Source organism: Streptomyces cellostaticus (genome assembly GCF_023630175.1).
Classification (GTDB): Bacteria; Actinomycetota; Actinomycetes; order Streptomycetales; family Streptomycetaceae; genus Streptomyces; species Streptomyces cellostaticus_A.
The window spans coordinates 56,145-113,815 of record NZ_JALLIN010000019.1 but is presented as its reverse complement, the minus strand read 5'-3'; the positions used below and the strand labels follow the sequence as shown (position 1 = coordinate 113,815).

Genomic DNA, 57,671 nt, shown 5'->3' with positions numbered 1-57,671 from the left:
AGTCTGGCGCGGTGACCGGGGCCACTCGGACGGCCCACCGGCGGGAAGGATGACCGCGCCCCCGTCCACGCCCGCAAGGAATTTCCCGTTCCGCCGCGACTCGGACGGTCGTCACGGCAAGATCATCTTGGTTCAAACTTGCACGTCATGTGGGCAATTGTCCGGATCGTAGCCAACCGGTTCCGGATGATTTCTCCCTCTCCCCGGGAGCCCGATAGGCATGCGGAGTCACCACTCGCTCCCCCGCAGGAGGACCCGCATGCCCGAACTCACCCGGCGCCGCGCGATGACCACGGCGGCCGCTCTCGCCGCCACCGCCTCGGCGGCCACACTCCTCGCGCCCGCCGCACCGGCCGCCGAACACCACCACGGCGCACCGGACTCCTTCGACGAGGTCTACAAGGGCCGCCGGATACAGGGCCGTCCGTCGGACGGCGGCGGCCGTCACCACGAACACGGCGGCGGTTACGCGGTGTTCGTCGACGGCGTCGAGCTGCACGTGATGCGCAACGCCGACGGGACCTGGATCAGCGTGGTCAGCCACTACGACCCGGTGCCCACCCCGCGCGCCGCCGCCCGTGCCGCGGTGGACGAACTGCAGGGCGCGGAACTGCTGCCGTTCCCCGCCAACTGACCGCCCCCACCAGGACTTCTTCGGAGCGCCACGCACATGACCGTACGCAAGAACCAGGCCGATCTGACCGCCGGCGAGAAGCGCCGGTTCACCGGCGCCGTCCTCGAACTCAAGCGCAGCGGGCGCTACGACGAGTTCGTCCGCACGCACAACGGCTTCATCATGTCCGACACCGACACCGGTGAGCGGACCGGCCACCGCTCCCCGTCCTTCCTGCCCTGGCACCGCCGCTTCCTGCTGGAATTCGAGCGGGCGCTGCAGGCGGTCGACCCCTCGGTGGCCCTGCCCTACTGGGACTGGAGCAGGGATCGCACGGTGCGCGCCTCCCTGTGGGCGCCGGACTTCCTGGGCGGTACCGGCCGCGCCTCGGACGGCCGGGTGATGGACGGCCCGTTCGCCGCCACCACCGGCGACTGGACGATCGGCGTCCGGGTGGACGGCCGTTCGTTCCTGCGGCGCTCGCTGGGCACCGGCGTGCGCGAACTGCCCACACCCGCCGAGGTCGAGTCGGTGCTGACGATGCCGGTGTACGACATGGCGCCGTTCAACAGTGCCTCCGACGGCTTCCGCAACCACCTGGAGGGCTGGCGCGGGGTGAACCTGCACAACCGGGTGCACGTCTGGGTCGGCGGCCAGATGGCCACCGGTGTCTCCCCCAACGACCCCGTGTTCTGGCTGCACCACGCCTATGTCGACAAGCTGTGGGCCGAGTGGCAGCGCCGGCACCCGGACTCGGGGTACGTGCCGGCGGGCGGGACGCCGGACGTCGTCGATCTGAACGAGCCGATGAAGCCCTGGAACGACGTGCGTCCGGCCGACCTGCTGGACCACACGCGGTTCTACACGTTCGACCGCTGACGCCCGGCAGGGGCCGCGGGGCCCGGCCGCTCAGGCGTCCGCGGTGCGGCACTCCGGGTGGCCCCAGCCCTGCGCGTTCTTGGCGATGGACTCACCGGCCGCGTAGGAGCGGCCGCACAGGCAGCGGCCGGGGAACTTCGCCTTGATGGTGCGGGAGGAGGAGCGGGCCGCCGCTCCGCCGCCGGTGCGGCGCGGTGCCTTCCTGCGCGCCGCACCGGCCACCGGCGTGTCGGGGGAGGGCGGGGGCTCCGGGGAGCCGAGCGCGCTGCCGGCGGCCTCCTGGACGGTGGCGGCCTGACTGGCGGCGCGGTCGGCGAAGTCGTTCAGCGGGTCGCCGTCCACCTGGTGGGCGGCGACGTGGCGGAACTCGACCGACCGGCCGTCGAGCAGCGCGTCGATGCGCACCACGAGGTCCTGGTTGGCGACCGGCTTGCCGGCCGAGGTCTTCCAGCCGTTGCGCTTCCAGCCGGGCAGCCAGGTGGTGACCGCCTTCATCGCGTACTGGGAGTCCATCCGGACCTCCAGCGGCACGTCCGGGTCGACGGAGGCGAGCAGCCGCTCCAGAGCGGTCAGCTCGGCGACGTTGTTGGTGGCCCGGCCGAGCGGGCCGGACTCCCACCGGGCCGCGGTCCGCTCGTCGTCGGAGACCACCCACGCCCATCCGGCCGGTCCCGGGTTTCCCTTCGAAGCCCCGTCGCACGCGGCCACCACACGTTCACGCATACGGCCGATCATGCCACGGCGGCGGCGGCCGCCGGACCCGGTGCCTCCCGGCGGCGGGTCAGTCCTCGGTGATCTGCGGCATCTCGCCCTCGGTTGTCTTGACGTCGATCACCGAGAAGTTGGCGCCCTGCGGATCGCTGAGTGCCGCGAACCGGCCGAAGGGGCTGGTCATGGGCCCGAAGTGCAGGACGGCGCCGAGCCCGGACGCCCGGGCCACGGCCGCGTCGCAGTCGTCGACGGTCCAGTAGACGTTGATGTACGACGGCACCTCCGGCGGGAAGTCGTCGGTCATCCGCATCCGGCCGAGGACGGTGTCCTCACCGATGTCGAACATGCGGAAGTCGATCGCGTCGTCCGCGATCCGCTTCGCCCGGTACGGGAAGACCGCGGTCAGGAAGTCGTCCGTGCGCTCGGGGTCGCGGGTGAAGACCTCGGCCCAGCAGTAGGCACCGGGCACCGCCGTGGCGTCGAAGCCCTCGTGGCTGCCGGCCTGCCACACGCCGAAGACGGCGCCGGCGGGTTCGCGGGCGAGGCACATGGTGCCGAACTCACCGATCCGCATCGGCTCCATCAGCACCTCGCCGCCGTTGTCCCGGATCCGCTCCGCGGTGGCGGCGGCGTCCGGCGAGGCGAAGTACAGGCACCACTGCGACTGGCCCTCCTGGCCGGGCATGGGCGGCACCACGGCGGCCACCGCCTGGTCGTCGGCGTAGGCCTGGGTGTAGTTGCCGTACTCCGACGACGACTCGCCGAAGGTCCAGCCGAGGACCTCGCCGTAGAAGTTCTTGGCGGCCTCGAGGTCGCCGAACATCGCGTCGGCCCAGCAGGGCGTTCCCTCAGGTTGCACGGCCATGGTCGCGGCCCTCTCCGCTCGGCTGATCCGCGTCGGTCCGCCCCCGCACAGAACGCTAGTCATCCCGCGCCCGGCGCGCGCGCCGGGCGCGGGACACCGACGGCGCTACCGCCCCTCGTACGCCGCGTCCAGCGCGGCGACGTCCAGCCTGCCCATGCTCATCATGGCGCGGGTGACCCGCTCGGCCCTCTCCGGCTCCGGGGCGGAGACCATCTCGCCCAGCCGGTCGTAGACGACCTGCCAGGAGACTCCGTAGCGGTCCGTGAGCCAGCCGCAGGGGCCGCCCTCGCCGCCGTTCTCGACGAGCCGGCTCCAGTAGTGGTCGATCTCCCGCTGGTCGGAGCAGTGCACCTGGAACGAGATCGCCTCGTTGAACGTGAACTGGGGACCGCCGTTCAGGGCGACGAACCTCTGCCCGTTGGCCGTGAACTCCACGGCCATCACCGCGCCGGCCTGCCCGGGGCTGCCCTCGGGGTAGCGGCTGATCCGGCCGACGCTCGAGTTCTTGAAGACGGAGACGTAGAACTCCGCCGCCTCCTCGGCCTGACCGTCGAACCAGAGACACGTGATGAATCCGTCCGTGTGCATGAGTACCTCCCGGGGCGTGGAACGGCGTTCACCTGAGAGGACCGATGCTCCGCCCGGAACTCATCGGTGGGGGCCGCGAACGGTCCGCGCGGGTGAACGGGGCCCGCGCGTAGCATCCCGATCATGACCTCCCCATCCGTCGGGCACATCCGGCCCTTCCACCTGTCGGTCCCGCAGAGCGACCTCGACGACCTGCACGAACGTCTCGACCGCACCCGATGGCCCGCGGAACTGCCGGACGCCGGGTGGGAGTACGGGGTCCCGCCCGGCTATCTGCGGGAGCTGGCCGGGTACTGGCGGCACGAGTACGACTGGCGTGCGGCCGAGGCGCGGCTGAACGAGTGGCCGCAGTTCACCACCACCGTCGACGGCGCCACGATCCACTTCGCGCACCTGCGCTCCCCGGAGCCGGACGCCACCCCGTTGATCCTCACCCACGGCTGGCCGGGCTCGGTCGTGGAGTTCCTGGACGTGGCCGGGCCGCTCGCCGACCCGGTGGCCCACGGCGGCGACGCGGCCGACGCCTTCCACGTCGTCGTGCCCAGCCTGCCCGGTTTCGGGCTGTCCGGGCCCACCTCGGAGCCGGGCTGGGAGGCGGGGCGGGTGGCGGACGCCTGGGCGGAGCTGATGCGGCGGCTGGGGTACGAGCGGTTCGGCGCGCAGGGCGGCGACTGGGGCGCGGCCGTCTCCCGCGAGCTGGGCCGCGCCCACCCGGACCGGGTGACCGGCGTCCACCTCAACCTGCTGCCCGGCGCCCAGGCCGCCACCCGGCCCACCGAGGAGGAGCTCGGCACGCTCGCGCCGCAGGAACGGCAGAGGGCGCTCAGGTCGTGGAACGGGTGGGAGGAGTGGTCGCGGGAGGGCACGGGATACGCGGTGCTCCAGTCCACGCGCCCGCACACCCTCGCCTACGGGCTGACGGACTCCCCCGTGGGCCAGCTCGCCTGGATCGTGGAGAAGTTCCGGGAGTGGACCGATTCCAAGGAGCTGCCGGAGGAGGCGGTCGACCGGGACCGGCTGCTGACCAACGTGATGCTGTACTGGCTGACCGGTACGGCCGGCTCGTCCGCCCGCATCTACTACGAACGCGCGCACGCCACCGGCCGCGCCGCCCGGCCCGCCGACCCGTCGACGGTGCCCACCGCGCTTGCCCTGTTCCCGGCCGAACTCCAGATCCCGTTGCGCCACAAGGCGGACCGGACCGAGAACATCGTGCGATGGACGGAGTTCGACCGGGGCGGGCACTTCGCGGCCATGGAGGAACCGGACCTGCTCGTCGGCGACGTCCGGGCGTTCTTCCGGGGACTGCGCGGCAGCGCGGCCGTGTGACCGGACGGGCCGGGTCCGGTCAGGCCGCCAGGCAGAGGCCGCCGTGCGGAGCCCGGCCTCCGGTGCGGGGGGCCGCTCCGGTCCGGCGGATCAGTTCGGACCCGGTGCGCGACAGGAGGTCACCGAGTCCCAGCCCGAGGGCGCGGGCGGCGGCCGCGAGGACCTCGGAGGAGGCCTCCTTGCGGCCGCGTTCGATCTCCGACAGGTAGGGCAGGGAGATCCGGGCCGCGTCGGCGACGTCCCGGAGCGTGCGCTCCTGGGCCTGCCGCTCGCGGCGCAGCACGTCCCCGACCAGATCGCGCCACAGGGGCTCGGCGGGCACCGGTTCCGGCGCTCCGGAACCGGCCGGCCGAGCACCGCCGGCGTCCGGGCGCCGGGGCTCGCGGCGCAGGGGGATGGCACGGGCCTCTTCGCTCACCTGGTCGGTCACCCGTTCAGCCTAGGGGGTCCCTGCACCAGGAGCGTCCGATCAGGGCACGTGGGCCGTGCCGTGCATCGCGGGGCGCCGGACCGCGCGCCGCTTCACCCCGGCGCGAAAACCGGCCGGACCGGGACGGGCATGCATCGGATCACCGGGGGTATCCGCCGCGTGAGCACCGTGAGCAGGTATGCGTACCCGGATTACGGGTATGCGGGGGAGACGCGACATGCACAGGGATCGGACCCCGGTCCGATGCGGCAGGCTCGAACCGTGACTGACGTGGGGAGAGGAAATGACAACCGCCGGGATCCGGTCGGAGGCAGAGGTCGTCGAGAGGACCGAGCTGGGGAGGGCGGACGAGGCGTCGCTGCCCGGCATCGAGAACCCGGCTTCCGTCGCGCCGCGTGACGCCCGGGAGCTGTCCCGCCAGTTCTTCCGCCGGCTGGCGGAGCTGGAGGAGGGCACGCACGAGTACCAGTACGCGCGCAACACCCTCATCGAGATGAACATGTCCCTGGTGCGGTTCGCGGCCGGCCGCTTCCGCAACCGCGGTGACGACATGGAGGACATCGTCCAGACCGGCATGATCGGCCTGATCAAGGCCATCGACCGGTTCGAGCTCGCGCGCGAGGTGGAGTTCACCTCCTTCGCGCTGCCGTACATCGTGGGCGAGATCAAGCGGTTCTTCCGTGACACCACCTGGGCGGTGCACGTGCCCCGGCGGCTGCAGGAGATGCGCGTCGAGCTGGCCCGGGCCCGCGAGGAGCTGTCGAGCCGGCTGGACCGGGACCCGACGGTCGCCGAGCTGGCCACCCTCATGAACATCTCCGAGAACCAGGTGGTCGAGGCCCAGCTCGCCTCCAACGGCTACAACTCCGCCTCGCTGGACGCGGCGCTCACCGGCGACGGCCCCGAGGACGGCGAGGCCGTGCTCGCCGACTTCATCGGCGTGGAGGAGGAGGGCCTGCGGCTCGTGGAGGACTTCCACGCGCTGGCCCCGCTCATGAACGAGCTCAGCGACCGCGACCGGCAGATCATCCACATGAGGTTCGTCGAGGAGGCGACCCAGGCGGAGATCGGGGAGCGGCTGGGCTGCTCCCAGATGCACGTGTCCCGGCTGATCAAGCGGATCATCACCCGGCTGCGCCAGGGGATGCTGGGCGAACTCGGCTGCGCCTGACGCGGACACCCCCTGACACCGGCATCCACGACGTGGGCCCGGGCGCGCCGAGCGCCCGGGCCCACGTGCGCCGTCCGGGGTTCCGCCGCCCGCGGGAACCGGCCCCGCCTCGGGGCCGGTTCCCGCGGGTTCAGCGCAGCTCGACCCGTGCGGACACGCGCTTGCCCACCGGTACCCGCTCCACGGTGACCTCCGCCGCCACCGCGTGCACGATCTCCAGACCGTGCCGGCCCACCCGCTCGGGGTTCTTCGGATAGTGCCGGGGCAGGGTCGCGCTGCTGTCGCAGACCGCGACGGTGACCGACGAGTCGGTGCCCTCGAGCTCCAGGACGTACGGGCCGCTGCTGTGCCGGTCGGCGTTGGTGACCAGCTCGCTCACGACGAGGAGCAGCTCACCGTCGGTCCGGTCGTCGATGCCGGCGCACCACTCGTGCCTGAGCCGCTCCAGGAACCGGGCCGCGAACGCCCGTGCCTCGGCGATGCAGCCGGGTGCGCCGGTGTAGTGCGCGGCACGTCTCAGCGGCTCCACGGGTACGTCGAAACCAGTCGGTACCACTGCCCCGCCCAGGTACTCGGTCATGCGTGTCTCTCTCGGAAGGCCCGCTCCGGCCGCTCACTGTTGCACCTGTCCTCGTACCCGGAGCCGGGCACGGCAGTCCCCCCGGTGCGTTCGCCCACCGCGCACAGCCTGCCATGCCCGCCGGTCATGCCGCCTGCCGGGTCCCGCCGGGCGGCCCCGAGGGCGCGGACCGGGCCGGCTCCGAGCCCGGCGCGGAGGGAGCGGACGGCGCGGACGAGGAGGCTCGCGACGGGGGGCCGGAGGACGTCGGACCGGTCGGGGGAGCCCCGGTCGAGGGTCCGGAGGACGGCGCCTCGGTCGGAGGCGGCGGGGACGGCGGACGCGAGGAGGACTCCGGGGACTCCCCGGACGACGGCGGCCGCGAACCCGAGCCCGACGGAGCCGGGGAGGACGAGGGCGACCCGGACGGATTGCCCAGCGTCGACGTCGGCGGGCAGGGCCGGCCCGAGGTGCCGGTCGCCCCGGGTGACGCGCACCCGGCCGGCGGCATCCACGGGTGGGTGTCCTTCGGGGGCACGGTGTGCTCGTCGTGGCGGCCGGTGTCGTCGCCGGACTCACGGCGGAACCAGTCGTCGCCCCGGGGGTCGTAGATCACGAAGGCGTCCACGGCCGCCGGGGCGGGCGTCACCACGACGACGTCCGACGGCCGGTAGGAGGCCCAGCGGTCGCCGGTCAGCCGCACGGTGCCGCGCTGCGCGACCGGCGGGGTGAGCGGGTTGCCGCAGGCGCAGCGGGCGCGGGGCACGCCGCGCCCGTCGACCAGCACCGCGGTGCCGGCCTGGAGGACCGCCTGGAAGCCGGTGGCGCGGCCGTCGCGGTAGCCGTGGTTGGTGACCCGGGTGTCGGCGCGCAGCGTGACCGGGGTGAGCGACCGCAGGAAGGCGGGGACGGCGGACGGCCGGACGCCGGCCGCGGCGGCGTAGGCGCGGTTCCTCGCCGGGTCGGCCCGCAGGGCCCCGATCTGCTTCTCCACGTCGCAGCTCGGGCGGTTCCTGACCCCGCTGTAGAGCCCCGGCGCGCCCCCGTCCACCCCCCGCACCGCGTTGGCGGGCGCGGAGGGCTCCGTCGGGGTGCCCGGTGCGGACGTCGCCGGTGCGGAGGTCGGCGCGCCCGCCTCCCGCACGGTCGACGCCGTGAACGGATCCGGGCCGGTCTGGCCCGCCGGCTGCAGGAAGATCTCGCCGCCCCTGGCGGAGGAGCCCGTCCCGGAACGGGTGAGGACCACCGCCAGGACGGCGACCGCGACCACCGCCGCGGTGAGCGCGGCGACGCGCGGAGCGGACTTCCACCACGGCCGGTGCGGTCCCCCTCCCCCGGCCGGCGGGCCGGAGCCGCCGCCCGGCGGCGGTGAGGGTGGTCCGGTGGGTGGCCGGGAGGATCCCGACAGCGGGCCGGAGGGCGGCCCGGTCGGACGGCCGGAGGACGGAGGTTCGACGCTCACGAGCACTTCTTCCCGTCGCGATCACGGCTCATATCAGATTGTGTGCTCCGGCCCCCCGGCGCTCGCAAGCCGGAGCCGGACGGCTCATCCGGCGGGCGAGGTGCTCCGGCCCTGCCTAGCCTGACGAGGGTGACCCCTGTGACCGCCGCCGCACGGCCCGCCGCCCGCCCCGGCTGGGTCCGGGCCGTGGTGACGGTGCTGTCGGCACTGGCCGTGATGTTCGTCCTCGCGGCCGCCGGGCTGTGGGCGGCCGGTGCCACGGGGCTGCCCGACGGCGCGTTCGCCCGGGTGGTGGCCGCGACCGTGGTGACGGCGGTCGGCGGCACGCTCGAACTCACCGGCGACGCGGGACCGCTCGCGCGCACCGGGGCCGGTCTCACCGTGATGCCGCTCTCCGTGACCCTGGCCGGCGCCCTGGTGATCGGCGCGGGCTTCCTGCGGCCCCTGCGGCACCGGGCGGTCGTCCCGGGCGGGGAACTGGCCGGCTGGGCCGCCCGGCTGGCGCTGCTCTGGCTGCTCGCGCTGATCGGTCTCGGTCTCGCCGCCCGCCGGACCTTCGCGGTGGACGTGGGCGAGGGCACGCTCAGCGACCTCACCGACCTGTTCGGTGGGGCGCCGACGGTCGGGTTCACCACCGATGTGCCGCTGACCGTGGTGTTCGGGCTGCTGTGGCTGGCCGGGGTGCTGCTGCTGGCCCTGCTGGTGGTGCCCGGCGCGCCGCTGCCCGGACGGCTGCTGCGGCTGCGCGAGCCGGTACGCCCGGCCGCGCACGCCGTGGTCCTGCTGCTGCTCGGCTACGTCGTCGTCGGCCTCGTCGTGGCACTGGTGTCGGCGGCGACGCGCGGGCACCCCGCCGAGACGTTCGCGGTGATCCTGCTCGGTCTGCCCAACCTGGCCTGGCTCGCCCTCACCCTGGGCCAGGGCGCCACCTGGAACGGCCGGGTGGACGGCCCGTTCGGGCTGCCGATGCCCGAGGTGCTGGACCACGTCCTGCGCGCCCCGGACGTCGCCACGCTGAACCTGCGCACGCTCACCGGGCGGGACGGCGGGATGTGGTGGCTGCTGGTCGCCCAGGTGGTGCTGACGTCGGCGGTGGCCTTCCTGATGGCGGCACGGTGCCCGGCCGGGGTCCGGGCCTGGCAGCACGCGGTGCGCCTGGCCGTCGCCCTGGCCCTGACGGTCCTGGCCGTCTGTCTGCTCTGCCGGATCTCGGCGCACTACGGACTGTCGCTGCTCGGCATCGGCGACCTGGGAGGCGGGCTGTCCGGGGAGTTGTTCCTCAGGGCCCGGCTGTGGCAGGCGGTGGGCCTGGGCGCGCTGTGGGGGCTGGCCACCGGCTTCCTGGGCGCGCTGCTGGCCCGGCCGGTGCACCGGCCGGGCCGGGCAGACGTCCCCGAGGGCCCGGCCTGACCGGACCGGGGCCGGGCCGAGGCCTTCCCGTGGTCCGCCCGCCGGGCGGCCACGCGGCCCCGGGTGCGAGCTCCGGGGGCCGCGGCGCAGGCCGAGGACGCGCCGGGCCGCGGGCCCCGTACGGGCGTACCCGGATCGCGGACGGGCGCGGCGGGAGTGCGCGCACGGCGTCGCGGGGCCGGGCGGGAGCCCGGCGGCTGGGCCTACGGCCCGGCGGCGGGGAAGACCGGGCGGGCCCATCCCGGGGGCGGCCGGGGCCGGACCGGCGCCGGGCGGTCCGGGGCGGTGGCGGCGGGGGCGGCGCGCAGGGCGGCGACGAAGTCGAGGCAGGTGTCGTAGCGGGCGTCCGGGCTCTTGGCGAGGGCCCGGGCGAAGACCGCGTCGACGCCTCGGGGCAGGCCGGGGCGGACGGCGCCGGGCGGGGTGGGATCCGCGTACTGGTGGGCCCACAGCAGGGCCATGTCGTCCTCGCGCTGGAACGGCGGGCGGCCGGTCAGGGTCTCCTGGACGACGCAGGCGAGGCCGTAGACGTCGCAGCGGCCGTCGACGGGCCGGCCGGAGATCTGCTCCGGGGCCACGTAGTCGAGGGTGCCGACGAACTGGCCCACGCTGGTGAACCCGGTCAGGGACAGCGACTTCTTGGTCAGCCCGAAGTCGGTGAGGTAGACGTGCTCGGGGTGGTCGCTGTCGGTACCGCGGGCGATCAGGACGTTGCCGGGTTTCACGTCCCGGTGGACCAGACCGTGTTCATGGGCGGCGTCCAGCGCGGACGCCACCTGGGCCGCGATGCGCACGGCGTCGGCGAAGGGCAGCGGTCCGCGCTCGTCGAGCAGATGGCGCAGGTCGCTGCCGGGCACGTAGCGCATGGCGATGTAGAGCACCCCGTGCGTCTCGCCGGCCTCGAAGACGGGCACGATGTGCGGATGGTCGATGGCGGCGGCCACCCGGGACTCGTGGGTGAAGCGCTTGCGGAAGGTGTCGTTGCGGGACAGTTCCGGGGCGAGCAGCTTGAGCGCGACGGTGCGGTCCAGGCGCAGGTCGCGGGCGCGGTAGACGACGGCCATGCCGCCGCGGCCGATCACGCTCTCCAGCAGGTAGTCCGCCACCCGGTGTCCGACGAGTTCCGGGGGCCGCCCCGAGGAGACATCCGCCCGGCCCGCCATCAGGACTCACCCCCGGGGGCGGCGTACCGGGTGGGGGCGTGGTCGGGCTGCGTGCCGCCGGTGGCCGGGCGCTCGGCGGCGTAGGTGTGCAGCCGGCGTCCGTCGCCGTACATCCATCGGCCCTCGTCGGGGTCGTAGACCCACATCGACTCGCCGTCGACCACGATCCCGATGCGCAGCGCACGGGTGCGGTCCTCGAAGGCACGGCCGTCCAGCCCGCCGTCCGCGAGTTCGCGGACGGCGGCCCGGTAGCCGGCCAGGGCCCGTTCGGCCCGGGCCAGCAGCGGCAGCGGGTCCGTGGTGCCGGCGGGCGGGTCACCGGCGGCGGGCGGGTCCCGGGGCACGGCGACCAGATAGCGGCCGTCGACCCAGGCGGCCCAGCCGTTGGCGCAGCGGATGTGCCCCCAGTCGCCGAGCCGTTCGACGAGTTCGACGGGCAGCAGCGGGTCGAGGGCCACCGTGGGGCGGGCCGGGTCCGGGGCCTCCCAGGCCGGCATGCCGTCGGGCGGCACGACGTGGGTGGGCCGGAACGCGGCGGCGCGCTGTCCGCTCATCGGGCCGCCCGCCTCCGCATCACGACGGGTTCGTGCCGGCGCAGCAGCGGGACGACCAGCAGGCCGTAGAGGACGGAGAGCACCAGGAGCATGCCCAGGTCCATCAGCCAGATCCCGGCGGAGTGGCGGAACAGCGGATCGGCGGTGACGGTGCCCGGCACGATCCGGGCCAGCCCGATGGTGCCGGCCATGGCGCCGAGCGCCCATCGGGCGGGCACCAGCCAGGACAGTTGTTCCAGGCCGGGCACGCCGTGCAGCGGGAGCAGGGCGCCGCAGAAGACGACCTGGACGATGGCGAGGAGCACCAGCAGCGGCATCGTCACCTCCTCCTTGCGCACCAGCGCGGAGACCAGCAGACCGAGCATCATCGCGGTGAAGGCCAGCAGCGCGACGGCGAGGGTGATCTCGGCCAGCGGTGGCAGCAGGACACCCCGGCCGCCGGGCGCGTTCAGGTCGACGCCGAGCAGGGCGACCTGGGTGAGGACGACGGCCTGGACGACGGTGACGGTGCCGAGCACCACCACCTTGGACATGAGATAGGCCGATCTGGGCAGGCCGACGGCGCGCTCGCGCCGGTAGACCGCGCGTTCCTTGACGAGTTCGCGCACCGCGTTGGCGGCCCCGGTGAGTACGGCGCCGACGCACAGGATGAGGAGCGCGTTCATCGCGGTGTCCCGGGTGAGCCGGCTGCCGGCCAGGGCCCGGGCCATGGCACCCATGACGAAGGGCAGCGCGATCATCACGGCGAGGAAGGTGCGGTCGGCGGCGAGGACGGCGGTGTAGCGGCGCACGAGGGTGCGGAGCTGGGCGCCCCAGCCGCGCGGGCGGAGCGGTGGCACCGGCACGGCCTGCGGGGCGGAGGGCAGGCGGGGCTGGGTGCCGTCCTCCGTGACGTAGTACCGGTGGAACGGGGAGTCGCGGTACTCCCCCGCCCAGTCGCGGTCCTCGTCGCGGTCGAAGGCCTCGAAGGCCTCCGGCCACTGCTCGAAGCCGAAGAACGCGAGGGCGTCGTCGGGCCGGCCGTAGTAGGCGATCCGGCCGCCGGGGGCGAGCACCAGCAGGCGGTCGCAGACGTCGAGGCTGAGCACGCTGTGGGTGACGACGATGACGGTGCGGCCGTCGTCGGCGAGGCCGCGCAGCATGTGCATCACGGAGCGGTCCATGCCGGGGTCGAGTCCGGAGGTCGGCTCGTCGAGGAAGAGCAGGGACGGTTTGGTCAGCAGTTCCAGGGCCACGCTGACCCGCTTGCGCTGGCCGCCGGAGAGGCTGTGCACCGGCTGGTCGGCCCGCGTCCCGAGGCCCAGCTCCCCGATCACCTCGTCCACCCGGGCCCGCCGTTCGGCCCGCGCGGTGTCGCCGGGGAAGCGCAGTTCGGCGGCGTAGGAGAGGGCGGCGCGTACGGTGAGCTGGGGGTGCAGGATGTCGTCCTGCGGGACCAGGCCGACGCGCCGGCACAGTTCCGCGTAGTCGTGGTAGAGGTCGCGGCCGTCGTACAGGACGGTGCCGTGATCGGCGGGACGCTGTCCGGTGAGGGCGCCGAGCAGTGTGGACTTGCCCGAGCCGCTCGGCCCGACGACCGCGAGCAGGCACTTCTCCCCCACCGGGAAGGAGACGTGGTCGAGGATGACCTTGCCGCCACCGACGGTGACCGTGAGGTCCTGCGCGTCGAGCGAGACCTCGCCGGTGTCCACGTACTCCTGCAGTCCGTCGTCCACCAGGCAGTAGGTGATGTGGCCGATGCCGACGAGGTCGCCGGGCCCGATCGGGGCCTGGGTGACGGGGGCGCCGTCGAGATAGGTGCCGTTGTGGCTGCCGAGGTCGACGATCTCGTAGCTGCCGTCGGCGTGGGCGCGCAGTTCGGCGTGGTGGCGGGAGACGGTCAGGTCGTCGACGACGAGGTCGTTGTCCTCGGCCCGGCCGATGCGGATGGTGCGCACGGGCAGTGGACGGACACTGCTCGGAGCCCGGTAGGTACCGGTCAGCTCCGGGTGCGAGACGGCCGACGGGCCGTGCGCGGCGGGCCCGGGCGGGCCCACGGGGACGGCGCGGGGGCCGTCTGAGGGGTTGCCGAAGCGGATGACGCTGCCCGGGCGGACGTCCCACTCCTCGATGCGCCGGCCGTCGGCGTAGGTGCCGTTGGTGCTCTGCGCGTCCCGCAGGGTCCAGCGGTCGTGGTCGCAGCGGAGCACCGCGTGGTGCCACGAGACCCGGTCGTCGTCGAACACGATGTCGCTCAGCGGATCACGCCCGACGTGGTAGTCGTGGCCGGGGTTCATCACCGTGGAGCCCGCGTCGGTCTCCAGCACGAGTTCGGGTGCCGCCGGGGCGATTGGCCGCTCCGCCATGTGCAGAATTGTACCGATTGGGCCGTTCGTGTGCCCGGGCGGCCGGGCACACCTGGCGGGTGACGCGTGGAGCGTGCCGGGCGGCGGGGCGGCGGGCGCCGCGCGCTTCCTGCCGGGCCCGCGGGCGGGCGTCAGGCGACGGGCACGACGAGCGCCGGGAGGGTGCGCTGCATACGCAGCGCGTCCACCGACTCGGCGAGCAGTTCGTACTCGGTGGTGTCGTCGCTGGCGGCGATCCGCACCAGCCGTCCGCCCGCCAGTTCCTCCGCGATCAGCTCCTGCCGGGCGCCGTCGGCGCACCAGGCGCGCAGCAGGGCGGGCACGTCGGCCACCGTCTCCGCGACCGGGACCAGCGCGGCCGCCGGGAAGGCGGGATCCCGCGGGCTCGGATCCAGCCGCTCGGCGATCCAGGACGCCCGGTCGCGCAGCCACCACAGGGCCAGGGGCAGCGTGGGCGCGCGGTAGGTACCGAGCGGAACGCCGATACGCCGCCCGCCGCACGTGCCGTACGCGGTGACATGGCACAGGAATTCGTCGTGCACGCTCACTCCCCCGTCGCCTCGCTGGTGTGCCGGCCGGCCCTCGCTCTCGGTGCGGCTCCTGTGCGGTGAAGTGCCCCTGCTCATCGAGTATCGCCACTCCCGAAACACTGTCACCATGACTTTCCGGCCAGTCTCCTGGCATATTCATCGCGCTTTGTGGCCGAAATAACCCGGGTATACGGAGGCGCGTCATTACCCGGGAGGTAATCGACCGGGCCCGCGCGGCTCGGGCATGGTGGTCACACCGGATCGGCGAATCCCGGATCCGGTTTCCGACCAGCGATGACGACCTCTATGGAGGCTGATTCACCATGTCCGTGAACTACGAGGGTGCCGTCGCCCGTTACTTCGAGGCCTGGAACGCCGTCGAGCCGGAGGCCCTGCGCAAGGCCGTCGCCGCGGCCTGGACCGAGGACGGCGGCTACACCGATCCACTGGCCGAGGTGCGCGGGCACGAGGGGATCGCTGCCGTGATCACGGCGGTCCACGAGCAGTTCCCCGGCTTCGTGTTCCGTCCGCACGGCGCGGTGGACGGGCACCACGACATCGCCCGCTTCGGCTGGGAGCTGGTGAACGAGCGGGACGGCTCGGCCCCGGTCGCCGGGTTCGACGTGATCACCCTGGACGGCGAGGGCCGCATCCGGCAGGTGCTGGGATTCCTGGACCGGGTCCCGCCGGAGGTCTGAGGCCGCGATCGGCGACGACGCCGGTGCGGAGTTCCGCGGCGGGAATTCCCAGCGAATGCGCGGGCGGTACCGCGCGGAAATCGCGGCCCGCGGCGCCCCGGGACCGGCGGCCGGACGCGCATGGTCCGGCCGCCGGTTCCGGTGTTCTCAGCCCTTCACGACGGCGTCGATGCGCGCCAGCTCCTCGTCGTCGAAGTCGAGTCGGCGCACCGCCCCGACGCTGTCCTCGAGCTGCCGCGGGCTGCTCGCACCGACCAGCGCGGAGGTGACCCGGCCGCCGCGCAGCACCCAGGCCAGGGCCATCTGGGCCAGGGACTGCCCACGGGACCTCGCGATCGCGTCCAGGGCGCGCAGCCGGCCGACCAGGTCCTCGGTGACGGCGTCCGAGTTCAGGAACGGGCTGTCGCTCGCGGCCCGGGAACCCTCCGGGACGCCGTCGAGGTAGCGCCCGGTGAGCAGGCCCTGCTCCAGCGGGGAGTAGACGACGGACCCGGCCCGCAGCTCGTCCAGGGCGTCCAGCACGCCCTCGTCCTCGGGGCGGCGGTCGAGCATCGAGTAGCGCGGCTGGTGGACGAGGAGCGGGGTGCCGAGATCGGCGAGGATCCGGGCCGCTTCGCGGGTCTGCTCGGCGGAGTAGTTGGAGACGCCGACGTAGAGCGCCTTGCCCTGGCGCACCGCCGTGTGCAGGGCGCCCATCGTCTCCTCCAGCGGAGTGTCCGGGTCGAAGCGGTGCGAGTAGAAGATGTCGACGTGTTCCAGGCCCATCCGCCGAAGGCTCTGGTCGAGAGAGGACAGCAGGTACTTGCGCGAGCCCCATTCGCCGTACGGGCCGGGCCACATCAGGTAGCCGGCCTTGGTGGAGATCACCAGTTCGTCGCGGTAGGGGGTGAAGTCGGCCTTCAGTGCCTCGCCGAGCGCGGACTCCGCGGCACCGGGCGGCGGGCCGTAGTTGTTGGCCAGGTCGAAGTGGGTGACGCCGAGGTCGAAGGCACGGCGCAGGATGGCGCGCCGGGTCTCGGCGGGCCGGTCGGGCCCGAAGTTGTGCCACAGGCCGAGCGACAGCGCGGGGAGCTTCAGACCGCTGCGTCCGGCGCGCCGGTAGGGCATGTCCGCGTAGCGGTCGGGGTGTGCGGTGTACAACGCGACTCCAGAGGGATGGACACAAGATCTACCGGTTCCACCCTTCACCGGACGCCGGGCAGCGGTCCAACAGAAGAATCCGATGCGATTCAGCGGATAGGCTTCTCAATCATGGAACTGCGCCATCTCCAGCACTTCGTCGCGGTCGCCGAGGACCAGCACTTCACCCGGGCCGCCGAGCGCCTCCTGGTGTCCCAGTCCGGTCTGTCGGCCTCGATCCGGGCGCTGGAGCGCGAGCTGCGGGCGCCGCTGTTCGTGCGGACCACCCGCCGGGTGACGCTCACCGAGGCGGGGCGCGCGCTGCTGGTGGAGGCCGAGCGGATCCTGGCGCAGGTGCGCTCGGCGCACGAGGCGGTGGCCGCGGTGCAGGGCGTGCTGCGCGGCACGCTGGCGCTGGGCACCGAGCAGTGCATCGCCGGGGTGCACGTGGCGGGGCTGCTGGCGGCCTTCCGGCGCCGGCATCCGGACGTGGAGATCCGGCTGCGGCAGGCGGGCTCGGGGGCACTGGCCGAGGAGGTGGCCGCGGGGCGGCTGGACCTGGCCTTCGCCTACCGCACCCAGGCCGACACCGACCAGCTCCGCTCGGTGTCGCTGACCGGTGAGCCCATGACGGTGCTGTGCCATCCCAGCCACCGGCTCGCCGCGACCGGCGCGGTGCTCGTGCCGGACGACCTGGCCGGCGAGGTGTTCGTGGACTTCCACCCGGACTGGGGCCCGCGCCGCACCACCGACGCCGCCTTCGCCGCCACCGGTCTCCGGCGCACGGTCGCGCTGGAGGTCAACGACGTTCACAGCCTGCTGGACCTGGTCGACGAGAACCTCGGCATCGCCGTCGTGCCGCGGCACTTCCGGCACAAGCGCCCCTCGCTGACGGCGCTGCCCGTGAAGGGCGCGGTCCAGGCGGAGTACGAGACCGTCGCCCTGCTGCCGCCGGAGCGCGCCACCAGCCCCGCGGCCCGGGCCCTGGTCACACTCCTGGCCGCGGACGGCGGGGCGCCCTGACGGCAGGGGCGCGCCGGTCGGGCGGTTGCGGGCGCGATGCGCGATGGTGGACGTCATGCACGCCAAGGACATCCTCATCGACGGCTACGGCCGTGTCCGGGAAGAAGTCCACGCCGCGATCGAGGGCCTCGGACCCGACGAACTGCACTTCCGTCCGGCGCCCGGCGCCAACTCCGCCGCCTGGCTCGTCTGGCACCTCGCCCGGGTGCAGGACGACCACGTCGCCGACGCCTTCGGCCTCGACCAGGTCTGGCTGTCCCAGGGCTGGGAGAAGCGCTTCGGGCTCGGCCTGCCCCGGCACGACACCGGTTACGGGCACGGCCCCGAGGAGGTCGCGAAGGTTCGGGTCGAGTCGGCGGAACGGCTCACCGGCTACTACGACGCCGTCCACGAGCGGACCCTGGGCGCCCTGCGCGGCCTCGCCGCCAAGGACCTGGAACGGATCGTGGACGAGCGCTGGGACCCGCCGGTCACACTGGGCGCGCGCCTGGTGAGCGTCCTGTCCGACGATCTCCAGCACGTCGGACAGGCCGCCTACCTGCGGGGGCTCGCTCAGAGCGCGGCCGCGTAACCCGGCAGCACCACGTCGTCGATGAGCGCCCTGCGCTCGTCGAACGGGATGAACGCGCTCTTGAGAGCGTTCACGGTGACGGTGCGCAGGTCCTCCACCGTCCAGCCGGCCTCCTCGACCAGCAGGGACATCTCCCGGGTCATGGTCGTGCCCGACACCAGGCGGTTGTCCGTGTTGAGGGTGACCCGGAAGCCGAGGTCCTTCAGCGCGGTGATCGGGTGCTCGCCGATCGAGCGGGCGCAGCCGGTCTGGAGGTTGGAGGTCGGGCACATCTCCAGCGGGATCCGGCGGTCGCGCACCCAGCCGGCCAGCCGGCCGAGCTTGCCGTCGACGATGTCCTCGGTGATGCGCACACCGTGACCGATGCGCTGGGCGCCGCACACCTGCAGGGCCTGGTGGATGCTGGGCAGGCCGTGCGCCTCGCCGGCGTGGATGGTGAACGGCACGCTCTCGCGGCGCAGGTGCTCGAAGGCGGCCAGGTGGTCGGCCGGCGGGAAGCCGTCCTCGGCGCCGGCGATGTCGAAGCCGACGACACCGGCGTCGCGGTGGGCGACGGCCAGGTCGGCGGCCTCGCGGACGCGGTCGAACATCCGCATGCCGCAGAGCAGGGTGCCGACGCGCACCGGGGTGCCGGCGGCCGCCGCCTTGGCCATACCGGCGGCGAGACCCTCCTGCACCGTCTCCACGACCTCGCTCATCGACAGCCCGCCCCTGGTGTTCAGCTCGGGGGCGTAGCGCACCTCGGCGTAGACGACACCGTCGGCGGCGAGGTCGAGGACGTACTCCTCGGCGACCCGCAGCAGGCCCTCGCGGTTCTGCATGACGGCGAGGGTGTGCTCGAAGGTGGCTATGTAGCGCACCAGGTCGCCGGAGTTGGCGGCCTCGACGTACCAGGCGGCGAGCTCGTCGGGGTCGGTGGTGGGCAGGGTGTGGCCGACCGCGGCGGCGAGGTCCACGACGGTGGCGGGGCGCAGGCCGCCGTCGAGGTGGTCGTGCAGGACGGCCTTGGGCAGGCGGCGGAGGAGGGCGGAGTCTACGCGCGTAGCGGTCATGGTGGTTCTTTCCTAGGGCAGGTGGGTCCGAGTGGCGGGAGGAGGGTCAGGCGGCGGGCTGGAGCAGGTCCCAGCGGTTGCCGTACAGGTCCTGGAAGACGGCGACCGTGCCGTACGGCTCGCGCCGCGGCTCCTCCAGGAAGGTCACGCCGGCGGCGGTCATCCGGGTGTGGTCGCGGGCGAAGTCGTCGGTGTGCAGGAAGAAGCCGACGCGCCCCCCGGTCTGGTCCCCCACCCGGGCGCGCTGCTCCTCACCCGTGGCCCGGGCGAGGAGCAGGCCGGTACCGGGTCCGGCCGCACCCTCACCCCGCGCGCCGGGCTCCACGACGACCCAGCGGGAGCCGTCCGGCCGGGGCTCGTCCTCGGCCAGCCGGAACCCGAGGGCGTCGGTGTAGAAGCGGATGGCCTCGTCGTAGTCGTCCACGACGAGGGTGACCAGGGCAACGCGTCGCATCGGGGCCTTCCGGTGGGGGTGGACTGGCGGGTGAGGTTATACGTAAAACCCCGCGAGCGCCAGTCACCGCGGCGAAGGTGGGTGGGCGCGGGCTCGCGGGCCCGGCGTCCGGCGGTGCGGTCAGGGGCGCTGATCGCCCTGGGCGACCTCGACCCGGTGGTGGACGTCGGCCAGGGCGGTCGCCGAGGCCCCGCTGGAGACGACGGCGCAGACGAGGAGCAGGGCGGCGACCGGGCGGCCGGCCCGGCCGGGCGCGGGCGCGCCGGTGAGCAGGGCCCGGACCCGCTGAGGTACGGGGCCGGCCGTCGCGGCGGCGGCGAAGGCGGGCCGCCCGGAGGGCTCGGCCTGGGCCGCCAGGGCGGCCCGGGCGATGGCGCGGGCGGTAAGCCGGCGGTCCCCGACCCGGTCGGCGGCGGCCTCGTCGGCGGCACGCTCGGCGGCGAGCCGGATGCAGTCGCGGACCGGGCGGAGGGCGGGGTGGCAGTGCGCCGCGAGCTCGGCGGCGGCGAGGAAGTAGTGGTGGCCGCCCTGGTTGTGCGCCCGCTCGTGCGCGAACAGCGCCTCACGCTCGGGGCCGTCGAGACAGCGCAGCATGGCGGTGGTGACGACGATGCGGTGCGGGCGGCCGGGCAGCGCGTAGGCGTCCGGGCGGACGGATTCCACCACGCACAGGTCCCCCGCCGCGGGCCCGCGCCCGGCCTCCGTGCGGGCGGTCCGGAAGGCGCGGGCCTGGCGCAGGACGGATCGGGCCAGGGTCCAGGCGCACAGCGCGAGGGCTCCGACGGAGACCGCGGCGGCGGGCAGGACCAGGAGGTCCGAGCCGGTGCGCAGCGGGTGGATCAGCTCACCGAGCGCGGCGAACAGCGGCAGTTCGAGCAGGCCCGTCAGCAGGCACAGGCCGAGCGCGGCCAGCGAGCAGCCCGCCAGGACGACCGCGCACGCGGTGACCGCCCACAGGGCGGCCACCGGGGGGAGCCGGTCGTTCGCCCGGCGGGCCAGCGGCGGCAGGGCGCACGGCAGCAGCAGCGGGAGCAGGAGCAGGGCGGTCACTGGTCGCCGGGTTCGAGCAGGTCCCGCAGGATGCGTTCGTCGCCGGGGCTGAGCTGGGCGACGAAGCGGGCGAGGACGGTCTCGCGGTCGTCGTCCCGGTCGAGCTCGGTGTGCATCCGGCGGGCGGTGAGGCCCTGGGCGTCCTGGACCGGGAAGTAGGCGTAGCCGCGCCCCTGGCGCCGCCGGTCGACGACACCCTTGTCGTGCAGCCGGGTCAGGATCGTGGTGACCGTCGTACGGGCGAGGCCGCCGCCGAGGCCGAGCTGGACCTGGCCGGGGGTCTGGGGCGCGCCGGCGGCCCAGAGGGCGGCCATCACGCTCGCTTCGAGCTCGCCGGCCGGTCTGCGCGCGTCCCTGGCGTCGGTCATCGGATCGTTCCTCACCCCGTCCTCGTCCACGGTCCACCGGACCGGCTACGCCAGTGTAGTCGGCCGGTCGTGCCGCCCACCCGTGCGGTGGCCGCGTCCGCGGGTGGCCGTCACCGGCCGGCCGCCGGCCGCGCCGCCACGCGTGCGCGGCGCTCCGGTGGTCAGCCGGTCTGGGCGCGGGCCGCATCGAGCCGGGCGAGTTCCTCGCCGGTGAGGCGCAGCGCGCCGGCGGCGACGTTCTGCACGAGGTGGGCGGGATCACCGGTGCCGGGGATGGCGAGGACGTGCCGGCCCTGGTGCAGGGTCCAGGCGATGCGGATCTGGGCGGGGCTCACGCCGTGCGTCCGGGCGACGGAGAGGACCGCCTCGTCGTGGGCGTCGGTCGCCCCGTGCTGGCCCGCCCCGCCCGCGACGGCGTAGAAGGGGACGAAGGCGATGCCGTGCTCGCCGCACCGGCGCAGGACCTCGTCGCCGACGGGGTCGGGCCGGTCCACCGCGTACCGGTTCTGCACGCACACCACCGGCGCGATCTCCAGGGCCTCGGCGAGGTGTCCCGGTTCGACGCCGGAGACGCCGAGGTGCCGGATCAGGCCGGCGTCCCGCAGTTCGGCGAGGGCACCGAAGTGCTCGGCTATCGACTCCTGGCCCTGCCGCCGGAAGTTCACGACGTCGAGGTGGTCCCGGCCGAGCTGGCGCAGGTTCTCCTCGACGCGCCCGCGCAGTTCCTCGGGGCGGGCCGAGTCGCCCCACTCGCCCTGCTCGTCGCGGTGGGGGCCCACCTTGGTGACGACGACCAGGTCGTCGGGGTACGGGGACAGCGCGGTGTTGATCAGTTCGTTGGCGGAGCGCAGGGACGAGAAGTAGAAGGCCGCCGTGTCGATGTGGTTCACACCGAGTTCGACGGCCCTGCGCAGCACGGTGAGGGAACGCTCCCGCTCGCTCGGGGTGCCGAGATGGAAGGCGGCGCTGCCCGTGAGCCGCATCGCGCCGAGGCCGATGCGGTGGACGGGGAGGTCGCCGAGCCGGAAGGTGCCGGAGGCGTCCGCGGTGATCGTTTCGGAGGTCATCCGCGGAGTCTGGCACGCGGTGCCGCGCGGGGCACCGCTATTCCGCAGGCGGTGCTCCACGGGGCACCGGTGCCAGGCGCGGGGACACCGGTATCGGGCGGCTCGGGCGGCGGACGCCCCCGCGTGCCACCGTCCCTCCCGTCGTGAACGCGCACTTCGCGGACGGAGCAGGCGCACTCGCGCCCGGCACGGCACGCGGCGGAACGGCCCGGGCGTCGGACGGAGCGGTCAGTCCTCGTCCCGGCCCGGCACCACGACGAGGAAGGCGTCCGACTTCAGGTCCATCACCACGGTGGCGGCCTGGCCCTGGGCGCGGCGCGCGGCCGCGTACTCCTCAGCGGGCCACGAACCGCGGGGGGCTCCCGCGGGGAATCGTTCCAACACCTTCGCGCTCATGGCGGCTCACACCTCCAGCGTCGGGACCGGCCCGGACCGTTCGCGGCCCGTGTTGTCCGCCTGCCCGCGACGGCCGCCGTCATGTCCCGCATCCGTGGGGCACGCACGCGTCGAAGAGTCGGACGGGGGAACTCGGCAGGACCCGGTCAGCGGCACGAAGGGCGGAGACGGATGCACGGCGACGACGTGAAGGGCGGTGCGCGCTGCCTGGTGACGGGTGGCACGGGGTACATCGGCGGCCGGCTCGTCCCGGAGCTGCTCGCCGCCGGACACCGGGTCCGCTGCCTCGCCCGTTCCCCCGGCAAGCTGCGCGACCACCCCTGGGCGGGCGACATAGAGGTGGCGCGCGGGGACGTCACCGACGCGGACTCCGTCGCGGAGGCCATGCGGGACGTCGACGTGGCCTACTACCTGGTCCACGCGCTCGGCACCGGGGACGGCTTCGAGGAGACCGACCGCGAGGCCGCCCGGATCTTCGGCGAGCGGGCCCGGGCGGCCGGCGTGCGGCGCATCGTCTACCTGGGCGGGCTCACCCCCGAGGGGGTGCCCGAGCACGAGCTCTCCCCGCACCTGCGGTCCCGCGCCGAGGTCGGCCGCATCCTGATGGACTCCGGTGTGCCCACCGCGGTGCTGCGCGCGGCCGTGATCATCGGCTCCGGCTCGGCCTCCTTCGAGATGCTGCGCTACCTCACCGAGCGGCTGCCCGTCATGGTCACCCCGAGCTGGGTGCACACCCGCATCCAGCCCATCGCGGTACGGGACGTGCTGCGCCTGCTGGTGGGCAGCGCGGTGCTGCCCGCCGACGTGAACCGCACCTTCGACATCGGCGGCCCCGACGTCCTGACCTACCGGGAGATGATGGTCCGCTACGCGGCGGTGGCCGGGCTGCCGCGCCGGGTCATCCTGCCCGTGCCCGTCCTCACCCCGACGCTGTCCAGCCACTGGGTCGGTCTGGTCACCCCGGTGCCCGCGTCCATCGCCCGGCCGCTCACGGAGTCGCTGCGCCACGAAGTGGTGTGCCACGAGGACGACATCGAGGCCTACATGCCGCATCCGCCCGGGCATCCGCTGCCCTTCGACGAGGCGGTCCGGCTGGCCCTGCAGCGGGTCCGCGACGCCCGGGTGGTCACCCGCTGGACGTCGGCCGCGGTGCCGGGAGCACCGAGCGACCCGCTGCCCACCGACCCCGACTGGGCGGGCGGCAGCCTGTACACGGACGTCCGGGAGACCGCCGTGGACGCCCCGCCCGAGGCGCTGTGGCGGGTCGTCGAGGGGGTCGGCGGGGAGAACGGCTGGTACTCCTTCCCGCTCGCCTGGGCGCTGCGCGGCTGGCTGGACCGGATGGCGGGCGGGGTGGGACTGCGCCGGGGCCGGCGGGACAGGCAGCGGCTCCGGGTGGGCGACTCGCTGGACTTCTGGCGGGTGGAGGAGATCGAGCCCGGGCACCTGCTGCGGCTGCGGGCGGAGATGCGGCTGCCGGGGCTCGCCTGGCTGGAGATGTACGTGGAACCCGACGGCGCCGGGCGCTGCCGGTACCGGCAGCGCGCGCTGTTCCACCCGCACGGGCTGCTGGGCCAGGCCTACTGGTGGGGCGTCTCCCCGTTCCACGCCGTGGTCTTCGGCGGCATGGCCCGCAACATCGCCCGTGCCGCCGCCACCACCGCCCCGCTCTCCCGGCGGAGGGAGCGGGCGGCCGCGCGTTGACGCCCCGCATCCGCGGGAGACCGTGATCCGGAAGCAACCACCGTCCAGCGCCCGCTCTCCCGTCCGACGCCCCGGAGCCGCACCATGAACGTCTCGGTCGTCCTGTTCACCGCCGACCTGCGCCTGCACGACCATCCGCCGCTGCGGGCGGCGCTGGACGGTACCCGGCACGTGGTTCCGTTGTTCGTCCGCGACCGCGGGGTGGACGAGGCCGGGTACGCGGCGCCCAACCGGCTGGCGTTCCTCGCCGACTGCCTGCGCGATCTGGACGCGGGCCTGCGCGAGCGCGGCGGCCGGCTCGTGCTCCGCTCCGGCGACCTGGTCGAGGAGGTGTGCAAGGTGGTCACCGAGGCCGACGCCGACGAGGTGCACATGGCCGCCGACGTCAGCGCCTACGCGCACCGCCGGGAGGAGCGGCTGCGCCGGGCCCTGGAGGCCGACGGGCGCCGGCTGCACGTCCACGACACGGTGACCACGGCACTGACGCCGGGCGCGGTGACACCCGCCTCCTCGGACCACTTCGCGGTGTTCACGCCGTACTTCCGGCAGTGGTCCCGGGTGGAGCTGCGCGACGCTCTCGGCGCGCCGCGCGCGATCCGGGTGCCGGAGGGCGTCGGGTCCGAGGAGCTGCCCTCCCGCGGGGGGCTGAGCGGTGTGTCCGAGGGGCTGGCCGAGGGCGGGGAGGCGCTGGGCCGCAGACTGGTCTCCGCCTGGCTGCGCCGGGGCCTGTCCCGGTACGAGGACCGGCACGACGACCTGGCCGGCGACGCGACCTCGCGGCTCTCCCCGCACCTGCACTTCGGCACGCTCTCCGCCGTGGAGCTGGTGCACCGCGCCCGCAAGGTGGGCGGCCCGGGCGCCGAGGCCTTCGTGCGGCAGCTCGCCTGGCGCGATTTCCACCGGCAGGTGCTGGCGGCGCGGCCGGCGGCCTCGAGCACCGACTACCGCACCAAGCGCGACCGCTGGCGCACCGAGCGGACGGCCCGCGCGGACATCGATGCCTGGCGGGAGGGACGTACCGGTTACCCGATCGTGGATGCCGCGATGCGTCAGCTCCGGTACGAGGGCTGGATGCACAACCGCGGCCGGCTGCTGGCCGCGAGCTTCCTGGCCAAGACGCTCTACGTCGACTGGCGGGTGGGCGCCCGGCACTTCCTCGACCTGCTGGTCGACGGGGACGTGGCCAACAACCAGCTCAACTGGCAGTGGATGGCGGGGACCGGCACGGACACCCGCCCCAACCGCGTCCTCAACCCGGTCACCCAGGGCAAGCGGTACGACCCCGAGGGCGCGTACGTCCACCGCTGGGTGCCCGAACTCGATGCGCTGCACGCCCCGTTGGTGCACGAGCCGTGGAAGCTGACGGGACCCGAGCGGGCCGCGCTGGACTACCCGGACCCGATCGTCGAGCTGTCCGAGGGCCTGACCCGGTTCAAGCGGGCCCGCGGCCGCGAGGACTGAGGCGGGGCCGCCGCCGGGCTCCGCGTGTCCAGGTTCCGCACATACGCCGAGACTCTACACATAAGGGGGAAAGAAGAGCAGAATGCGAAGAAGCGGCGCTTACCGCGCGCCCCCTCCGGGCGTGTCCGGGTCTGCGAATCACGAAGGAGGCGGGACATGGCCGACGTCTCGCACAGGGGTGACATGGCGACCCACCCCGACATATCCGAGATGCGGACGCGCTACGCCCGCATGCTCGGCGGCCGCGACGTGGCGCTCGTGGACGGGCCGGTCTTCCTGCTCGGCCTGTACTGTGCGGCGTCCCCGTGGATCCTGCACTACACGGCGAGCCAGCCGGCGCTCGCGACCCACAACCTGATCGTCGGCATCGCGATCGGGCTGCTGGCCCTGGGCTTCACCACGGCTCCGGCGCGGATGTACGGCCTGAGCTGGGCCATGTGCGCCATGGGCGTCTGGATGATCATCGCTCCGTGGATCGTGGGCAGCGGCCCGGACGCAGGAGTGATCGTGAACAACATCGTCATCGGCGCGCTGGCCGTGGTCCTCGGGCTGATGTGCGCGGGGACGGCGCAGAAGAGCGCCCCACGAGCGTAGAGAGGCCGGCCACAGAGAGACCGGCCGTTGGGAGAAGGACTCCTGAATACGGACGCGAGGTAAGGAGGACCAGGCGAAGAAAGTGAAGGACACGAAGAATCCGGGGCCGGTCCGCCCGGGCGGACCGGCCTCCCCGCGTCCCGGTGGGGTCACCTTCCGCCGGGGTTCCGGCCCGCTTCCATGACCACTGCGCCCTCCGTGCGCTCCCGCTGGTCCTCCGCCGGCCCGAACGGCCACGCCCGCTCCCGCCGCGCCCAGATCAGGAAGGCGACGCAGCCGAGGGCCAGCCAGGCCAGGGACCACTCGACGGGGTGGCGGCCCGGGGAGTTCTCGTCGGCGAAGCCGTAGACCACGCACCACCCGGTGAAGGCGACCACGGCGGGCAGCGGGTAGAGCCACATCCGGTAGGGGCGGCGCAGGTCGGGCCGGCGTCGGCGCAGCACGGCGAGCGCGACGATCTGGGCCAGCGCCTGGACGATCACCATGACCGTGGTGAGCAGTTGGATCAGGGTCGCGAGGTCGGTGTGCCGGCCGATCAGGAAGCCGATCGCGGTGATCACGCCCATGGTCGCCAGCCCCGGCGCCGGGAACCGGTGCCGGGGGTGCAGCCTCTCGTACGGCTTGAAGAACACCCGGTCCCGGGCGGCGTCGTACGGCACCCGCGAGCCGCCGAGCAGGCCGGTGAAGACCGAGGCGAAGGCCGTGATCAGGATCAGCACGGTGACGGCGTCGGCGGCCCCCCTGCCCCAGGTCCGCTCCAGCACGGCGGAGGCCACGGAGGTGGAGGCGATGTCGTGCGGGTCGGTCATGCGGTGCCAGTCGACGACGCCCAGGGTGCCGATCTGGAGCAGCAGGTAGATCGCCATGACGCCGAGGACCGAGAGGATGACGGAGCGCGGCAGGGTCCGGCCGGGATCTTTGATCTCGGCGCCCATGTAGGCGGTGGTGTTGTAGCCGAGGTAGTCGTAGATGCCGATGGTCAGACCGGCCGCGAAGCCCGGCCAGAAGTGACCCGAGGTGACGTCCAGGGCGTGGTCCGGGTAGGTGAAGGCCAGGTGCGGGCTGAAGCCGGTGGCCGCGGCGACGATCACCAGGAGCACCGAGGCGATCATCACGGTCCACAGCACGGCGGTGATGCGGGCGATGCGCTCGATCCCGCGCCAGAGCAGGAGCACGACCAGGGCGATGACACCGAGGCCGACGAGGTCGCCGGAGGTCCGGCCGAGGCCGGGGGCGAGGTAGCCGAGGTACTGGACGAAGCCCACCACGCCGGTGGACATGATCAGCGGGATGAAGAGCATCGCGGTCCACACGAACAGGAACGGCATCAGCCGGCCGGTGCGGTGCCGGAAGGCCTGGCGGAGGTAGACGTAGCTGCCGCCCGAACCCGGCATGGCGGCGCCCAGCTCGGCCCAGACCAGCCCGTCGCACAGGGCCAGCACGGCACCCGCGACGAAGCCGACGACCGCCTGGGGGCCGCCGAACGCGCTCACCATCAGCGGGATGGTCACGAACGGCCCGATGCCGCACATCTGGCTCATGTTGATGGCCGTGGCCTGGAAGGGACCGACACGGCGGACGAAGCCGCCCGAGGGTGGCGGGCTACCGGACATGGGGACTCCTCACGCGACGGGGCCTGCGGACCGCGTGCGCGCGGCGGTCCGCCCGGCCGGGGAGGCCGGCGGATGAAGTTGTGGCGGCCCACGGCGCCGGACGGGCGACAGCCGAGCGGTTCGCGCCGCCCGCCAGGGCGGTCAGGGCCTACGGTCGTCGACGCGGCCCGCGCCGCGCCTGGTCCGCGTCAGGTTAGTAAAGTTTCCTGACTTACCGGGCTCCCGACATCGCGACGCTGGAGACCGCCGTGTTCGCTAGGCCCTGTCGTCACACTCCCGTCGTCCGCCCGCGGGGCGGGCCTCGCGGCGCCGGGCGCGTGCCGTCGGGGCGCCGGACCCCCGGACGCCGGACGACCGCGGCAGCCGTACTGCTGGGCCTGCTCGCCGCGTTGTCCCCCAGTGCCCGGGCCGTGACGGCCGTCCGGGGCGCGGAGGCCCGCCAGCGGCCGGCCGCGGTGACCCGCGTGCCCTCCACGGCCGGCTCCGCCACCCCGCTCGCGGGGTATGCGATCCAGTCGACGGCGAAGGTGAGCGACCCGGCGGCGGTCGTCTCCTCCCCCGGCTATCCGGCCCGGGGCTGGTATCCGGCCGGCCCCCGGTCGACCGTCCTGGCCGCCCTGTTCGCCGACGGCGTGTACCCCGACCCCTTCCACTCCACCAACCTGGCGAAGATCCCGCGCAGGGACTTCGACGTCCCCTGGTGGTACCGGTCGGACTTCACCGTCGAGGACACCGGCCGGCGCACCCACCTGGACTTCAGCGGGGTCGTCTCGGCGGCCGACGTCTACGTCAACGGCCGCGCGGTGGCCGCGGCGGCGGACGTGGCCGGCGCCTACACGCGTCACGAACTGGACATCACCCCGCTGGTGCGGCCCGGCGCCAACACGGTCGCGTTCCGGATCCGGCCCAACGATCCGGACGCCGACCTGACCATGGGCTGGCTCGACTGGCTCCAGCCGCCGCCCGACCGCAACATGGGCATCGTCCGTGACGTGCTGGTGCGCCGGGGCGGCCCGGTCGCGCTGCGCGACGCGCACGTGATCACCAGGCTGGCGGTGCCGTCCCTCGCCACCGCCGAGCTGACCGTCAGGGCGCGGGCCCGCAACGACTCCGACGAGGCGGTCACCGCCGAGGTGACGGGCCATGTCGCCGGGACGGCCTTCACCCGCGACGTGCCGCTCGCCCCGCACCAGACGAAGACCGTCACCTTCTCCCCCGCCGACGTCCCCGGTCTGCGCCTCACCTCCCCCCGGGTGTGGTGGCCGGCCGGCATGGGCGGGCAGCCCCTGTACCGCCTGAAGCTCACCGTGTCGGTGGCGGGCACGGCCTCCGACACCGCCCACGAGACCTTCGGCGTCCGTGACGTCCAGGCCCCCCTCGACGCCGACGGCGCCCGCCAGTACCGGATCAACGGCCGCAGACTGCTGGTCAAGGGCGGTGGCTGGTCCCCGGACGAGTTCCTGCGCTGGGACCGCCGCTACGTGGCGGACCGCCTCGGGTACGCCCTCGACCTCGGGCTCAACACCCTCCGGCTGGAGGGCCACATCGAGCCGGACGAGTTCTTCGACCTCGCCGACCGCTACGGCCTGCTCACGCTGCCCGGCTGGGAGTGCTGCGACAAGTGGGAGGGCAACGTCAACGAGGACGGATCCGGCCAGAAGTGGACCGACGCCGACCACCGGGTCGCCAAGGCCTCCATGGCCGCCGAGGCCGCCCGGCTGCGCGGCCATCCGAGCGTGATCTCGTTCCTGATCGGCAGCGACGCGGCCCCCGACGCGACGATCGAACGGAACTACCTGGACGCCCTGAAGGCCGCCGACTGGCCCGACCCGGTGATCCCGGCCGCCTCCGAGAAGTCCTCACCGCAGCTCGGCCGCTCGGGAATGAAGATGACCGGGCCGTACGACTGGGTCCCGCCCGGCTACTGGTACGCCAAGCGCGAGGGCGGGGCCACCGGCTTCAACTCCGAGACCAGCGCGGGCCCCGACATCCCGACCCTCGACACCCTGCACCGGATGATGACCCCGGCCGAGCTGGAAACCCTCTGGAAGGACCCGTCCGCCCGGCAGTACCACCGCTCCCCCTCGACCGTCTTCGGGACGCTGAAGATCTACGACGCCGCCCTCACCGGCCGCTACGGCGCCCCGCGGGACCTGACCGACTACGTCCGCAAGGCACAGCTCGCCCAGTACGAGAACGTCCGCGCCCAGTTCGAGGCCTACGCGCGCAACGCCACGGACGCGGACCGGCCCGCCACCGGGGTGATCCACTGGATGTTCAACAGCGGCTGGACCTCCCTGCACTGGCAGTTGACGGACCGGTACCTGGACCAGGGCGGCGCCTACTTCGGCGCGAAGAAGGCGAACGAGCCGCTGCACGTCCAGTACTCCTACGACGACCGTTCGGTCGTCGTCGTGAACGGCCGGCACGACCCGGCCGGCCGGCTCACCGCCCGGGCCACCCTGTTCGACCCCGACGGCACGCAGCGCTACGACCGGTCCGTCGGCGACGTGTCCGTGGACGGCGACGGCGCGCACCGCACCGCCCTCACCCTTCCCGCGTCGGTGAGCGGCCTGCCCGCCACGTACCTGCTCCGGCTGACCCTGACCGACGGGGACGGCCGGGAGGTGAGCCGCAACGTCTACTGGCTCTCCACCGCGCAGGACACGCTCGACTGGGCGCACACCGACTGGTACCACACGCCGACCAGCCGCTACGCCGACCTCAGGGGGCTCGCCTCGATGGCGCGGGTGCCGGTGGAGGCGACGGCGACGACGAGGTCGTCCGGCACCACCTCCACGACGACGGTGACCCTGCGGCACTCCGGGACCGGGAGGACACCGTCCCTGTTCACGGACGTGCACCTGGTCGACGACCGGGGGCGGCCGGTGCTGCCGGTGCGGTGGTCGGACAACGAGGCCGGCCTCTGGCCGGGCGAGTCGGTGACGCTGACCGCCACCTACCGGACCGCCGACCTGCACGGCTCGGCACCGCGTGTGCGGGTGTCGGGCTGGAACACCCCGCAGCGGACGCTGCCGGCGGGCTGACCCGGCCCGGACCGCGGTGGCGCGGGGCCAAGGGCCTGGGGCGGCGAGGAGCGGAACCGGGCCGAGGCGGCGCCCGGCCCGGAGCGGGCCGCGCCGGACGGGCCGTCCGGCCGCAGGGCCGTCCGGCCCGCGGCGCACGGGCCCGGCACCCGGTGCCGGGCCCGTGCGCGCCGGAGGCGTCAGCTCACGGCGAGCGCGGTGTCGTCGATGACGAACGAGGTCTGCAGGGTGGAGCCCTCGGTGCCGGTGAACTTCACCGTGACCGTCTGGCCCGCGTAGCCCGCCAGGCTGAAGCTGCGCCGGGTGTAGCCGTTCGCCGCGTTCAGGTTCGAGTACGTGGCGAGGGTGGAGAGCACCGTGCCGCCGCTGCTGAGGACCTGCGCCTTCAGGGTGTCGTAGGCCGTGGACCTGGTGGTCTCGGCGGTGTCGATGTGGAGGTAGAAGCTCAGGTCGGCCTGGGCGCACCCGGCGGGGATGGTCACCGTCTGCGCGAGCGTGTCCGTGTGGGCGAAGCCGTAGCCGCTCAGCCAGGCCTTGTAGGAACCCGTGCGGGCGGCCTCGCCGGAGTCGTCGGTGATGACACCGCTGGATGCGGTCCAGGAGGTGGCGCCCGACTCGAAGCCGCCGTTGCCGAGCAGTTGGGCGGCGGTGCAGGTGCCGGTGCCGCCACCGCCTCCCGTGGAGCCGCCACCGGCCAGCCAGGCCGTGGCGTTGAGGGCGAGGGCCGCGTTGGTGGCGCTGGTGTCGTTCCAGCCGTCGTACAGGGTGTTCCCGGACTGGCCGGTGCCGTCGTCGACGGGTGAACTGTCGCCCCAGAAGGCGACCCGGCCGCTGCCGAAGGTGCTGGTGACGAAGAACGCGCCGGTATTCCCGGAGTAACCGGTGCGGTAGAGCAGGCCCTTGACGCTCGCGTTGTCGGCGGGCTTGAGGGTGGCGGTCGTGCCGCTGGCGATCAGGCTCTTGCCGACCGTGCCGAACGATCCGTGCAGGACCGGGTCGGTGCTGTCGCTGATCGCGGAGGGGTGGTCGGATCCGATGCTCAGCGAGTCGATGGAGAAGCCGAACGGGTCGGTGGAGTCGACACTGTTGTCGGTCATCAGGTCGTTGAGGATCTCGACCGCGTCCTGGCCGTCGTTGTTGCGGTCGGCTCCGGTGTGGTCGGAGATCATGAACAGACCGCCGCCGTTCTTCACGAAGTTCATGATCGCCGTCTTCTCGGCGGTGGTGAACAGCGTGTTGGGCTCGGGCAGCACCAGGGTGTCGAATTGGGACAGGTCGGTGGCCGACGAGCCGCCGTAGCTCAGGGCGGCGCCGGTCGGCAGGGTCTTCAGGCTGTAGCCGCCGGCCTTCTGCAGGGCGACGCCCCAGGAGGACAGGGCACCGGTCCAGTCCGTCTCGGCGGAGGGGGCGGAGTCCTGGCCGAGCGGGTCGGGCTGGCTGGTGGAGATGATCCAGTCGGCGTTGCCCGCCGTCTCGGCGTGGGCGTTGTCGAAAAGGATCCGGTGCGTGGTGGCCGCGTGGGCGGGGGCGGGAGCGGCACCGAACTGCAGGACCGCGGTGGTGACGAGCAGTCCGAGTCCGGTGAGCGCGGTGGTGAGCGAGCGGCGGGATCTCCTCGATCCGAACATCCGGCGAACCTCCAGGGGAGTGGGGAGAGGCGGTGGGGGCGCCTCTTCTGCGCGCGTAGAGCACGCATGAGGGTTCTACACGCGTCACGTGCTTGAAAGGTACATGACATAACTGTCGGGTGAACAGAAGGTCCCGGCAATGACCGGGCCGGCGTGCATCCGGCGGCAGTGGGCAGACGGCACATCGGCGGGGGCGCGACGGAAGGGGTCGACATGGAGATTTCGGGCATCATCAGTGCCATCGTCATCGGCGTCATCATCGGCGTGCTGGGCCGGCTCGTCGTACCCGGGCGCCAGCACATCGGCGTCCTGTGGACCATCGTGGTCGGCATCGTGGCCGCGCTGCTGGGGTCGGCGATCGCCGCCGGTATCGGGGTCGCGGACACCAAGGGCCCCGACTGGATCGAGTGGCTGATCCAGATCGCCCTGGCGGCCGTGGGCGTGGCCGCGCTGGACCGGGCCAAGGCCCACCGCTGAGCGGGCGGACCGCTGAGCGGTCGGTCAGCCTCCGTACAGGTGGGGTGTCGTCGTGCTGAGCGCGTGGAAGCCGAGGCGCTCCAGGATCGGCCGGCTCATCGGCGAGGCGTCGACCTGGACGTAGCGGCAGCCCCGGGCGGCGGCGACGCGGGCCCGGTGGGCGACCAGGGCGCGGTAGACGCCCCGGCCCCGCCATGCCTCCACGATGCCGCCGCCCCACAGACCCGCGAACCGTGCGCCGGGAACCAGTTCCATGCGGGCCGAGCCGACCGGCTCGTCCCCGGCGAGTGCCACCAGGGCGAGGACCGAGCCGGGGTCGGCCGCCAATCGGGCCAGCAGCCGATGGCGCAGCCGGGTGCCGTCGGTGCCGAAGGCCGACTCGTGCACCCGCACGACCAGTTCGACACCGGCCGGGCCGGTGGCCCGGAGGATCCGGATCCCGTCGGGTGTACCGGGGTCCCGGGCCAGCCGGTCCGCCTCGCCGACCAGGAGTGTCTCCTCGGGCTCGGCCCGGAAGCCGGCCGCGGCGAGGCGGGCGCCCAGGTCCGCCGGCCGGTCGTGGGCGTACAGCTTCCACTCGAAGTCCAGGCCCAGGCCGGTGAAGTGGGCGATCTGATCGCGGATCACGCGGTCGGCCGTCGCCTCGCCGAGGCCGGACCAGAGAACCCCGTTCCAGCCGTGCGCGCCACCGGTCTGGCGCACCACGGCGCCGGCCCGCTCGACCCGGGCCCCGGGCCCGTCGGGGCGAGCCCCCTCGCGCATGTCCCGGTCGTACAGGGCGAGCACCGCGGCGTGATCAAGAGCCATGACCCCACCCCAGCACCGGCGGCCCCGGTGGGCAACCGGGTTTTCCGGTCGCCCGGGCCGGCCGGACCGGTGGCGCGCGACGCCGGGGAAGGCCCGGCACCGAGGACCACGCCCGGACGGCATCCGGGGGCGGCACGGCGTCCCGAAGCGGAACCGGCCCGCCGGTCGGCCGCCCGTGCGGCCCCCGGTGAGCGGGCGGCCGCGCCGGCCGGCACCTCGCCGTCCGGACAGCGGGCCAGGCGGGTCAGCCGAGTTCGAGCGTGGTGACGCCGAACACCCGTTCCTGGGCGTGGGCGCGGACCGGGCCGGTGTACATGCGGGCCGTCTCGAACGACGGGCGCAAGCCGGCCCCCTCGACGAGTGCCAGCGCGGCCCGGTTCGGCTCGGGCACGTCGACGGCGACCTCACAGCCGGCGGCGTCGGCGGTGAGGGCGGCGAACAGCGCCCCGGCGTCGTCGGCGGTGTCCGCGAAGAGGGGGCCGATGCGCAGGGTGTCGTGGCCGGGGCGGATCACTCCGTAACCGGTGAGGCGGTCGCCGTCGTGGCGCACGAGAGCGCGGTGGCCGGGGCCGGTGAGCCACTCGGCGAGGAAGCGGGGGCGGTCTGCGGGTGTGCAGAGGGCGTCGTAGGCGGTGATGGCGGGCAGGTCGGCGGGGCCCGCCGGGCGGACGCCCGACGGCGATCCGGTGCCGGCCGCGACGCCGGTGAACCGGACGGTGCGGTGGGCGAGTTCGAAGCCGGACTGGCGGTAGTTGTCCTGCTGGGCGACGACTCCGTCGAGGCCGACGGTGCGGTTCCCGGCATGGGCCAGGGCGGTCTTCCAGGTGGTCAGGCCGTGGCCGTGACCGCGCAGGTCCGGGCGGACGAGGTAGCAGCCGAGGAAGGCGTAGCCGGAGCCGTAGGTGACGACGGAGACGGCCGAGGCCGGCTCCCCGTCGATCCGGCCGAGGAAGAAGCCTTCGGGGTCCTGGGCGAAGAAGGCGGGCCCGTCGGACAGTCCCGGGTTCCAGCCCTCGGCCGCCGCCCACCCGCTGATCACCGGCCAGTCGGCGAGCGTGGCCTGGGTGACGACGAGGTCCTGCGGGGCCGGTGAGGTCATCGGTGCGCTCCACTGTCCATGGGGTTCGGGCCGCCGTACGGCGCGGCGCAAGGCATCCTTCCCGATCACCCCGGGCCCGCGCCACGCCGGGACCGGATCCGGGGCGGTTCCCCACCGGCTTTCGGACAGTCTCCGCCCGGACCGGGACAGCGGTGAGCCCCACCGGGCCGGCGTCCGGTGGGGCGTCACCACCGATGGGTCAGCGCATGCGGCTCGGCCGGAAGCGGCGGTACAGGACCGTTCCGGTGAGCAGCAGAGCCGCGCTGCCGGCGACCGCGGGTGCCGTCATGTCCGCGCCGGTGTGGGCCAGGGTGGCCACGGAGGGCTCCGGAGCGGCCTGCGGGGTGCGCGGGGCCGGGGTGGACTCGACCGGGGTCGTGCTGCGGACCGGCTCCGGCGTGGTGGCCTCCGGGGTGCCCGTCTCCTCGTTGCTGGACTGGTTGCCCACCGCGGGGTTGCCCACGCCCACCACGTCCGCCGAGTTTCCGGTGACGTTCACCGGCACGTGCACGGGGAGCCCGATGGCGTTGCCGGCGACCACTCCCGGCGAGTCCGTGCTGGTGCCCCGCGCGGTGGCACCGCCGATGGCCGTGGTCGCGTCGGCGTCGCCCGCGTCCGCTTCACTGCCGTTCCGGCAGGCGTTGCCCGCCGTGGGGTTGAGCAGTCCCACGACGTTCACGGTGTTGCCGCACGCGTTCAGCGGAATGTGCACCGGAACCTGGATGGTGTTGCCGGAGATCACCCCGGGCGAGCCCGTCGCCGCACCGTCGGCGAAGGCCCCGTCGGCCGCGAACGCAGCGGACACCGGCATCGCCACGGCCATGGCGCCTGAGGCGGCAACGACAGCGAACACACCGTTTCGGGTAGCCCGTCTCATGGATTTCCCTGCTTTCTAGACATCGTCGCGGGCACTCGCCCACACCGGATAGAACGCAGACGAACCAGCGGAGTTATGGCGTTTCCGTCTTTCACCCCATTGGGCGACATGGTCTTTCGAGTCGCACGTAAAGTTTCGAATACGCGCCGCTCGGCACGGAAAGTGCGAAGAATAGATCATCAACAGTCCTGCCGCCCGCCCGGAGGCGGCTCTCCCGGACCCCGCTTATGGTGAGCGAGGGCGTCGCCCGGTCCCCGTCGGACGCACCCCCCGGGAGGCGAAAGATGCTGGCCAAGCTGTCCACCCGGCCCGCCGTGCGGAAGTGCGCGGGTGCCGGCGCGCTGACCCTGACGCTGCTCGGATCCGGACTGCCCGCGGCGGCGGCCGACGAGCCGCGGGCGGGCCTGTCCCGCTTCTACGGGCAGAAGGTGGCATGGGCGGCCTGCGACGGCGCGGACATGCCCAAGGACCTGCAGTGCGGCAGCGTGACCGTGCCGCTCGACTACGCCCGCCCCGGCGCCGGAACGCTCGACGTGGCCCTGGCCCGCTACCGCGCCAGCGGCCGGTCACAGGGCTCGGTGCTGCTGAACTTCGGCGGACCCGGCGGCTCCGGGGTACGCGAACTCGCGGTGAGCGGGAAGCAGTTCATGGACCTGACCAACGGCTACGACGTGGTCACCTTCGATCCGCGCGGCGTCGGCCGGTCCTCCCCCGTGAGCTGCGGCGAGGGCGGCGAACAGACCTCGGTGGCGACGGGCCAGAACCTCGACATCACCCGGCCCCGGCCCCTGCTCGAGCGGTTGCGGCGGGCCGCCGACCAGTGCGCCCGCAACTCCGGTCCGGTGCTGCGCCACATAGGCACCGTGAACGCCGCCCGCGATCTGGACGTCATACGCCAGGCCCTCGGCGACAAGAAGCTCAACTACCTGGGCTTCTCCTACGGAACGCGGCTCGGCGCGGTGTACGCGGCGCAGTTCCCGCACAAGGTCGGCCGGATGGCCCTGGACGGTGTGGACACCCTGACCGAACCCCTGTCCGAGCAGGGTGTCGCCGGCGCCGAGGGGCTGCAGACGGCGCTGGACGACTTCCTGGACTGGTGCACGACCGACATCGCATGTCCGTTCGGACGCGATCGGCGCATGGCCGGGAGCCAGGTGGTCCGCCTGGTGCGCTCGCTCGACGCGGACCCGGTGCCCACGGACTTCGGCGGCGCCTTCTCCGGGCAGGACCTGGTGGGATCCATCGGATCCGCCCTGTACAGCGAGGAGCTGTGGCCCACGCTGGAGCGGGCGCTGGCGTCACTGGTCGACGACGGCGACACCCGGGGCGTGCTCAGCTTCTCCGCGGGCGCCTTCTGGCCGGGCGGCGGCTTCACCCCGCCCGTCCGGCGGTCCGGACCGGTCCAGGGACCGGCGGTGGACCGGCGCGACGGCGCGCTCGTGGACTTCGACGACGTCCCTGCCGACAACCTGCCGGCCGCCCTGCTGGCGATCAACTGCGCGGACGACCCCGACCGGCCCACCGACGACCAGCTCGCCGAGGATCTGGAGAACCTGCGGTCCGCCTACGACCAGGCCTCACCGGTGTTCGGCCGGTTCAAGCTCACCCAGCTCCTCATGTGCTACGGACGCCCCCAGGGCACCGACTTCATCCGGGACCGGGTGAAGGACCTCGACACGGCGAAGATGCTGCTGGTCGGCACCCGCGGCGACCCCGCGACCCCGTACCGGTGGACCGTGGAGACGGCCCGGCGGCTCGGTGCGGCGGCCGTCGTGCTGGACAACAGGGGCGACGGCCACACCGGCTACTCGTCGTCCAAGTGCGTGCACCGCAAGGTCGACGACTTCCTGCTGTACGGCTCCCTGCCGCCCGACGGCAGTTCCTGCCCGGCGGACCGGAAGGGCTGGAGCCCCACGTTCGGCACCGCCCGCTGACGACGGACATGGCGCGAACGGGTGACGGGGCCGATCGCGGCGCAACCCCCCGGCCGCCCGGCACGTCACACCCTGCGAGGCGTGCCCCGGCCCGCCGTACCCGCACCGACCACGACAGGGGAACCCGCCATGCGCATAAGAGCCGCCGTCGCCGTACCCGCCGTCTGCGCCGCCGTGGCGCTGCTGGGCGCCGCGCCGCAGAGCCAGGCGGCCACCGGGCGGTCCGGGCCCGCCCGCTGCGCGGAGCGGGAGCTCGCCGTCCGGGCGAAGGCCGCGTCCGCGGACCCCTCCGTGCTGCGCGTGGCCGTAACCAATCACGGGCGCCGCACCTGCGTGGTCGACCGGGTGCCCACGATCACGTTCGGCGACCTGGACGGGGCGGCGCTGCCGGTGCCCGCGGGCGGCAGGGGCACCTACGCGCTCAAGGCGGGCGGGACGGCCCACGCGGCCGTCCGTACCATCGCCGACCTGGCGGATCCGGAGGCCCGCCGCACCGGCTCGGTCACGGTGGCCGCGTCGGCCTCGCAGTGGGGCCGCACCTTCACCGCGGCCCGGCTCGGCACCGGCGGCGAGGTGCTCGTGTGGGAGCCGGTGACGACGTGGTGGCAGCCGACGGCGGCGGCCGCGGACCGGGCTCTCGGCGTCGGCTGAGGCCCGCTCCGGGCGCGCCTGCCGCTGCGGGGGCGCCGCTACGGCCGGGTGCCCGCCGCGGGCCTCGGCGCCCGCGCGGCGCCCTCCCCGGCCGGCCCGGCCTCCGCGGGCCCCGGGGTCAGGAACCGGTCCAGGGCCTCGGTCAGTTCGGCCGGCTTCTCCACGGGCAGTTCATGGCCGGCGTCGATGATGCGCACGACCGCGTCCGGATAGGCCTTGGCCAGCCGCAGCATCTGCCGCACGGGGAGCTGGATGTCGTGGTAGCCGTGCACCATCAGGGTGGGCGTGCGGATCTCGCCGGCCCGGTCGAGGAGGTCGAAGGCCCGCATGGCGCCGTACAGCGTCATGACGACCTCGCGCGGGGTCTGCGCGGAGGCGCGGATGTACGCGCGGACCTCCTCGCGGGGGTGGCCCGGCGCGAAGGCCCGCTGGATGTTGGCCGCGATGAACAGCTTGTACGGCGCGAGCGTGGAGGCCGCCATGAGCAGGCCCCGGCCGCGGCTGTAGGTCATCCGGCCGATGGAGTTGACCAGCACCATCCGTTCCACCCGCTCGGGGTGGGACAGGGCGATGGTCTGGGAGATCATCCCGCCCATGGAGTGGCCGACCAGTACGAACCGCTCGACACCGAGGTGGTCGAGGAGCGCCAGGACGTCCGCCGCCAGTTCCGCGACCGTCCGCACCCCGGCCCCGGTGCTCTCCCCGTGGCCGCGCAGGTCCAGCCGGATCACCCGCCGGTCCGCCGAGAAGTGCGCCACCTGGTGGTCCCAGCGGTGCCGGTTCGCGGTCCAGCCGTGCACGAAGACCAGGGGCACGGCCGTACCGTCGCGGGGGCCCTCGTCGTCGTACGTCAGTACGGCGCCGGCGACGTCGAGCTGCGGCATGGGGCCTCCTGGGGTGCGAGTCGGGGCGACTCCGGTTACTGACGGGTACGGTAACCGGCGGTGCCGCCCGCCGCCACCGGCCCGAGGGGAATCGGTCTCAGCGGTGCGCGCCGAGGAACTCCAGGACGTGCCCGAAGACGTCCAGCGCCGCGCCGCGGCCCAGGAACGGATCGAGGTGGCCGTAGCCGGGGATCTCGGTGTACGACACGTCGAGCTGCGGCTGCCGGCGGCACAGTACCTCGTGGCAGAGCTTCTGCGAGTCCAGCCACAGTCCGTTCTCGCTGCCCGAGAGCAGCAGCACCGGGGTGTCGATGCGCCCGGCGGCGTCCAGCGCGTTGGGCGGCAGGGCCCGGTAGCGGTGGTCGGTGTCGTGCCAGCGGACGACGGTGCGGGCCAGCTCGATCCGGCGCAGATGGGGCAGGATCCACAGCGGGGCGGGGCCGAGCAGTTCGGCGAGCCGGTCGTGGGTGGCCGGGTCGAGGTTCTCGTGGACGAAGAGGGAGGCACCGGTCCCCCAGGCCGAGTTGTGCAGGATCTGGCAGGTCGGGTCCGGGCAGTCCGCCCTGCGCGCGGCCAGGGCGAACAGCGGGGTGTACTTCGACCACAGGCCCACCGTGCGGATGTCGACCGGGATGTGGTCGATCCGGGTCTTCAGCAGTTCTCCCGCCACCGACATCCGCAGCGAGGTCCGCCCGGCCAGCTTGGGCGTGAGGAACACTCCCTGGGACACCACCCCGGCCAGGCCCGGGACGAGACCGGCGGCCATGCTCATCGACAGGGCGAGCGAGCCGATGCAGTGCGCGACCACGAACAGCGGCCGGTCGCCGATGCGTTCACGGACGTGGGCGACGGCCTCGGGGATGTCGTACAGGGCCACGTCGTCGTACGTGTACCGGCCCCCGGTCTCGTTGTACGGGAGCCTGCGGCTGCCCCGCCAGTCCAGCAGCCAGGGCTCGTAGCCGTCGTCGAGCAGGACGTCGACGAGGTTGCGGGTCTCGGGCAGCAGGAACATGTCGGCGGAGGCCGTGTGCCCGTGCAGCAGCAGCACGGCGGGTCGGCCCGGGTCGCTCGGGCCGACCCGGGTCAGCCCGAGACGGACGCCGTCGCTGGTCCGGAACGGGACCTCTTCGACCCGGGCCGGGTCCAGGCGGTGGCGCAGCGGGCGCGGTGTCACGCCGGTGCGGACCCTGCGCAGCGCGGGGCGGGCCGCCTTGCCGGGGGTGGTCCTGAAGATCATCGGTTGCGCTCCGTGAGGGTCGGGGTGCGGCGCAGGTCGAGCAGGTCGGCGGCGGCCCGGGCGAACGGGGCGACGAGGCCGCGGCCCATCTCCAGGCCGAACCAGGCGAGCCAGGTGAGCTTGGCGGCCCGCTTCTCCCGACCGGTCAGGCGCGGGTCGACGCGGATGCCGTCGATCTGCTCGCGGACGTAGGAGTCGGCGGGCACGACGACCTCGCCGAGCAGGCTCGCCGCCTCGCCCTCCCGGCCGAGCTCCACGGTGAGCGCCCGGGTCTGCCGCCACACGTCCCGGCGGGCGCGCGCGTACTTGCGGCCCTCGAGCCACCACCGGCCGCCGTCGGCGTCGCGCAGCGCGAGCCGGTAGCGCAGGAGTTGGTGCCGCATGCCGTGCCGTTGCGGGATGCCCTCCTCGGGACGCACCCACAAATCTCCGCGCTCCACAGTGAGCGGTTCGGGGTGCAGGGCGGGGCAGGTCACCTCCCCGGTGACGTCCACCCTCCGCTCCTTGACCAGCTGGTACATGCTCGCGATGGACAGGGTCAGCGCCATCGAGCAGGGGGTCGTGGCGGCGGCGCCGACCGGCCCGACGGTGCCCTCGGTGGTCTCGGAGAACCAGAGGTAGGGCCGGTCGTCCCGGTGCGGCAGCCGGGCCAGGCCGTCGCCGGCGAGCTTCTCGAAGGTCCTGAGCTGGGCCTGGGCGTCGTAGCGGGCGGCGGGGGCGAGACCGAGCGCGGCGACCAGGGCGTCGGTGCGCTCGGCCTGCGCGGCCGGGCCCGTCAGGGTGGCCTCGCACAGTTTCAGGGCGGTGGGGCTCCGCAGCACCCGGGAGAGGAAGCCGAGTTCGGGTACGGGCTCGTCCTCGAGGCGGGAGAGGGTGCCGGTGCGCCACTCGTCCCAGTCCTCGACGCGCACGTGCATGCCGCCGAGGGCCATGTCCCGTACGACGTCGTCGAGGGTGTTGGGCACACCGGTGAGGTTGTAGTCGAATCCCCACGCGTCGGGTTCGCAGATCGCGGCGACGGCGACCCGGCTGACCCAGTCCACCGGGGCGGCGTTGAGGTGGCGGAACGCCGGCACGGTGCGGAAGCGGCCGAAGGCGGAGATCAGGCCGCTGCTGAGATCCTGCGGGTTGTAGGCGCCGGTCCGCGTGTGGCCGCCTATGCCGCCGGGGCGGAGCGCGGTCACGACCAGGCCGTGGTCGCGGGCCCGGCGCAGGGCGACCTCGGCGGCCCACTTGGACTGGTCGTAGCCGGAGACGAGCCGGTCGATGTGGGCCAGCGGGTCGTCCTCGCCCATCGAGGTGATGCCCACCTCGTTGAACACCGCGATCGACGAGATGTGGTGCAGCGGTTTGGGGCGGCCCGTCGCGGCCAGTTCGGCGAGGGTGAGCGCGCCGAGGACGTTGCTGCCGCGCAGCGACCGGTAGCCGCGCAGGAAGTCCACGGCGGCCGCGACGCCGACGACGCCGTCGAGTTCGTGGGCGAGGGTGTGCCACCGCTCGTCGGTGAGGCCGAGACGCGGGCGGCGGATGTCGCCGGGCAGCACGGTGATCCGGCGGCGGATCTCGGACGACCACGGCAGCCGGTAGCCGCGCAGCTGTCCGGCGAGCCGTTCGGTGGCCGCCGCCTCGTCGTCGGCACGGACCAGGCAGTACACATGGGCGTCGCTGTGCCGCAGCAGGTCGAGCAGCATGTGGCCGCCGAGGAAGCCGGTCGCGCCGGTGAGCAGGACCCGGCGGGGCGGCACCGGTTCGGGCACCTCGGTGAACGGCAGCCGGTCGGCGAGCGCGAGGTCGGCGAGTATCTGCTCGAGGTCCTCCGGGCGGGCTCGGGAGCGGCGGTCGCCGCCGGTGCGGTCCGGGGTGCCGGGCCCGGCGGGCGGGGCACCGGGCGACGGGACGGGGAGGGTGCCGGCGGCCGGCGCCGGGGCGGGAGCGGCGGGCCGGCTGTGTGCGGGCGCCGGCGGTCCCGGAACGAACGTTCCGGCGGTACGGGCACCCGCGACGGCGGCCGGGCGGGACGCCCCGCCGGCGGACTCCGGGCTCGGCGGGGTCGCCGGGCCCGCCGGCGCCGCGGTGGCGGCTGAGGTGGGCGCCGGGGCGGCGCTCAGGAGCGGCAGCCAGCGGCGGGCCAGGCTGCGCGGGCGGGCGTCGGCGAAGACCTCGTCGAGGTCGACCTCGACGCCCAGTTCGCCCTCGAGTTCGGCGATGAGCTCCACCGCGTCCACGCTGGTACCGCCGGCGTCGAAGAAGTCGGCGTCGGGGTCCAGCCGGCCGGCGGCCAGCCGGCGGCCGGCCGCGGCGGCGACGACGGCGGTCAGGCCTTCCAGGTCCGGCGCCCCGGCGGGCGCGGCCCCGGGCCCCGCGCCCGCCGCCCGCACCCTGGCCAGCAGCTCGGGCACGCCGAGCCCGCCGCCGCCCCGCTCGATCGACTCGGCGATCGCCTCGTTCACGTCACGCATGAGTGCCCTTCGCGTTGTGCTCGGTCTTGTCGCTCACTGCTGGTCCCAGGAGCGGAACGCCCGCAGGTGCCCGGGCGTGACGACGACGTCCAGCCGCGCGTCGTCCGGATCGCCGCCCCCGAGGGCGGCGACCAGCCTGCGGGCGGGCGCGTTGCGCGGGGTGCGCTCCGCGGTGAACCGGACCTTGGCGCAGTCCAGTTCCTCGGCCCGGTCGGCGAGCCAGGCGAGCAGCCGTTCCTCGACCCCGCGGCCGAGGGCGCGGCAGCTCATCGGCCAGGCGAGGACGTCGAGCCGGTCGCCGTCGGCGGCCAGCGCGAGCAGCGCGATCTGGCCGTAGTCGCCGAACCGGTCGCGGGCCGCCGCGATCCACACCTCGCCCCGTTCGCGCCACCGGGTCAGGTCGGCGCCGTCGGCGGAGCGCGCCCGCAGGGTGAACTGGTTGGTGCGTCGTACGAGTTGCTCACCGCGTTCGACGTCCGCCGCGGTGAGTTCACGGATGTCGACCTCGAGGTCGAGCCGGGCCAGGAAGTCCTCGAACCCCGCGCCCGCACGGACGGTGTCCCTGGCCCGCTCCGCCTCGTAGAACCCGGCCCTGAGGGCGTCCTCGGCCGTCGCGGCGGCCGGGACGAGGGGCCACAACCGGTCCAGGAACGGCTCGAGTTCAGTGGCCGGCGGGCAGGTCACCGACAGCACCTGCGGGAGGGCCGCGCGCATCCTGGCGATCTCGGCCGGGTTGTCGTCCAGGAACAGGAAGCTGTCCAGGCCGAGGCCGAGGCCGCGGGCGGCCTCGTCGAGCCGGGCGGGCTTGGGCCCCCAGGCGGCCGAGATCACGCTGAAGTGCTCGGCCCTGAGCGGGCTGTCGGGGCGGTCGAGGACCGCCCGGACGGTGGCCTCGTCGTTGTTGCTGACCAGGACCAGCAGCGCACCCGCCGCCCGCCACCGCAGCAGCCTGCGGGCCAGCAGGGCGCGCGGGCCGGTGAGGTCCACCGCGTCGGGCCCGGCCTCGCCCGCCACGCCGCCCCACAGGGTCTCGTCGCCGTCGACCGCGATCACCTTGGGCGCGGGGCGCAGCACGGCGCGTACCACCTCGGCGAGGCGCAGCGCCGCCGCGGCCTGGAAGTCGGGGGTGAAGGGCAGGTGGGCGAGCCGCTCGGTGCGCTCGTCGAAGCGCTGCCCGACGGGGTGGTGCCGGGTCCACTCGTCGGGGCCGAGTACCGCGATCCCGGGCAGGTCGGCCAGGTCGGCGGCGATGCCGCGCTCCCAGTCCAGGAGCCGGTCGGTGGTCCCGGCGCTGGGCAGGACGCCGACGACGAGGGGCCTGCGGGTGCGCTCGGCCAGCGACTTCAGGGCGGCCGGGTAGGCGCCGCGCAGTTCGGCGAGGAGCGTGTCACCGACCGGTCCGAAGCGCTCCAGGTCGGCGGCGCGCAGCAGGACGACACCCATCGCGGTGGCCGGGTCGGCCAGGATCCCCGACGGATCCTGGAGGGCCGCCAGCACCTGGTGGTAGGGCGCCTCGGCGGTACGCACCCCCTCCTCCGCCAGCGCCGCCTCGCACATCAGTGGCAGGTGGCCGAGGGCGAAGGTGGCGGCCAGGGCGAGACGCGGCCCCTCGGCGGGCGGCTCGGTCCGCCGTTCGCCCACCGGTCCGGTCGCGTCCTCGGTGGTCCGGGCCAGCAGCCGCAGGAACTCCCCGCCCAGTCGGGCGGCGGTGTCCGCGTCCAGGATGTCCAGGTTGTGGTCGAGGCGGACGGTGCCCGCGTCCGGGGTCATGGTGACCATGAGGTCGAGGTCGGTGTGCCCGACCCCGGCGGGCAGCACCTCCAGGTGCTTCAACTCGCCTGAGAAGCGGACGTAGTTGAAGTAGACCTCGACGAGCGGTGCGTTGTCCCGGTGCAGGCCCTGGCGGGCGAGGGTGGCGAGCACGTCGGAGAACATGGCGCCCTTCGACAGGATCTGCCGCAGCCGGTGGTCGGTGCGCAGCAGGACGTCCGCGACCCGCTCCCCCGCCGCCGCCTGCGCGGGGAACGGCACGGGGACGCCGAAGAAGCCCACCGCGCCGACGGCGTCGGCGTGGATGCGGGTGTCCACCGGTACCGCGAGCACGAACCGCTCCCGCTCCCGGTCCCGGGCGAGCAGCACGGTGAGGGTGCCGAGGCAGTAGGCGGCGGGGGTGACTCCCAGACCGCTCGCGGCGTCCGCGACCCGCCGCATGAGCCCGTCGGGAATGTCCACGGTGACGCTGCCGGAGCGGTAGGAGCGGGTGTCCGGGCGGGGGTGCGCGAGGGTCAGGTCGAGCCGCTCGCTGCCGCGGAAGGCTTCGCGCCACTCGTCGCCGGGGCCCTGCCCGCCGCCCCGCTGCGCCTCGATCAGCAGGTCGAGGTCCCGGTTGGTGACGGTGCCGTCCAGCGGGGTGCCGGACAGCTCGGCGTCGATCTCCGCGGCCACCAGCAGCAGGGACTGCAGGTCGCTGACCGCGTGGTGGGCGCCGAACACCAGGACCTGGCCCCGCGGGCCGCCGTCGGCCAGCTCGAACCGCCACAGCGGCGGCACCGCCAGGTCGAACGGCGGTTCCAGCAGCAGCCGCAGCCGCTCGGCGGGGTCCACGTCCGTGAGCTCGGTCCAGCGCAGCGGCGGCGCGGGCAGCTCCCGGTCCACCCGGAGCTCGCGCCGGCCGTCGGCGCCGGTGACGACGCCCGTGCGCAGGGCGGCGTGCCGGGCGGCGAGCCGGTCCAGGATGCCGGTGAGGTCCTCCCGGGTGACCGGCGTGGTGAGCCGTACGGCGAGGCCCACGCCGTGGGCCGCGTGCGGCATGTCCGGCCGGGCGCTGCGCAGGAGGCGTACGACGTCCCGTGTGGCGGGCCGCAGTTCGGTCTCCGGGACCTCCCGGAGCGGTGCGTCCTGCCCGGTCCCGGCCGGTGCGGTGCGCTCGGGCAGTCCTTCGCCGAGGGCGCGGGCGAGGTCGCGGACGTCGGCGGCGGAGAACACGTCGGCGGCCGGGAGTTCGACGCCCAGCTCGCGGGCGAAGGCGTTGCGCAGCCGGACGAGCATGAGGGAGTCCAGGCCGAGTTCCTTCAGGGCGGAGGTGGCGAACACGTCCACGGCGCCGCCGGAGACCTCGCCGACCCGGGCCCGTACGTAGGTCTCGAGCCACTCGGCGCGCTCCTCCTCGGTGGCGGCCGAGAGGACCCGCCGCACGAGGTCGTCACCGTCCGCCTCGGCGGCCGGGACGGTCACCAGGTCGGCGAGCAGCGGCCGGCTGCGGGCCGCGTCCGGATCGAGGGCGAGCAGCTCCATGTCGAGAGCCATCGGCGCGAGTTGGCGGCGGCCCGTGGACAGCACCCGGTCGAACAGTTCGCCGCCGTCCTGCGGGGAGAGGGCGACGAGGCCCGAGCGGCCCGTCGCCGCGGCCCGGGTACCGGACCCGGCGACCATGCCGACACCGGCCCAGGCGCCCCAGTCCAGGCTGAGCGCCCGCCGGCCGGTGCGGGAGAGGTGGTGCGCCCAGGCGTCGAGGAAGGCGTTCGCCGCCGAGTACGGGCTCTGTCCGGCCGAGCCGAGCAGGCCCGCGGCGGAGGCGAACAGCACCAGGTTGTCCGCCTCGGGGACGAGTTCGGTGAGCAGGGCGGTGCCGAGCACCTTGGGCGCGAGGACGCGCAGGACGCGTTCGTCGGTGAGGTTGGGCAGGGTGGCGTCGTCCAGGACACCGGCCGTGTGCACGACGGTGGTGACGGGACCGGCCGCGTGGCGCACGGCGTCCAGGGCGGCGGTGAGTCCCGCACGGTCGGCGACGTCGGCGCGGGGCAGGTGCACGTCCACCCCGCGCTGTCGGAGGCCGGCGATCCACGCGCGGGCGGCCGCGTCCGGTGCGCCGCGGCCGAGCAGGGCGATCCGCCGGGCGCCGCGGCGGACCAGCCGTTCGGCGACGACCCGGCCGAGACCGCCGAGGCCACCGGTGATCAGGTGCACGCCGTCCGGCCGCACGGGGTGGCCGCCGTCGTCCGGGCGGGTGCGGGCCAGCCTCGGGACCAGCCGGCCGGTGTCGCGCAGCGCGACGAGGCGTTCGTCGTCCGCGTGCCGGAGCTGTGTCCACAGCCGGTCGGTGCCGCCGTCGGCGGGCAGGTCGACGAGGGTGGTGGCGAGTTCCGGGTGCTCCTGGGCCACGGCGAGGGCGAACCCCCAGGCGAGGGCCTGCTGCGGATGGGTCACGGCGGTGCTGTCACCGGCGGCCTGGCTGCCTCGTACGACGACGAACAGGCGCGGTGTCGCGCCCTGCGGCCGGTCGCGCCCGGTGAGGGCGCGGACCAGGTGGAGGGTGGTCAGGCAGCTCAGCCGGGCCGCCTCCCGCGCGCTTCCGCCGTCCGTGACCGGCGGGGCGTCGAGCGCGCAGAGCTGCACGATCCGCTCCGGCGGCGCGTCCGCGAAGGCCTCGTCCAGGAGCCTGGCGAGCTGCGCGGGGTCGGCCGGGTCGAGGACGTACCGGCCGGGGGCCTCGACGGCGTACTCGGTGCCCCGGCGGGCGACGGCGTACGGCACCAGGCCGTCCAGGCGGGCGGTGAGGTCGTCCGCCGTTCCGCTCTCGTCGGCGAGGATCAGCCAGCCGCCCTCGCCGGGCGGTTCCTGCGCGTCGGGGCGGGGCTGCCAGCGGGTCTCGAAGAGGGCGCCGTCCAGCGGGGACAGGGCGGCGAGCCGGAACTCGTCGATGGCGAGCACGAGTCGGCCGTCCTCGTCCCACAGCCGCAGATCGAGCGTGGCCGTGTCGCCGTCCACCGAGCGCAGGTCGCAGCTCACCCAGGCGGGCGTGGTGCGTGCGCCGCCGTGGTGCACACGGCCGGCTCCGGCGGGGACGAAGGCACGGCCGGCGGGCGCGGCGGCGGGCAGGGCCGCGCTGTGGAAGGCGGCGTCCAGGGTGGCGGGGTGCAGCAGGTGCCCGGCGGCGGGCCGTGCGGCCAGCCGGGCGAGGGCTGTCGTGCCGCCGTCCCGGTGGCCCTCCTCCAGGCCCCGGAAGGCGGGCCCGTAGTCGATGCCGAGGGCGGCGAGGCCCGCGTAGACCGCGCCGACGTCGACCCGTTCGGTGCAGCGCTCGCGCAGCGCGGCGAGCCCGGGCCCGTCGGCCGGGCCGGATGCCGGGGCCTGCGCGACGGTCCCCAGGGCGATGCGGCCGGTGACGTGCCGCTCCCACTGCCGGCGTCCGGCCGGGGCGGAGGAGACCGTGAAGTCCCGGTGGCCGTCCTCGGCCGGGCGCAGCGCGAGCTGCAGACGCACGGGGCGGCCGGCGTCCAGGCGCAGCGGCCGGACGAACCGGACGTCGGTCAGCCGTACCCCGTCGCCGTCCGCCGCCGGGCCGTCCGCCGCCGGGCCGGCGGCCGCTTCCAGCACCATGCCGAGGAGGGCGGCGCCCGGCAGCCACACCTCACCGGTGACGCGATGGTCGGTCAGGTAGGCGAAGCGGCCGTCGTTCAGGTCGATCTCGGTCTGGAAGAGGTCGCGGCCGGGCTCGTCGCCGGCCTGGAGGTGCACACCGAGCAGCGGTGAGCCCGCGGCACCGCCCGACCGCACCGGGGCGCGCCAGTGGCGGTCCCGGGCGAAGGCGTAGGTCGGCAGGTCGGCGCGGCGCCCGCGCGGGTACAGCGCGGTCCAGTCGGGCGTGTGCCCGGCCGTGTACAACTCCCCCAGCCTGCCGAGGAGGACGTCGTGCCCGTCCCGGCCGCGGCGCAGCGATCCGACGCAGGCGGCGTCGACGCCCGCCTCCCCGGCGACGGCCTCGATCGCCGGGAGGAGCGAGGGGTGCGGGCTGAGTTCGACGAAGTGGCGGTAGCCGTCGTCCAGCATCCGCCTGATCGTGTCGGCGAAGCGGACCGGCCGGCTGAGGTTCGCGTACCAGTAGGCGGCGTCCAGGCCGTCGCCGGGGACCGGTTCGGCGCGCACCGAGGAGTAGATCGGGGTCGGGGTGCGGCTGCCGCGGATGCCGGAGAGGCGGTCGAGGAGGCCGGCGCGCAGGGGTTCCATGAGCGGGGTGTGCGAGGCGAACGGCGTCGACAGCGCCCGGGTGGGGACGCCTCGTTCGGCCAGTTCCGCGCGGAACGCGGCGAGCGCCCGCGCCTCGCCGGAGACGGCGGTGGCGGCGGGCCCGTTGACCGCTCCGACGAACAGGTTCCCGGCGTGCGGCCGCAGCAGTTCCTCGACGTCGGCGGCCGGCAGCTCCACGGCGAGCATCCCGCCGTGCCCGACGAGGGGGACCACCGCCCGGGCCCGGCCGGTGACGGCGGTCACGGCCTCGTCGAGGGTGAGGGCGCCCGTGCTGTGGGCGGCGGCGATCTCGCCGAGGCTGTGGCCGACCACGGCGTCCGGGGTGACGCCGAGTTCGCGCCAGGCGGCGGCGAGGGACGCGTTCACGGCGAACAGGACCGGCTGGAGGTATTCGGTGCGGTCGAGCGGGGAGAACTCCTCCGGCGCGCGCAGCACGTTGAGCACCGACCAGCCGGCGCGCCGTTCGACGGCGGCGTCGATCCGGGTCAGCTCCGCCCGGAAGGCCTCGGACCGGGCCATCAGCTCCAGTCCCATGCCGGTCCACTGGCCGCCGTGCCCGGCGAACACGAAGGCGACCTTGCCGGACTGCTCCTCGCGGGGCGCGGGGACCGGCTTGCGGCCGCTGCCCAGGGCCCGGAGCGAGGAGAGCAGTTCCTCCCGGCCGTCCGCGACGACCGCCGCGCGCCATTCGAAGTGGCTGCGGTGCCGGGCCAGGGTGTGGGCGACGTCCGGGAGGGCGCTGTCGGCGGTGAGGTGCCGGGCGAGCCGGGCGGCCTGGCCGCGCAGTCCGGCCTCGCTGCGTCCGGAGAGCACGAACAGCCGCTCGCCGGGGCCGGGTTCCGTCTCCGCCGCGGGCCGGGCGGGGGCCTCCTCCACGACGACATGGGCGTTGGTGCCGCTGATCCCGAAGGCGCTGACGCCGGCCCGCCGCGGCCGCTCCCCGGCCGCCCTCCAGGCCACCGGTTCCTGCAGGAGCCGCAGTCCACTGCCCTCCCACTCGACATGCCGGCTGGGCGTGCCGGCGTGCAGGGTGGGCGGCAGGATCCGGTGCCGCATGGCCTGGACGACCTTGATGAGTCCGGCGACACCCGAAGCGGCCTGTACATGGCCGATGTTGGACTTCAGCGAGCCCAGGTACAGCGGGTGGCCGTCGGGCCGGGAGCCGGCGAAGACCTCGGCGAGGGCGTTGGCCTCGATCGGGTCGCCGAGGGTGGTCCCGGTGCCGTGGGCCTCGATGTAGTCGATGTCCGCGGGTTCGAGCCCGGACTGTTCCAGGGCGCGCCGGACGACCCGCACCTGGGCCGGTCCGTTCGGCGCGGACAGCCCCTGGCTGCGGCCGTCCTGGCCGACGGCCGTGCCGCGCAGCACGGCCAGCACCTCGTCGCCGTCCCGTCGTGCGTCGCCGAGCCGCTTCAGGACGAGCATGCCCGCGCCCTCGGCCCAGATGGCGCCGTCGGCGTCGTCGGAGAAGGCGCGGCAGCGCCCGGTCGGGGAGAGGCCGCGCAGCCGGCTGAACTCCACGAAGGTCTGCGGGGTCACCATCAGGGTCACCCCGCCGGCCAGCGCCAGATCGCACTCGCCCGCGCGCAGGGCCTGGACGGCGAGATGGGTGGCGACCAGTGAGGAGGAGCAGGCCGTGTCCACGGTCAGCGCGGGCCCGTGCAGACCGAGCGCGTAGGACAGGCGGCCGGAGGCGACGCTGAGCGCCGAGCCGGTGCCGACGTAGCCGTCGAGCTGGTCGAGGCGGGAGCCGGCCAGGTAGTCGCTGCCGAACATGCCGACGTACACGCCGGTGGTGGTGCCCGCGAGCCGGGCGGGCACGATACCGGCCCGCTCGAGCGCCTCCCAGCTCGTCTCCAGCAGCAGCCGCTGCTGGGGGTCCATCGCGGCGGCCTCCTTCGGGGTGATGCCGAAGAAGCCCGCGTCGAAGGACTCGATGTCGTCGAGGAAGCCGCCCTCCCGGGCGTAGGACCTGCCGGGCGCGTCCGGATCGGGGTCGTACAGCGCGTCGACGTCCCAGCGTCCCGACGGGAACGGGCCGACCGCGTCGCGGCCTTCGGCGACCAGCCGCCACAGAGCCTCCGGGTCGCCGACGGATCCCGGGAGCCGGCACGCCATGGCCACGACCGCGACGGGTTCGCCGGTGGCCGGGGTGTCGCGGCGGGGCGCCGCCGGGGCCGTCCTCGGGGCGGCGGTGCCGAGCGCGTGGGCGAGCAGGTACTCGGCCAGCCGGCCCGGGGTGGGGTGGTCGAACAGCAGGGTGGCGGGCAGCCGGACGCCCAGCCGGGCCGCCAGGCGGTTGCGCAGTTCGACGGCGGTGACGGAGTCCATGCCGAGGTCGCGCAGCGGCCCGCCGGCCGGTACGGACTCGGCGTCGCGCAGGCCGAGCGCGCGGGCCGCCTCCTCGCGGACCAGCGCGAGGACGCGTTCGGACCGCTCGGGTCCGGGCAGCCGGGCCAGCCGGGCGGCGAGGGCGCCGCCCGTCGCGGTGCCGGGGCGGGGGGCGGGCAGCAGCGTGCGCCACAGGCTGGTGCGCGCGGCGTCCGTCGTGCGCAGGCGGGGCAGGTCCAGCGCCCAGGCGACCTGGTGCGGAGCGTCGCCGCGCAGGGCCAGCACCACCAGGTCGCGGCCCTGCTCCGGGGTGAGGGCCCGGTGCCCGAGCCGGGCCATGCGGTCCAGGTCGGCGTGGGCGGCGGCGAGGCCCTCGCCCGCCCATGCGCCGAAGGACAGGGAGAGGCCGGGCAGGCCCGAGGCCCGGCGGTGGTGGGCGAGTTGGTCGAGCAGGACGTTGGCGGCCGCGTAGTTGCCCTGGCCCGGGTTGCCCACGACACCGGCGGCCGAGGACACCAGCAGGAACAGCTCCAGCGGAGTGCCGGCGGTGAGCCGGTGCAGATGGGCGGCGGCGTCGGCCTTGGGGCGCAGCACCCGCTCCAGCCGTTCGGGGGTCAGTTCGTCGATCACGCCGTCGTCGAGGACTCCGGCGCAGTGGACGACCCCGCGCAGCGGGAACTCCTCGCCCACCTCGGCGAGTACGCCGGCGATCGCGGCCGGGTCGGTGACGTCGCAGGCGACGACCTCGGCCCGCGCGCCGAGCGCGGCCAGCGCGGAGACGGCCTCCTGGGCGCGCGGGTCCTCGGCACCGCCGCGTGCCGTCAGCAGCAGCCTCGGCACGCCGCGTTCGGCGAGGAGCCGGGCGATGTGCCCGCCGACGGCTCCCAGGCCGCCGGTGACCAGGACGGTTCCGTCCGTGGGCACCGCCGCGGCCCGGTCCTGGCCCGGCTCCGCTCCTCGCGCGGCCTTCGCCGGGCGGGACCGGACCAGCCGGGGTACCAGCAACTCGGCGCCTCGCCAGACCAGTTCCGGCTCATCGGCGAGACCGGCGGTCGCCCGCAGCGCGGGGGCGGCGTCGAGGGCGGCGTCGTCCAGGTCGAGCAGGGTCAGTCCCAGGTCGGGGTGTTCGGCACGCGCGCTGCGCACCAGGCCCCACAGCACCGACTGGGCGTACGCCGGAACCGGGTCCCCGTCGGCGGCGGCCGTCGCACCGCGGGTCACCCACACGGTCCGTGCCGCCGCCCGGCCGTCGGGGAGCGCGACGAGCCGCCGCAGTTCCTCGAGGGCGCCGGTGGCCGTCTCGTGCGCGACGGCCACCGGGTCGGCGTCCGGTGCCGGGCACGGCCAGAAGCGTACGGCGACGTCGGCGCGGTGCTCGGTGCCGGGCAGGGCGTGCCGGGCGGTGGTGGCCTGCGCGTCGTCGGGGTCGCCGGCCACGGCCCAGGTGAGGTCCGGGGCGGGCGCGGGCCGCTCGCCCGCGGCCGTCCACGCCACCTCGTACAGGTGCCGGGAGTTCTCCGAGCCCGCGTCGAGGTCGGCGGGGTCGGCGGCGCGCAGGCGTACGGCCTCCAGGCGGCCGGCGGGGAGGCCGTCGGCGTCCCACAGGGTGACGTCCAGGGTGACGTCCGAGCCGGTGTCAGTGGTGCGCCGTACGCGTGCGGTCAGGTCGCCCGTGGTGACGGCCGGGAGGACGCAGCGGCCCACGGCGACGGGGAGCAGGGGGCGTCGCCCGGCCGGGCCGAGCGCGGCCGTCGCCTGGAGGGCGGCGTCCAGCAGGGCGGGGTGCACGGGGTACGGGCCGGCGCTGTCGCGGGTGGTGGCGGAGGGCGAGAGCCGGGCGAGGAGTTCCCCGTCGCCGGTGACGACCGCTGACCGCACGCCCTGGAAGGCGGGCCCGTATCCGAGGCCGAGCCCCGCCAGCCGGTCGTAGGTCTCCTCCGTCCATGCCTCTTCGGCGGGCTCGGGCCGCCGGGGCGGGTGTTCCGGGGGGAGCGGGGCCGAAGGGGCGGCGGAGGCGGTGGCGTGGAGGGTCCAGCCGGGACCGTCCTGACCGCGCGGGCGGCTGTGCACGGTGACCTCGGGCACGGGGCCCGCGGTGACGACCTCGACGGAGACCTCGGCCGTGCCCGTGCCGGGCAGGACGAGCGGAGCCACGAGCAGCAGGTCGGTGACGTCGGCCGCCTCGTCCGGGCGGGCCGCGGCGAGCGCGGCGCGGCACAGCTCCAGCAGGGTGGTGCCGGAGACCACGGTGCGGCCGAAGACGGTGTGGTCGGGCAGCCAGTCCGCGGTGGCCGGGGACCATTCCTGGCGGAAGGTCCAGCGGGTCTCGTCCGCGGACTGCAGTTGGACGCCGAGCAGTGGGTGGGCGGCGCTGTCGAACAGGGCGGGTCCGCCCGTGCCGGACTCGGGCTCGGTCCAGTGGCGCGCCGGGTCCCAGGCGTACGTGGGCAGATCGGCGGCGGTGGTGGGCGGGACCAGGCGGCGCCAGTCGACCCGGTGTCCGTGGGCGTGGAGTTCGGCGGCGGCCCGGTCCAGGCAGCCGGGACCGTCCTCGTCGCGGCGCAGTGAGCCGACGGCCGTCGGTTCGTGGCCGGTGTCCTCGCCGAGGGTGCGCAGCGCGGTGAGCAGGGCGGGGTGGGGGCTGAGTTCGACGAAGCCGCGGTAGCCGTCCGCGAGCATGCGCTCGACGGCGGGCGCGAAGCGGACCGTCTCGCGCAGGTTGGTGTACCAGTAGCCGGCGTCGAGTTCCTCCGTGACCGGTTCGGCGGTCACCGTGGAGTACCAGGCGATGTCCGTGGGGCAGGTGACGACGCCGTCGAGTTCGTCGAGGACCGGGGCCCGGAGGGGCTCGACCCGGTCGGTGTGGGAGGCGTAGTCGACGTCGAGGCGGCGGACGAACACCTGGCGCGCCTCGAGACCGGTGAGCAGTGCCTCGAGCGGTTCGACGGCGCCGGCGACCACCGTCGCCCGGCCGCTGTTGACGGCGGCGACCGAGACGCCGTCGACGAGCAGGGGCTCCACTTCGGTGCGGGACAGGGCGACGACGGCCATGCCGCCGGTGCCGGCCAGGCCGGTCAGGGCCCGGCTGCGCAGGGCGACCACGGCGGCGGCGTCGTTGAGGCTGAGGGCCCCGGCGACGCAGGCGGCCGCCACCTCGCCCTGGCTGTGCCCGATCACGGCGTCCGGCAGCACGCCCCGGGCCCGCCACGCGGCGGCGAGCGACACCATCACGGCGAACAGGGCGGGCTGGACGACGTCGACGCGGTCCGGTCGCGGGGCGTCCGCGTCGCCCCGCAGCACGGCCGCCACCGACCAGTCGGTGAAGGGGCGCAGGGCGGCGTCGCAGCGGTCGAGCTCGTCGGCGAACACGGGGTCGTGCTCCAGCAGGTCGCGGGCCATCCCGTTCCACTGGCTGCCCTGGCCGGGGAAGACGAAGGCCAGCTTGCCGCCGGTGGCGGCGTGTCGGGGCCCGGTGACCCGGTCGGGATCGGGCCGGCCGTCGGCGAGGGCGCGCAGGGCGTCGAGGAGCCCGGCACGGTCGGGTGCGTGGAGCACCGCGCGGTGCTCGAAGTGGGTGCGGTGGTGGGCCAGGGTCGCGGCGACCGGGGCCGGCTGGAGCTCGGGGCGGGCTTCCACGGCTTCCAGCAGCCGGGCGGCCTGTCGCCGGAGGGAGGCGGGGCTGCGGGCCGAGAGGGGCAGGAGAACGGGGCCGGACGGCTCGGCGGAGGCCGGCGCGGGGCCGGTGCCCGCGGTGGAGGCGGCGGCCGGGCGCGGGCCGGCCTGGGCGGCGGTGTCGGCCGGGTCGTGCGGCGCTTCCTCGATGATCACGTGGGCGTTGGTGCCGCTGATGCCGAAGGCGCTGACCCCCGCCCGGCGTACCCGGTCCGTGCCGCGCGGCCAGGCCAGGCCCTCGGCCGGCACCCGCAGCCCGGTGCCGGACCAGTCGATGCGGTCGGTGGGGCGCTCGGCGTGCAGGGAGGCCGGTATGCGCTCGTGGCCCAGGGCGAGGACGGTCTTGATGACGCCGCCGATGCCGGCGGCCGCCTGGGTGTGGCCGAGGTTGGACTTCAGGGAGCCGACGGCGAGCGGCCGGCCGGACGGCCGGTCCGGGCCGAACACGTTGGCCAGCGCCCGGAGTTCGATGGGGTCTCCGAGCCGGGTGCCGGTGCCGTGGGCCTCGACGTGGTCAAGGTCGTGCGGGTCGAGCCCGGCCGCGTGCAGCGCGGCCCACAGCACCCGTTCCTGCGCCGGGCCGTTGGGGGCGGACAGGCCCTGGCTGCGCCCGTCCTGGTTGACCGCAGACCCCTTGACGACGGCCAGGACCCGGTCGCCGTCCCGGCGCGCGTCGGTGAGCCGCTTGAGCAGGACGAGACCGCAGCCCTCCGCCCACACCACTCCGTCGGCGTCGGCGGAGAAGGGGCTGCACCGCCCGGACGGGGACAGCCCGCGCAGCCTGCTGAACTCGACGTGCGCACGTGGGGTGACCAGCAGGCTCGCGCCGCCGGCCAGGGCGAGGTCGCACTCCCCGCTCGCCAGTGCGCGCGTCGCCAGGTGCAGGGCGACCAGCGAGGACGAGCAGGCCGTGTCCACGGTCACCGCGGGCCCCTGCAGGCCCAGGGTGTAGGCGATGCGCCCGGAGGCCACACTGGCCGCCGAGCCGGTGCCGACGTGCCCGTCGAGCTGGCCCAGCGCGGCGGTGGCGAGGTAGCCGCTGTCGTACAGCCCGAGGTAGACGCCGGTGGAGCTGCCGTTCAGGGACTCCGGGAGGATGCCCGCGCGTTCCAACGTCTCCCAGGAGGTCTGCAGGAGCAGCCGCTGCTGGGGGTCCATGGCGGCGGCCTCGCGCGGCGAGATGCCGAAGAAGGCCGCGTCGAAGCGGTCGATGCCGCCGTCGAGGAAGCCGCCGCGCAGTGTGTACGCCTTGCCGGTGGCCTCCGGGTCGGGGTCGTACAGCCCGCTGGTGTCCCAACGGCCCGCCGGTACCTCGCCGATGGCGTCCCGTCCGGCGTCCAGCAGCCGCCACAGGGCCTCGGGGTGGTCGGCGCCGCCGGGGAGGCGGCAGGCCATGGCGATGATCGCCACGTCGTCGCCGGGACCGGAACGGCCGGGGGCGGTGCCGTCGCGGGTGGCGCCCGCCGGGTGCGGCCGCGCCGGGGGCGGCGCGAGGACCGCCTCCGCGACGGCGTGGATCGTGGGGTGGTCGAAGACGAGGGACGGCTCCGTGGGGCGGCCCGTCCGGGCGCCGAGTTCGGCGGCCAGGGTGACCAGGGCCCTTGATCCCAGGCCGAGTTCGGCGAGCGGACGGTGCGGGTCGAGGTGGGCCGGGTCGGTCCCGGCGGCCTCGGCGACGGCCGACACCAGCCAGGCCCGGACGTCCTCGGAGGTCGTCAGGGACGGCTCGGGGGTCTGCTTCGGGGACTCGTTCGCAGGCATCTGGGCAGCTGTCCTCGTGAACTCGGGATCAGGCAGGGCTCCGTACCGGGCTTCGGGCACGCGGTACGGCGAAGCGGGGGCGTCCGCCCCCGGCCGGGGCCGTGCGGTGGCGGCCGGGGGGCGCCGGACCGCCGGCGCCGGTTCGGGCGCGCCGGCGGCGGGCGGTCACATCGGGGGCCCGGTCACCACGGCGAGCGTGCCCGCGAGGTACGCGTCCCGGGTGGCACGGCGCTGGATCTTCCCGCTGGACGTCTTGGGGATCGTGCCGGGCCGGACCAGCACGACGGCGCGCAACGTCAGACCGTGGGCGTCGCCGACGGCGGCCCGGATCACATCGGTGATCCTCTCCGGCTCCCCGGCGCTGTCCGGGGCGGTCTCGGCGACGATCACGGGCCGTTCGCCGTCCGCCCCCGCGTCCACGGAGAACGCGGCGGTGCATCCGGGGCGCAGCGCCGGATGGGTCAGTTCGGCGGTCAGCTCCAGGTCCTGGGGGTAGTGGTTGCGGCCGTCGACGACGATGAGGTCCTTCAGCCGGCCGGTGACGAACAGCTCGCCGTCCTTCAGCAGGCCGAGGTCGCCCGTGCGCAGGAACCGGCCCTCGTGGCCGGGGAGTTCGGCCCGAAACGTCTGGCGGGTGGCGAGCGCGTTGCGCCAGTAGCCCTTGGCGACACCGGCACCGGCGACCCAGATCTCGCCGACCTCGCCCTCGGGCAGCTCCCGCCCGCTCTCCGGGTGGACGACGGCCACGGTGACGCCGGGTCCGGGCCGGCCGCAGCCGACGGCGGCCGCGTCGGCCTCTCCCGCGTTCGGGGTCCCGTCGGCCGCGGCGAGCAGGGTGGGCGCGGTGGCCGTGGTGCCGCCGGTGACCATCAGGGTGGCCTCGGCCAGGCCGTAGCAGGGGTACAGGGCCTCGCGGCGGAAGCCGGCCGGGGCGAAGGCGTCGGCGAACCGGCGCAGGGTGGCCGCGCGCACCGGCTCGGCGCCGTTGAAGGCGACCTTCC

Annotated in this window: 42 protein-coding genes (1 of these 42 only partly in view); 15 read left to right on the top strand and 27 right to left on the bottom strand. The window is 74.7% G+C overall.

The genetic code is table 11. The annotated features are described in order from the left end of the window. Positions 1-259 precede the first annotated feature (259 nt). Complete coding sequence (gene melC1, locus MXD57_RS14590; RefSeq protein ID WP_250401835.1) at positions 260-634, top strand: apotyrosinase chaperone MelC1; 375 nt, start codon at positions 260-262, stop codon at positions 632-634. Between the two features lie 36 nt (positions 635-670). Further along, positions 671-1,492 (top strand): tyrosinase MelC2, encoded by an 822-nt coding sequence (gene melC2, locus MXD57_RS14585; protein WP_250401834.1) that lies wholly within the window; start codon positions 671-673, stop codon positions 1,490-1,492. Between the two features lie 30 nt (positions 1,493-1,522). Here the strand turns inward: melC2 and MXD57_RS14580 are convergent, their stop codons facing one another. The 3 genes from MXD57_RS14580 to MXD57_RS14570 all read right to left on the bottom strand — a co-directional run bounded on the left by MXD57_RS14580 (position 1,523) and on the right by MXD57_RS14570 (position 3,656). After that, positions 1,523-2,227 (bottom strand): ribonuclease H family protein, encoded by a 705-nt coding sequence (locus MXD57_RS14580; RefSeq protein ID WP_250401833.1) that lies wholly within the window; start codon positions 2,225-2,227, stop codon positions 1,523-1,525. A gap of 46 nt (positions 2,228-2,273) precedes the next feature. Beyond that, on the bottom strand, positions 2,274-3,068 hold the full coding sequence (locus tag MXD57_RS14575) for a VOC family protein (protein ID WP_250401832.1): 795 nt from the start codon (positions 3,066-3,068) through the stop codon (positions 2,274-2,276). A gap of 105 nt (positions 3,069-3,173) precedes the next feature. Beyond that, positions 3,174-3,656, bottom strand: a complete 483-nt coding sequence (locus MXD57_RS14570) for a VOC family protein (protein ID WP_250401831.1) — start codon at positions 3,654-3,656, stop codon at positions 3,174-3,176. 123 nt (positions 3,657-3,779) lie between these two features. Here MXD57_RS14570 and MXD57_RS14565 point away from each other — a divergent pair, with 123 nt between their 5' ends. Further along, on the top strand, positions 3,780-4,985 hold the full coding sequence (locus tag MXD57_RS14565) for an epoxide hydrolase family protein (protein ID WP_250401830.1): 1,206 nt from the start codon (positions 3,780-3,782) through the stop codon (positions 4,983-4,985). Positions 4,986-5,004: 19 nt separating this feature from the next. On the opposite strand, the gene MXD57_RS14560 is transcribed toward MXD57_RS14565, so the two are convergent. Beyond that, positions 5,005-5,415 carry a helix-turn-helix domain-containing protein gene (locus MXD57_RS14560; RefSeq protein WP_308290756.1) on the bottom strand — a complete coding sequence of 137 codons (411 nt, stop codon included), beginning with the start codon at positions 5,413-5,415 and terminating at the stop codon, positions 5,005-5,007. Between the two features lie 283 nt (positions 5,416-5,698). On the opposite strand from MXD57_RS14560, the gene MXD57_RS14555 reads away from it, so the two are divergent. Further along, a complete protein-coding gene (locus MXD57_RS14555) occupies positions 5,699-6,586 on the top strand; it encodes an RNA polymerase sigma factor SigF (RefSeq protein ID WP_250401829.1) in 888 nt (295 codons plus the stop codon). A 130-nt stretch (positions 6,587-6,716) separates the two neighbouring features. Here MXD57_RS14555 and MXD57_RS14550 read toward each other — a convergent pair whose 3' ends face one another. Next, positions 6,717-7,166: an ATP-binding protein gene (locus MXD57_RS14550; protein WP_250401828.1), complete on the bottom strand. Its 450-nt coding sequence runs from the start codon at positions 7,164-7,166 to the stop codon at positions 6,717-6,719. 124 nt (positions 7,167-7,290) lie between these two features. Beyond that, positions 7,291-8,607, bottom strand: coding sequence for a DUF6777 domain-containing protein (locus MXD57_RS14545; protein ID WP_250401827.1), 1,317 nt, complete (start codon positions 8,605-8,607; stop codon positions 7,291-7,293). Between the two features lie 129 nt (positions 8,608-8,736). On the opposite strand from MXD57_RS14545, the gene MXD57_RS14540 reads away from it, so the two are divergent. Continuing rightward, complete coding sequence (locus MXD57_RS14540; protein ID WP_250401826.1) at positions 8,737-10,017, top strand: streptophobe family protein; 1,281 nt, start codon at positions 8,737-8,739, stop codon at positions 10,015-10,017. Between the two features lie 203 nt (positions 10,018-10,220). Here the strand turns inward: MXD57_RS14540 and MXD57_RS14535 are convergent, their stop codons facing one another. From MXD57_RS14535 to MXD57_RS14520, 4 genes are all read right to left on the bottom strand, one after another. Then, positions 10,221-11,180 carry a serine/threonine-protein kinase gene (locus MXD57_RS14535; protein WP_250401825.1) on the bottom strand — a complete coding sequence of 320 codons (960 nt, stop codon included), beginning with the start codon at positions 11,178-11,180 and terminating at the stop codon, positions 10,221-10,223. Next, the gene (locus tag MXD57_RS14530; protein WP_250401824.1) at positions 11,180-11,734 is read right to left on the bottom strand and encodes a hypothetical protein; all 555 of its coding nucleotides are present in this window, start codon (positions 11,732-11,734) and stop codon (positions 11,180-11,182) included. The genes MXD57_RS14535 and MXD57_RS14530 overlap by 1 nt, the downstream gene beginning before the upstream one ends. Continuing rightward, a complete protein-coding gene (locus MXD57_RS14525) occupies positions 11,731-14,079 on the bottom strand; it encodes an ABC transporter ATP-binding protein/permease (RefSeq protein ID WP_250401823.1) in 2,349 nt (782 codons plus the stop codon). The genes MXD57_RS14530 and MXD57_RS14525 overlap by 4 nt, the downstream gene beginning before the upstream one ends. A gap of 131 nt (positions 14,080-14,210) precedes the next feature. Continuing rightward, complete coding sequence (locus MXD57_RS14520; RefSeq protein WP_250401822.1) at positions 14,211-14,621, bottom strand: hypothetical protein; 411 nt, start codon at positions 14,619-14,621, stop codon at positions 14,211-14,213. Positions 14,622-14,932: 311 nt separating this feature from the next. Here MXD57_RS14520 and MXD57_RS14515 point away from each other — a divergent pair, with 311 nt between their 5' ends. Then, on the top strand, positions 14,933-15,307 hold the full coding sequence (locus tag MXD57_RS14515; protein WP_250401821.1) for a nuclear transport factor 2 family protein: 375 nt from the start codon (positions 14,933-14,935) through the stop codon (positions 15,305-15,307). 147 nt (positions 15,308-15,454) lie between these two features. On the opposite strand, the gene MXD57_RS14510 is transcribed toward MXD57_RS14515, so the two are convergent. After that, positions 15,455-16,447, bottom strand: coding sequence for an aldo/keto reductase (locus tag MXD57_RS14510; RefSeq protein WP_250401820.1), 993 nt, complete (start codon positions 16,445-16,447; stop codon positions 15,455-15,457). Between the two features lie 111 nt (positions 16,448-16,558). On the opposite strand from MXD57_RS14510, the gene MXD57_RS14505 reads away from it, so the two are divergent. Beyond that, on the top strand, positions 16,559-17,449 hold the full coding sequence (locus tag MXD57_RS14505) for a LysR substrate-binding domain-containing protein (protein ID WP_250401819.1): 891 nt from the start codon (positions 16,559-16,561) through the stop codon (positions 17,447-17,449). 55 nt (positions 17,450-17,504) lie between these two features. Then, on the top strand, positions 17,505-18,020 hold the full coding sequence (locus MXD57_RS14500) for a mycothiol transferase (protein ID WP_250401818.1): 516 nt from the start codon (positions 17,505-17,507) through the stop codon (positions 18,018-18,020). Here MXD57_RS14500 and MXD57_RS14495 read toward each other — a convergent pair. From MXD57_RS14495 to MXD57_RS14470, 6 genes are all read right to left on the bottom strand, one after another. Continuing rightward, positions 18,002-19,072 carry an adenosine deaminase gene (locus MXD57_RS14495; protein ID WP_250401817.1) on the bottom strand — a complete coding sequence of 357 codons (1,071 nt, stop codon included), beginning with the start codon at positions 19,070-19,072 and terminating at the stop codon, positions 18,002-18,004. The genes MXD57_RS14500 and MXD57_RS14495 overlap by 19 nt on opposite strands. Positions 19,073-19,118: 46 nt before the next feature. Then, positions 19,119-19,526 carry a VOC family protein gene (locus MXD57_RS14490; protein ID WP_250401816.1) on the bottom strand — a complete coding sequence of 136 codons (408 nt, stop codon included), beginning with the start codon at positions 19,524-19,526 and terminating at the stop codon, positions 19,119-19,121. Positions 19,527-19,646: 120 nt separating this feature from the next. After that, on the bottom strand, positions 19,647-20,576 hold the full coding sequence (locus tag MXD57_RS14485; protein ID WP_250401815.1) for a M48 family metalloprotease: 930 nt from the start codon (positions 20,574-20,576) through the stop codon (positions 19,647-19,649). Then, a complete protein-coding gene (locus MXD57_RS14480) occupies positions 20,573-20,944 on the bottom strand; it encodes a BlaI/MecI/CopY family transcriptional regulator (protein ID WP_250401814.1) in 372 nt (123 codons plus the stop codon). Before MXD57_RS14480 ends, MXD57_RS14485 begins: the two co-directional genes overlap by 4 nt. Before the next feature lie 161 nt (positions 20,945-21,105). After that, entirely contained in the window at positions 21,106-22,011 is a 906-nt protein-coding gene (locus MXD57_RS14475) for an aldo/keto reductase (protein ID WP_250401813.1), read from the bottom strand. Between the two features lie 228 nt (positions 22,012-22,239). Further along, the gene (locus MXD57_RS14470; protein ID WP_250401812.1) at positions 22,240-22,407 is read right to left on the bottom strand and encodes a hypothetical protein; all 168 of its coding nucleotides are present in this window, start codon (positions 22,405-22,407) and stop codon (positions 22,240-22,242) included. A 171-nt stretch (positions 22,408-22,578) separates the two neighbouring features. Between MXD57_RS14470 and MXD57_RS14465 the strand changes: the two genes are divergently transcribed. The 3 genes from MXD57_RS14465 (at position 22,579) to MXD57_RS14455 (ending at position 26,166) form a co-directional block, all read left to right on the top strand. Next, the gene (locus MXD57_RS14465; protein ID WP_250401811.1) at positions 22,579-24,111 is read left to right on the top strand and encodes an SDR family oxidoreductase; all 1,533 of its coding nucleotides are present in this window, start codon (positions 22,579-22,581) and stop codon (positions 24,109-24,111) included. An 84-nt stretch (positions 24,112-24,195) separates the two neighbouring features. Then, entirely contained in the window at positions 24,196-25,572 is a 1,377-nt protein-coding gene (locus MXD57_RS14460; RefSeq protein ID WP_250401810.1) for a cryptochrome/photolyase family protein, read from the top strand. 156 nt (positions 25,573-25,728) lie between these two features. Continuing rightward, positions 25,729-26,166, top strand: a complete 438-nt coding sequence (locus tag MXD57_RS14455) for an SPW repeat protein (RefSeq protein ID WP_250401809.1) — start codon at positions 25,729-25,731, stop codon at positions 26,164-26,166. Positions 26,167-26,315: 149 nt separating this feature from the next. On the opposite strand, the gene MXD57_RS14450 is transcribed toward MXD57_RS14455, so the two are convergent. Continuing rightward, positions 26,316-27,779, bottom strand: coding sequence for an APC family permease (locus tag MXD57_RS14450; protein ID WP_250401808.1), 1,464 nt, complete (start codon positions 27,777-27,779; stop codon positions 26,316-26,318). A gap of 317 nt (positions 27,780-28,096) precedes the next feature. Between MXD57_RS14450 and MXD57_RS14445 the strand changes: the two genes are divergently transcribed. Further along, positions 28,097-30,826: a glycoside hydrolase family 2 protein gene (locus MXD57_RS14445; protein ID WP_250401807.1), complete on the top strand. Its 2,730-nt coding sequence runs from the start codon at positions 28,097-28,099 to the stop codon at positions 30,824-30,826. A 179-nt stretch (positions 30,827-31,005) separates the two neighbouring features. Here MXD57_RS14445 and MXD57_RS14440 read toward each other — a convergent pair whose 3' ends face one another. Continuing rightward, positions 31,006-32,454 carry a hydrolase gene (locus tag MXD57_RS14440; protein WP_250401806.1) on the bottom strand — a complete coding sequence of 483 codons (1,449 nt, stop codon included), beginning with the start codon at positions 32,452-32,454 and terminating at the stop codon, positions 31,006-31,008. 213 nt (positions 32,455-32,667) lie between these two features. Between MXD57_RS14440 and MXD57_RS14435 the strand changes: the two genes are divergently transcribed. Continuing rightward, the gene (locus tag MXD57_RS14435) at positions 32,668-32,931 is read left to right on the top strand and encodes a GlsB/YeaQ/YmgE family stress response membrane protein (RefSeq protein WP_250401805.1); all 264 of its coding nucleotides are present in this window, start codon (positions 32,668-32,670) and stop codon (positions 32,929-32,931) included. Positions 32,932-32,955: 24 nt separating this feature from the next. Here the strand turns inward: MXD57_RS14435 and MXD57_RS14430 are convergent, their stop codons facing one another. The 3 genes from MXD57_RS14430 to MXD57_RS14420 form a co-directional block, all read right to left on the bottom strand. After that, on the bottom strand, positions 32,956-33,738 hold the full coding sequence (locus MXD57_RS14430) for a GNAT family N-acetyltransferase (protein ID WP_250401804.1): 783 nt from the start codon (positions 33,736-33,738) through the stop codon (positions 32,956-32,958). A gap of 244 nt (positions 33,739-33,982) precedes the next feature. Then, entirely contained in the window at positions 33,983-34,837 is an 855-nt protein-coding gene (locus tag MXD57_RS14425) for a GNAT family N-acetyltransferase (RefSeq protein ID WP_250401803.1), read from the bottom strand. A gap of 199 nt (positions 34,838-35,036) precedes the next feature. Continuing rightward, entirely contained in the window at positions 35,037-35,690 is a 654-nt protein-coding gene (locus tag MXD57_RS14420) for a chaplin (RefSeq protein WP_250401802.1), read from the bottom strand. A gap of 308 nt (positions 35,691-35,998) precedes the next feature. Here MXD57_RS14420 and MXD57_RS14415 point away from each other — a divergent pair, with 308 nt between their 5' ends. Next, positions 35,999-37,648, top strand: coding sequence for an alpha/beta hydrolase (locus MXD57_RS14415; protein WP_250401801.1), 1,650 nt, complete (start codon positions 35,999-36,001; stop codon positions 37,646-37,648). 129 nt (positions 37,649-37,777) lie between these two features. Beyond that, positions 37,778-38,299, top strand: a complete 522-nt coding sequence (locus tag MXD57_RS14410; RefSeq protein WP_250401800.1) for a DUF4232 domain-containing protein — start codon at positions 37,778-37,780, stop codon at positions 38,297-38,299. Between the two features lie 38 nt (positions 38,300-38,337). Here the strand turns inward: MXD57_RS14410 and MXD57_RS14405 are convergent, their stop codons facing one another. The 5 genes from MXD57_RS14405 to MXD57_RS14385 all read right to left on the bottom strand — a co-directional run. After that, entirely contained in the window at positions 38,338-39,183 is an 846-nt protein-coding gene (locus MXD57_RS14405) for an alpha/beta fold hydrolase (RefSeq protein WP_250401799.1), read from the bottom strand. Positions 39,184-39,280: 97 nt separating this feature from the next. Beyond that, positions 39,281-40,420 carry an alpha/beta hydrolase gene (locus MXD57_RS14400; protein ID WP_250401850.1) on the bottom strand — a complete coding sequence of 380 codons (1,140 nt, stop codon included), beginning with the start codon at positions 40,418-40,420 and terminating at the stop codon, positions 39,281-39,283. After that, entirely contained in the window at positions 40,417-42,879 is a 2,463-nt protein-coding gene (locus MXD57_RS31525; protein ID WP_284505558.1) for a thioester reductase domain-containing protein, read from the bottom strand. The genes MXD57_RS14400 and MXD57_RS31525 overlap by 4 nt, the downstream gene beginning before the upstream one ends. Positions 42,880-42,912: 33 nt before the next feature. Then, the gene (locus tag MXD57_RS14390) at positions 42,913-56,670 is read right to left on the bottom strand and encodes a type I polyketide synthase (protein WP_250401798.1); all 13,758 of its coding nucleotides are present in this window, start codon (positions 56,668-56,670) and stop codon (positions 42,913-42,915) included. 165 nt (positions 56,671-56,835) lie between these two features. Further along, on the bottom strand, positions 56,836-57,671 hold the end of the coding sequence (locus tag MXD57_RS14385; protein WP_250401797.1) for a fatty acyl-AMP ligase. It continues 886 nt past the right edge of the window; only the last 836 of its 1,722 coding nucleotides appear in the window; its start codon lies beyond the right edge, outside the window; it ends in the stop codon at positions 56,836-56,838.

What these genes read in the sequence shown, in the direction of transcription:
- melC1 (WP_250401835.1), top strand. Translation starts at nt 260, where the DNA reads ATGCCCGAACTCACCCGGCGCCGCGCGATGACCACGGCGGCCGCTCTC.
- melC2 (WP_250401834.1), top strand. Translation starts at nt 671, where the DNA reads ATGACCGTACGCAAGAACCAGGCCGATCTGACCGCCGGCGAGAAGCGC.
- MXD57_RS14580 (WP_250401833.1), bottom strand. Translation starts at nt 2,227, where the DNA reads ATGATCGGCCGTATGCGTGAACGTGTGGTGGCCGCGTGCGACGGGGCT.
- MXD57_RS14575 (WP_250401832.1), bottom strand. Translation starts at nt 3,068, where the DNA reads ATGGCCGTGCAACCTGAGGGAACGCCCTGCTGGGCCGACGCGATGTTC.
- MXD57_RS14570 (WP_250401831.1), bottom strand. Translation starts at nt 3,656, where the DNA reads ATGCACACGGACGGATTCATCACGTGTCTCTGGTTCGACGGTCAGGCC.
- MXD57_RS14565 (WP_250401830.1), top strand. Translation starts at nt 3,780, where the DNA reads ATGACCTCCCCATCCGTCGGGCACATCCGGCCCTTCCACCTGTCGGTC.
- MXD57_RS14555 (WP_250401829.1), top strand. Translation starts at nt 5,699, where the DNA reads ATGACAACCGCCGGGATCCGGTCGGAGGCAGAGGTCGTCGAGAGGACC.
- MXD57_RS14550 (WP_250401828.1), bottom strand. Translation starts at nt 7,166, where the DNA reads ATGACCGAGTACCTGGGCGGGGCAGTGGTACCGACTGGTTTCGACGTA.
- MXD57_RS14535 (WP_250401825.1), bottom strand. Translation starts at nt 11,180, where the DNA reads ATGGCGGGCCGGGCGGATGTCTCCTCGGGGCGGCCCCCGGAACTCGTC.
- MXD57_RS14530 (WP_250401824.1), bottom strand. Translation starts at nt 11,734, where the DNA reads ATGAGCGGACAGCGCGCCGCCGCGTTCCGGCCCACCCACGTCGTGCCG.
- MXD57_RS14525 (WP_250401823.1), bottom strand. Translation starts at nt 14,079, where the DNA reads ATGGCGGAGCGGCCAATCGCCCCGGCGGCACCCGAACTCGTGCTGGAG.
- MXD57_RS14515 (WP_250401821.1), top strand. Translation starts at nt 14,933, where the DNA reads ATGTCCGTGAACTACGAGGGTGCCGTCGCCCGTTACTTCGAGGCCTGG.
- MXD57_RS14505 (WP_250401819.1), top strand. Translation starts at nt 16,559, where the DNA reads ATGGAACTGCGCCATCTCCAGCACTTCGTCGCGGTCGCCGAGGACCAG.
- MXD57_RS14500 (WP_250401818.1), top strand. Translation starts at nt 17,505, where the DNA reads ATGCACGCCAAGGACATCCTCATCGACGGCTACGGCCGTGTCCGGGAA.
- MXD57_RS14495 (WP_250401817.1), bottom strand. Translation starts at nt 19,072, where the DNA reads ATGACCGCTACGCGCGTAGACTCCGCCCTCCTCCGCCGCCTGCCCAAG.
- MXD57_RS14490 (WP_250401816.1), bottom strand. Translation starts at nt 19,526, where the DNA reads ATGCGACGCGTTGCCCTGGTCACCCTCGTCGTGGACGACTACGACGAG.
- MXD57_RS14480 (WP_250401814.1), bottom strand. Translation starts at nt 20,944, where the DNA reads ATGACCGACGCCAGGGACGCGCGCAGACCGGCCGGCGAGCTCGAAGCG.
- MXD57_RS14475 (WP_250401813.1), bottom strand. Translation starts at nt 22,011, where the DNA reads ATGACCTCCGAAACGATCACCGCGGACGCCTCCGGCACCTTCCGGCTC.
- MXD57_RS14470 (WP_250401812.1), bottom strand. Translation starts at nt 22,407, where the DNA reads ATGAGCGCGAAGGTGTTGGAACGATTCCCCGCGGGAGCCCCCCGCGGT.
- MXD57_RS14465 (WP_250401811.1), top strand. Translation starts at nt 22,579, where the DNA reads ATGCACGGCGACGACGTGAAGGGCGGTGCGCGCTGCCTGGTGACGGGT.
- MXD57_RS14460 (WP_250401810.1), top strand. Translation starts at nt 24,196, where the DNA reads ATGAACGTCTCGGTCGTCCTGTTCACCGCCGACCTGCGCCTGCACGAC.
- MXD57_RS14455 (WP_250401809.1), top strand. Translation starts at nt 25,729, where the DNA reads ATGGCCGACGTCTCGCACAGGGGTGACATGGCGACCCACCCCGACATA.
- MXD57_RS14450 (WP_250401808.1), bottom strand. Translation starts at nt 27,779, where the DNA reads ATGTCCGGTAGCCCGCCACCCTCGGGCGGCTTCGTCCGCCGTGTCGGT.
- MXD57_RS14440 (WP_250401806.1), bottom strand. Translation starts at nt 32,454, where the DNA reads ATGTTCGGATCGAGGAGATCCCGCCGCTCGCTCACCACCGCGCTCACC.
- MXD57_RS14435 (WP_250401805.1), top strand. Translation starts at nt 32,668, where the DNA reads ATGGAGATTTCGGGCATCATCAGTGCCATCGTCATCGGCGTCATCATC.
- MXD57_RS14430 (WP_250401804.1), bottom strand. Translation starts at nt 33,738, where the DNA reads ATGGCTCTTGATCACGCCGCGGTGCTCGCCCTGTACGACCGGGACATG.
- MXD57_RS14425 (WP_250401803.1), bottom strand. Translation starts at nt 34,837, where the DNA reads ATGACCTCACCGGCCCCGCAGGACCTCGTCGTCACCCAGGCCACGCTC.
- MXD57_RS14415 (WP_250401801.1), top strand. Translation starts at nt 35,999, where the DNA reads ATGCTGGCCAAGCTGTCCACCCGGCCCGCCGTGCGGAAGTGCGCGGGT.
- MXD57_RS14410 (WP_250401800.1), top strand. Translation starts at nt 37,778, where the DNA reads ATGCGCATAAGAGCCGCCGTCGCCGTACCCGCCGTCTGCGCCGCCGTG.
- MXD57_RS14405 (WP_250401799.1), bottom strand. Translation starts at nt 39,183, where the DNA reads ATGCCGCAGCTCGACGTCGCCGGCGCCGTACTGACGTACGACGACGAG.
- MXD57_RS14400 (WP_250401850.1), bottom strand. Translation starts at nt 40,420, where the DNA reads ATGATCTTCAGGACCACCCCCGGCAAGGCGGCCCGCCCCGCGCTGCGC.
- MXD57_RS31525 (WP_284505558.1), bottom strand. Translation starts at nt 42,879, where the DNA reads ATGCGTGACGTGAACGAGGCGATCGCCGAGTCGATCGAGCGGGGCGGC.
- MXD57_RS14390 (WP_250401798.1), bottom strand. Translation starts at nt 56,670, where the DNA reads ATGCCTGCGAACGAGTCCCCGAAGCAGACCCCCGAGCCGTCCCTGACG.